Below are 57,671 nucleotides of genomic sequence, written 5' to 3'. Positions count from 1 at the left end.
AAGACATTCAGAGGGTTCCGATCCAGTTGGTCAGCAACTCGGCGCCGGCGTCGCCGGACTTCTCGGGGTGGAACTGGGTGGCCCACAGGGCGCCGTTCTCCACGGCCGCCACGAACGGCTCGCCGTGGGTGGCCCAGGTGACCCGGGGGGCGCGGATCTTGGCGTTGGTGACTTCCAGGCTCCACTCCCGCGCGGCGTACGAGTGCACGAAGTAGAACCGGGCGTCGGGGTCGAGCCCGGCGAACAGCCGGCTGTCGTCCGGCGCCTCGACGGTGTTCCACCCCATGTGCGGGACGACGGGGGCCTTCAGCGGCCCGACGGTGCCCGGCCACTCGCCGAGCCCCTCGCTCTCCACGCCGTGCTCGATGCCGCGGTCGAAGAGGATCTGCATGCCGACGCAGATCCCCATGACGGGACGGCCGCCGGCCAGCCTGCGGCCGATGATCCAGTCGCCGCGCGCGGCGGTGAGCCCCTTCATGCAGGCGGAGAAGGCGCCGACGCCGGGGACGAGCAGCCCGTCGGCGTTCATCGCCCGGTCGAAGTCGCGGGTGATCTCCACGTCGGCCCCGGCGCGGGCGAGGGCGCGCTCGGCCGAGCGGACGTTGCCGAACCCGTAGTCGAAGACCACCACGCTCTTGTTGTCGGTCATCCCCAGAGTCCTTGGATCCGCAGGACGCCCGCCACCAGGCAGAGCACGGAGCAGAGTCCCAGCAGCACGATCACGCCCATGGGCAGCTTCTGCTTGTGGAAGGAGTACACACCGCCGGCGAGGAAGAGCCCCACGACGATCAGGATGGTCGACAGACCGGTCACAGCGCGCCCTTGGTCGAAGGAAGGATTCCGGCGGCGCGCGGGTCGCGCTCGGAGGCGTACCGCAGGGCGCGGGCGAGCGCCTTGAACTGGCACTCCACGATGTGGTGCGCGTTGCGCCCGTACGGGACGTGGACGTGCAGGGCGATCTGGGCCTGGGCGACGAAGGACTCCAGGATGTGCCGGGTCATCGTCGTGTCGTACGCGCCGATCATCGGCGCCATCGTCTCGGGCTCGGTGTGCACGAGGTACGGGCGGCCCGAGAGGTCGACGGTGACCTGGGCGAGCGACTCGTCCAGCGGCACCGTGCAGTTGCCGAAGCGGTAGATGCCGACCTTGTCGCCGAGGGCCTGTTTGAAGGCGGCGCCGAGCGCGAGGGCGGTGTCCTCGATGGTGTGGTGCGAGTCGATGTGGAGGTCGCCCTCGGTCTTCACCGTGAGGTCGAACAGGCCGTGCCGGCCGAGCTGGTCGAGCATGTGGTCGTAGAAGCCGACCCCGGTCGACACATCGACCTTTCCGCTGCCGTCGAGATCTATCTCGACGACGACGGAGGTCTCCTTCGTCGTGCGTTCCACGCGGCCGATGCGGCTCATGCGCTCTGCTCCTTCTTGAGATCACGTACCGCGTCGAGGAACGCGTCGTTCTCGGACGGGGTGCCCGCGGTCACCCGCAGCCAGCCCGGTACGCCGTTGTCACGGATGAGGACCCCCCGGTCGAGGATCTGCCGCCAGGCCGTGCGGGAGTCCTCGAAGCGGCCGAACTGGACGAAGTTCGCGTCCGATTCGGTGACGTCGAACCCGAGGGCCCGCAACTCCCCGACCAGCCGGTCCCGCTCGGCCTTGAGCGTCTCGACGTACCCGAGCAGCGTATCGGTGTGCTCCAGCGCGGCGAGCGCGGTGGCCTGGGTGACGGCGGAGAGGTGGTACGGCAGGCGCACCAGCTGGACGGCGTCGACCACGGCGGGGTGCGCGGCGAGGTAGCCGAGGCGCAGTCCGGCCGCGCCGAACGCCTTGGACATCGTGCGGGAGACGACGAGGAGCGGGCGGCCCTCGATCAGCGGCAGCAGGGAGGGGCGGTGGCTGAACTCGACGTACGCCTCGTCGACGACGACCAGCGTCGGGCGGACCGCCTGGGCGGCCTCGTACAGCGCGAGGACGGCGTCGGCGCCGACCGCGGTGCCCGTGGGGTTGTTGGGCGAGGTGACGAAGACGACGTCGGGCCGGTGCGCGGTGATCGCCTCGCGCGCCGCGGCGACGTCGATGGTGAAGTCCTCGTTGCGCGGCCCTGAGATCCAGCCGGTGCCGGTGCCCCGCGCGATGAGTCCGTGCATGGAGTACGAGGGCTCGAAGCCGATGGCGGTGCGGCCGGGGCCGCCGAAGGTCTGCAACAGCTGCTGGATGACCTCGTTGGAGCCGTTGGCGGCCCAGACCTGCGCGGCGGTCAGCGGGGGCACCGCGGTGCCCGCCAGGCCGGTGCGGGTGAGGTAGTCGGCGAGCCGCGTGCGCAGTTCGACCGCGTCCCGGTCGGGGTAGCGGTTGAGCCCGCGGGCCGCCTCGCGGACCCGCTCGGCGATCCGCTCGACGAGCGCCTCGGGGAGCGGGTACGGGTTCTCGTTGGTGTTCAGCTGTACGGGGACGTCGAGCTGGGGCGCGCCGTAGGGGGACTTGCCGCGCAGCTCGTCCCGTACGGGCAGGTCGTCGATCCCGAGCGGCCGGGGCGGCGGCTCGGGTGTCTGGGTGGTGCTCACTTGCCGGGTACCTTCCATCCGAACCTTGCCTTGAGCGCCGCGCCGTGCGCGGGCAGATCCTCCGCCTCCGCCAGCGTCACCACATGGTGGGCGACCTCGGCGAGGGCGTCCTCGCTGTAGTCGACGATGTGGATGCCGCGCAGGAAGGACTGGACGGACAGGCCCGAGGAGTGGCAGGCGCAGCCGCCGGTCGGCAGGACGTGGTTGGAGCCCGCGCAGTAGTCGCCGAGCGAGACGGGCGCGTACGGGCCCACGAAGATCGCGCCCGCGTTGCGCACCCGCCCGGCCAGGGCGGCGGCGTCGGCGGTCTGGATCTCCAGGTGTTCGGCGCCGTACGCGTCCACGACGCGCAGGCCGTCCTCGACGGAGTCGACGAGCACGACGGCCGACTGGCGTCCGGTGAGCGCGGGCCGTACCCGGTCCTCGATGTGCTTGGTCGCCGCGACCTGCGGCTCCAGCTCCTTCTCCACGGCGTCGGCCAGTGCGGCGGAGTCGGTGACGAGGACGGCGGCGGCGAGCGGGTCGTGCTCGGCCTGGCTGATCAGGTCGGCGGCGACGTGCACCGGGTCGGCGGTGTCGTCCGCGAGGATGGCGATCTCGGTGGGTCCTGCCTCGGCGTCGATGCCGATCCGGCCGGTGAAGTAGCGCTTGGCGGCGGCGACCCAGATGTTGCCGGGGCCGGTGACCATGTTCGCCGGCGGGCAGCCGTCGGGGCCCGTCGTGCCGTACGCGAACATCGCGACGGCGGAGGCGCCGCCCGCCGCGTACACCTCGTCGATACCGAGCAGCGCGCAGGCGGCCAGGATCGTCGGGTGGGGCAGGCCGCCGAACTCTTTCTGCGCGGGGGAGGCCAGCGCGATGGACGGGACGCCCGCCTCCTGCGCCGGCACCACGTTCATGATCACGGAGGAGGGGTAGACGGACCGGCCGCCGGGCGCGTAGAGGCCCACGCGCTCCACCGGGACCCACTTCTCGGTGACGGTGCCGCCGGGCACGACCTGGGTGGTGTGCGCGGTACGGCGCTGCGCGCGGTGGACCAGGCGGGCGCGGCGGATCGACTCCTCCAGCGCGGCCCGTACGTCGGGGTCGAGCGCCGCCAGGGCATCGGCGAGGGCGGCGGCGGGCACCCGTACGTGCTCCAGCTCGACCCCGTCGAACTTCGCCGCGGACTCGATCAGCGCCGCCGTGCCCCGATGGCGGACGTCCTCGCAGAGGGGCCGCACCTTCTCCAGGGCGGCCGCCACGTCGAACTCGGCTCGGGGCAGCAGGTCACGCAGAGCCACGCCCTCGGGGAGGGTGTCGCCGCGCAGATCGATTCGTGAGATCACGGGGTCAATTCTCGCAGACCGGATCAGGGCGCCGGACGTCTGTATCACTGGCTGATACATGTCCCGGACACCACTCCTCACTACTAGTGTTCAGTTCGTCACCGATCGGGGCACAACGAGGGTAAGGACCGTTTCGCCCAACTGGTCTGTACACCCCTCTGTACATCGCTCCAGACCTCACGTTTTGCATCGATCCACACCACCGGACAGCACCGCACAGCAGCGTTCATCGCTCCACACATCCATGATCGGCAATCACACCCTGTAACCAACGGGGAAGCGGAGGAGCGGCCGTGACCGAGCCGCAGTACAACGAATCTCCGGACTGGCTCAGTGCGGCGGAAGTCGGCATGTGGCAGTCGTTCCGCAACGGCAGCACGTACGACCTGAGCACTCCGGACCCACTCCTGAACGATCCCTTCTCACCCCGCCCCTGGGGCACGGAGCGCAGTGTGCGCGCCCGGGTGATCGCCCTGCTCCTGCTCAACGGGCCGGCGGCGCTGCCCGGCCGGGTCGCCGCGCTCAAGCTGCGGGGCGTCCAGATCACCGGGACGCTCAATCTCGCGGGCGGCACGGTCGCCCCGTACCTGGAGCTGGACCGGTGCCGGTTCGAGAACGAGGTGATCCTGCCCGAGTCGCACTTCACCACGCTGCGGATGGTGGAGTGCGCGATCCCCCGGCTGGAGGCCGCGCGCCTGCGCACCCAGGGCGATCTGCATCTGCCGCGCTGCCGGGTGGAGCGGGGGATCCGGCTGACCGACGCGCAGATCGGCACGGATCTGCTGATCAGCGAGATCGACGTGGGGCCGGACCGGCTCGGCCGGGCGATCGCCGCCGACGGGCTGTCCGTCGCGCAGGACTTCACCGCCGATCAGATCGAGACGTACGGCGAGGTCAGTCTGCGCGGCGCGAAGATCGGCGTGTCGCTGAGCCTGCGCGGCAGCCGGCTGCGCGCCGCGGAGGAGCGGCGGGCGCTCAACGCCCCGCAGCTCACGGTGGAGCGGTCGCTGTACATGGCGGGCGCGTGGATCGCCGACACCACCGATGTCCCCGGCGTGCCGGACGTCGCCCTGGTGACGCCCCCGTACGGCGTCGGCCCGACCGCCACGCCGCTGCTGGGCGCGCGATTACAGCGCTTCGAGTGCCGGGGCGGGGTCCGGCTCGACGACGGGAGGTTCGGGGACGCGCTGGACGTGGACGGCGCGCGGTTCTTCCTGGCCCCGACGGAGGAGCTGTCGCTGCGCCGGATCAGCACGCCGGAGCTGCGGTTCAAGTGCGAGCGCGTGGAGGAGGGCCGGGTCGTGCTGAACGGCGCGCGGATCGTCACGCTCGTCGACATGTCGACGAGCTGGCCGGGTCCCGGCGGCCTCGCCATGGGCGGCTTCGTCTACGAGAACCTCGTGCCGTTCGGTCACTTCCCGCTGCTGCGGCGGCTGGAGTGGCTGGCGGCGGCGACCCCGGAGTACTCCCCGGAGCCGTACGAGCGGCTCGCGCAGGTGCTGCGCAACTGCGGCGAGGACGCGGACGCGCGCGAGGTGCTGCTGGCGAAGCAGCGGCGGCGCCGCGAGACGCTGCCGCTGGCGGCGAAGCTGTGGGGCTACCTCCAGGACTGGACGGTGGCGTACGGCTACCGCCCCGGCCGGGCGGCGCTGTGGATGGCTCTGCTGTGGGGCGCGGGCACGATCGCCTTCGCACGCAACCCGCCGCCGCCGCTGCGGGCGGACGAGCACCCGATGTGGAATCCGGCGCTCTACGCGCTGGACCTGCTCATCCCGGTGATCGATCTGGGCCAGGACGGGTACTGGCTCCCGCAGGGCACCTGGCAGTGGACGGCGGCGGGGCTGGTGGTGCTGGGCTGGATCCTGGCGACCACGGTGGCCACGGGCGCCACCCGGGTCCTGCGAAGGGGCTGACCGCCCGCCCGGTGGCCTCCGGGGACACGGAGGCCACACGGGTCCCAGAGGCCACGCGCGGCACGGGGGCCACCCGGAGTCACCGGCGCCTCCGGAGCCGGGTGTCTCCCCACAACCGGCGGGCAGCACCCCGGTTTCTTTACGTTCCCTTGACCTCCGCCAGGACAACCTTTCCCCCGCCACCAAAGCTTCACAGGAACCCTCTGGCGCCCCCGTCACCTGCGGTTTTCAATGGTCCGCACCATGTCATTGCTTCGCGCCCTGATCAGCACCGCGCGTATGGTCCGGCACACTCCGCAGCTCTCCGCCGGGCTGCCGCCGGACCACGAGGTGCTGCTCGACGCCCCCGACGACCGGCTCGGACCCGCGCTGGTCTCCGCCGCGCTCGGGGAGTACGAGCAGGCGGCGAAAGTGCTCGCGGCGACGCGGGAGACCGCCGCGTGGGAGGACCGGGACCGCTACGTCATGCGGCTGGCCGCGTTCGCGCACGGCCGGGACGGCTGGCTCGCCGCCTGGCTGCACGCCGCGCCGCACGATCCGGACGCCTTGCTCGTACGGGCCGAACTGGCCGTGCGCCGGGCCTGGGACTCGCCGGCCCGCGCCGAGCTGCTGCGCGAGACGGGGCCGCTGATCGACGCCGCCGCGGACGGCGATCCGCGCGACCCGGTGCCGTGGCGCGTGGCGCTGGACCACGCGCGGGGCACCCACGCCCCGCACACCGCGTTCGAGGCGCTGTGGGCGCAGGCCGTACGCCGCAGCCCGCACCACTACGGCTGCCATGTCGCCGCCCTCCAGTACCTCTCGGCCCACTGGTACGGCTCGCACCAGGAGTGCTTCGACTTCGCCGAGAACGCGGCGCGGGACGCGCTGCCCGAATCGCTCGTGCGGGCGCTGCCCGTGCGCGCGGCCTTCAGCCGGCTGCTGAGCGGCACGCCGGGCGCCGTCCACGGGGACCGGATCGACACCGCCGCCGATCTCGCGATCACGGTCTCCGCCCGGTACGGGGCGGGCGACCCCTGGCCGGCCGAGGTGCGCAACCTCCTCGCGTACGTCCTGGTGGAGCGGGGCCGGTGGGCGGCGGCGCTGGAGCAGTTCCGGCTGATCGGGCCGTACGCGACGTCCTTCCCGTGGACGAGTTTCACCGACGATCCGCTCGGCCTGTTCCTCGAAACACGGGACGGCGTACGGATCCAGGTGGCCTCGACCATGCCTTTGCGCAACCGGGCCGACCGCGGAGGGTCCCACGGCCATTACGCTTGACCGTTGTGACCACCGCACGCCTCCCTCTCTTCCCGCTGAACGCGGTGCTGTTCCCGGGCCTCGTCCTGCCGCTGAACGTCTTCGAGGAGCGGTATCGCGCGATCATGCGTGAGCTGCTGAAGACGGACGACTCCGAGCCGCGCCTGTTCGCCGTGGTCGCCGTCCGCGACGGGCACGAAGTGGCGGTGACCGCCCCGGGGATGCCGGAGGGGACGTCGCCGCCCGAGCGCGGTCCCGCCGACGGCTTCGGCCCCGATCCGCTCGACGCCTTCCACCGGGTCGGCTGTGTCGCGGACGCGGCCACGATCCGGGAGCGCCCCGACGGCACCTTCGAGGTGGTCGCCACCGGCACCACCCGGGTCCGGCTGCTCTCCGTCGAGGCGAACGGCCCGTATCTCACGGCGGAGCTGGAAGAGCTGCCGGAGGAGCCCGGGGACGGCGCGACACCGCTCGCCGAAGGGGTCCTGCGGGCCTTCCAGAGCTACCAGAAGCGGCTGGCCGGGGCGCGGGAGCGCTCGCTCTCCCGGATCGAGGACCTGCCGGACGAGCCGTCGGTGGTGTCGTACCTGGTGGCCGCGGCGGCCGTGCTCGACGTCCCGGCGAAGCAGCGGCTGCTGGAGGCGCCGGACATCGCGGCCCGGCTGCGCGAGGAGCTGAAGCTGCTGCGGTCGGAGACCGCGGTGATCCGGCATCTCCCCTCGCTGCCCGCCGTGGTGCTGACGCAGGGGCCGACCCACCTCAACTGACCCGCCGGCCGCACCGTCCCAGGGGAATCCGCGCATGGCGAAGGACATGGCGAGGAACATGGCGAGGAACATGGCGAAGAAGTCCAGGAAGCAGCAGCAGTCCGGCGGGACCCCCGCCACGGTCGCGCTGACGGCGGCGGGCACCGCGTACACCCTGCACGCGTACGAGCACGACCCCGCCTCCCCGTCCTACGGCGAGGAGGCCGCGCGGGCGCTGGGTGTCTCCCCCGACCGGGTCTTCAAGACGCTCGTCGCGGACGTGGACGGCGAACTCACCGTCGCCGTCGTCCCCGTCGCCGGTTCGCTGGACCTCAAGGCCCTCGCGGCGGCCGTCGGCGGCAAGCGCGCCACCATGGCCGACCCGGCGGCGGCCGAGCGGACGACGGGGTACGTACGGGGCGGCATCTCCCCGCTGGGCCAGCGCAAGCGGCTCCGTACGGTCCTGGACGCCTCGGCCGGGGCGCATCCGACCGTGTGCGTCTCGGCGGGCCGCCGCGGCCTGGAGGTCGAGCTGGCCCCGGGGGACCTGGCGGCGCTCACCGCGGCGGTCATGGCCCCGATCGGCCGCGTCTGAGGCTCATGCCCGGGACCCGCGTCCGAGACTCACGCCCGGACCGCGCCCGGGGCTCGCGCCCGGGGCTCGCGCCCGTCACTTCTCCGAGGCGCCCCACGACGGGTTCTCGGCCGGATTCTCGGCCGGATTCCCGTCGCCCCGCTGGGGCGCGGCCCCGTACGGGGTGTGCCACTCCCACTCCGGTTCCGGGTCGCGCGGGCCGAACAGGCCGGTCAGCGCGAGGTGCACCACCATCGCGGCGATCGGCCACGCCAGCAGCGCGCCCTTCGCCTGGAGTTCGAGCGGCGCCTCGAAGGTGACGCCCTTGCCGACCTGCTTGGCGTGGGCCACGACGTCCGACGTCGGCCCGAGCGACGCGCCGAACTTCCACGCCACCACCGAGCCCAGCAGCCCGCCCAGCGCCAGCCCCACCACCAGCGCGATCCCGCCGCTCCGGTGAAGGAGGAAGACCAGGCCCGCGGCGACCGCGCCGAAGGCGAGCGCCAGCAGGAGGAACGTACCGTCGGCGGCGATGGCCTCCTCGCCCTCCGTGTCCTTCAGGTAGACGGCCGTGGCGTTCGAGACCAGCGGAACGCGCGGCGCCAGCCACACCCACAGCAGCCCCAGCAGCAGCCCCGACACCATGAGGGCGGCCAGCACCACCGCCGCCTGCCGCATCTCGGTCTTCATGTCGGGCCCCTTCTCCGCGTCGGCCGCGGGATCGGGCGAGACCCCGGCCGACGGTGTCTGCCAGGGATCGTCGTGCTGCGGCTGATGGGGAGGCGTCAGAGGTGCGGTCACGGTGCCATCGTGCCAGGCCCCGGCGGTGGGCGCCGCATCGGACCGGCGCGGGGGGCCGCACACCGGACACCGGGCGCCGCCGCTCAGCGGACCGCGGCCCGCCGGTACGCCCAGGTCGCCACGGCCAGCGAGACGACCCCGACGGCCGCGCAGACCCCCAGGTCGAACGCGACGGCCGGCCAGTCGGGATGCGCGTCGAACGTACGGGCCAGCGCCTCCACCCCGTACGTGGACGGCAGGAGGTCGCGCGCGTAACCGATCGGACCCGGCAGCCGGTCCGCGGGCAGCACGCCGAGCAGCAGCGCCGCGGACATGCCGAGCTGGCCCATCAGGGTGGCCAGTTCCTGACGGGGCGCGAGCAGGCCGAGCGCCGCGCCGAGCCCCGCGAGGGCCGCGCCGGCGAGCGGGACGACCGCGGCGAGCACCCACAGGTGGGTGAGCGGAAGCTGGAAGAGCACGCTGCCGGTGACGGCCGTGACGGCCGTGCCGGGCACGGTGAACGAGGCGTACGCGCCGGCCGCGCCCAGCACCACCGCGGCGGGCGGCACGGGCAGCGTGGCGTAGTGGTCCAGGCCGCCGCTCGCCCGCAACTGGCCGAAGTACTGGGCGAGCAGGTTGAGCGCCACGAACGCGACGACGAGCACGCTGGACCCGGCGACGACCGCCCGCGCCTCGGCGCCGCCGTCCACGACGCCCCGCATCAGGATCATGATCCCGACGGACTGGAACGTCGCCACGAAGAGCAGCGGGATCCGGGCGACCCGGGCCCGGGAGAGCTGGGCGCGGTAGACCGCGGCGAGCGAGGGCAGCAGCCGCGCCCGGGGCGCGAGGGGTGCGGGCGCGGGTGCTCCCCCGGCCGCCCCGGCGGTGGTGTCCTTCGCCGTCCGGATCCTCCCGGCCACGGCCTCCGCAGGCACGATGCTCACCTGGCGCTGCTCCTGTTCGGTACGTTCGGGTCCGCTCGTCGCGGATCCGGGGCCTGCCCTACGGGTGACGGCCCCCGGGCGGCTTCGCGTCGCGTCACCGGGCCCCACCCTGTCACGGGGCGCGCGGTCGCGGGGCGGCTCCCGTAAATGCCCCCGGCGCTCACGCGCTCACCCGCGCTCATGCCTTCACCAGTCCCTGCGCCCGGCCGCCGAGCGCCAGATAGACGTCCTCCAGGCTCGGCGTCGCCAGCGTGAAGTCGTCCAGCGCCGCGAACGCCGCGCCGCCGGTCACCGCGGCGACGGCGGCCCGCGCCTCGTCCGGCGCGAGCCGGAGCACCCAGCGCCGCCCGGACTCCTGCGCGGAGCCGCGCAGCGCGGCGACCTCGGGCACGTCGAGCGGGGCGCGCTCCCGCCATACCAGCTCGACGCGGACCTCCCCGGCGACCTGCTCCTTCAGCCCCGAGGGGGTGTCACAGGCGATGACCTTGCCGCGCTCCAGCACGGCGACGCGGTCCAGCACCGTCTCGGCCTCGATGACGTTGTGGGTGACGAGCAGGACCGTCACCCCGTGCTCGGCGCGCCGCCGGTCCACGGCGGCCCACACCGCGCGCCGCGCGACGGGGTCCATGCCGGTGGTCGGCTCGTCCAGCACGAGTACGGGCCGCTCCCCCACCAGCGCGGCGGCGAAGCACGCGAGGCGCCGCTGCCCGCCGGAGAGCTTCTTCAGCGCCCGCCCGGCGATCTCGGTGAGCCCCAGCTCCGCGAGGACCTCGTCCCGCTCGGCCCGTGCCGCCCGGAGCGTGAGCCCGCGCAGCCGCCCCGTGGTCTCGGCGGCGAGCGCGACGGTCAGTTCGTCCAGCGCGGTCGACTCCTGGCCGAGATAGCCGATCAGCCGCGAGGCCCGCTCGGGATGGCGCACCAGATCGTGTCCGAGGACCTCGACGGCGCCGGAGTCGGGCCGCATGAGTCCGGTGATCTGCCGTACGAGCGTGGACTTGCCGGCGCCGTTCGGCCCGAGCAGACCGAACAGCTCACCACGCCGCACTTCGAGCGAAATCCCGTCCGTGGCACGCACCTCGGGCGTCCCGGGGGCCCCACGGCTGCCGCGCGCGGCGGGGTACGTCTTGACCAAGTCGCGCACCACGCACACCGTACTCACGAGAAACGACCATACGGGGTGGGCCCTGAGCGGTTTTTTTCGGGTCTCGGACGGTCACGCCGATTCGGCGGCCCTGACGTCGATCTCGCGCCAGAAGCCCGCCCGGATCGCGTACCGGTCGTGTTCGTCGATCTGGTCGTCCTTGTGGGCCAGCAGCCCGAAGCGCGCCGCGTACCGCAGCAGTTCGCCGTCGATGCGGTGCGGGACGCGGGGATACATCACGGAGAGCTTCTGCACGTGGCCGCTCTCCGGCAGGCGTTCCATCCAGCGGCGGGCGAAGACCTGGCCCACCTCGAACGGGTCGCCGCCGACCGTCGTGATGTCCTCCTCCCGGTCCGCCCACCGCTGCTCCGCGCTGGTGAGCTGCGCCAGGGTGGGCAGGGAGGCGGTCTCGGGCGGCTCGCCCGAGGGGCCGCTCCCCGGGCGTTCCACCCAGCCCTTGTCGGAGGACCAGCGGAGCGTCGCGCCCGCGGCGTGCTGGGGCTGCGCCGGGGCGGGCCCGCGGTCGGCGCCGGGGGCGCGCAGGCCCGCCAGGTCCTTGGGGGTGGGGACGGCCTTGCCGGGCGGGGGCGCGGGGTGCGGCTCCGGGCCGCGGGCGGCGGGCCCCGGGGCCGACCCGTTGCGGCCCGGGGGCGCCTGGACCGGTGCCTGGGCCTCCGCCGCGCGCTCCGCCGACGCCGCGAGCGCCGATTCGGGCAGCGGCGCCGAGAGGATGGCCGCGATCTCCGGGCGCGGCGTCGGGGCGGGCGCGCAGACTCCGCCGAGGTCCTTGGCGCGTACGGCCTTGGTGATCCAGGCGCGGTCCAGCACGCGGCGCTCGTCCGCCTCGGCGACCAGGTCCTCGGACTGGTTGTAGTCACCGTCGGCGGCCTGGACCGCCCAGAGGTGGACGGCGACGCCGTGTTCCTTGGCCGACATCAGGCCGGGGAGCAGATCACCGTCGCCCGTGACCAGCACCACGTCGGAGCAGGCGCGATTTCTGGCCAGTTCGGTGAGTTCTGCATGCATCGCCGCGTCGACGCCTTTCTGCGCCCAGCGGCCGTCGCTTCTCGTGAGGGCGCCGAGGCGGACCGTGACGCGCGGCATCACGCGCAGCCTCCGGTGCTCGGGCTGTGGGACCCGGTCGGGGGCGCCGTCGAACCAGTAGATACGGAGCAGCGGCTGTTCCGTATCGGCCTGGGCACGCTCCCTGAGGCCCTGAATCAGGGCGGAGTGGTCGACCGTGATCCGGGATCTGGCCGGCTCTCCGGCCAGCAGGCTCGCGGCGGCGCCCAGCAGGTAGCCGGCGTCCACCAGGACGACGCAGCGGTCCACGCGTTCCACCCTCTTTCGGGAACCTCGGGGTCGGGGTATCGGGAGTTACTGCGAGTTTGCTTCGAGTCTGCCCGACAGCAAGGGGCTTAACGTCCGGAACTCGATCATCGGCGTGGCGGATCGGCGACGGATCACCGGTGAAGCTGTCATGGGCCGGCCCCGGGACAGCCCCGGAACGGCCCCGGGGCGACGGCGGGGCACGGCTCCTGGGTACCACTACACACCGCAATGATCCAAAGTGCGGCGTTTCGCGCCCTATGTGAGTCTGAACGGGGCCCCTGGTCCTCAAAGAACCGCAGGAGGCAGTGCCATGGCCAAGAACAAGAACCGGGATCGCGGCAACAAACAGCACGCCCGCTCGGAGTCGGAGCGCGGCACGCAGGAGTCGAGGTCCTCGTCGATGGAGGACACGTCCGACCAGGTGGAACAGAGGATCACACCGTCGGATGTCGCCCACAAGCGGCAGAAGCGCTTCGGCCACAACTGACACCCGTACGAGCGTAGGCACGCGCAGGGGCGCGCCCGGAGAACCGGGCGCGCCCCTCCTCGTTTCCTCAATAAGGACGTCCGGTCAGCCGGCCAGGCAGGCCGGGCCGAGCAGGACCTTCAGGTCGCCGAAGAGCGCCGGGTCGGGCTGGACCCGGTGCCGGTCGAGGCGGAGCACGGTGGTCTTCCTGGCGCCCTGGAGCTTGATCCGGACCTCGGAGTTGCCCCGGTGGTGGCTGAGGATCTCGCCGAGCCTGCTGACCATGGGCGGGGTGAGCTTGACCGTGGGGATGGTGATGGTGACCGGCGCGTCGGTGCCGGCCGAGGAGACGTCGGGGACCTGGAGCTCCATGGCGACGAGCCGGGGGATGTCCTCGCGCTTGTCCAGCCGGCCCTTCACGAAGACGACCGTGTCCTCGACGAGCTGGGTGGAGACGAGCTGATAGGTCGCCGGGAAGAACATGCACTCGATCGAACCGGCCAGGTCCTCGACGGTGGCGATCGCCCACGCGTTGCCCTGCTTGGTCATCTTGCGCTGGAGGCCGGAGATGATCCCGCCGATGGTGACGACCGCGCCGTCCGCGTGTTCCCCGCCGGTGAGCTGGGAGATCGCGGCGTCCGACTTGTCGGACAGGACGTGTTCGATGCCGAAGAGCGGGTGGTCGGAGACGTACAGGCCGAGCATCTCGCGCTCCTGCGCGAGGAGGTACGACTTGTCCCACTCGATGTCGGAGAACTCGACGTCGAGCCCGAAGCCCGGCTCGCTCGTCTCCTCGTCACCGCCGCCGAAGAGGTCGAACTGCCCCTCGGCCTCCTTGCGCTTGACCTGGACGACGTTGTCGATCATCGGTTCGTGGTGGGCGACCAGGCCCTTGCGGGTGTGTCCCATCTCGTCGAAGGCGCCGGCCTTGATGAGCGATTCGACGGTGCGCTTGTTGCAGACGACCGCTTCGACCTTGTCGAGGAAGTCGGGGAAGGTGGCGTACTTCCCCTTCGCCTTGCGGGACCGGATGATCGAGTCGACGACGTTCTGGCCGACGTTGCGGACGGCGGTCAGTCCGAAGAGGATCACGTCGTCGCCCTGCGCGGCGAAGTTGGACAGCGACTCGTTGACATTGGGCGGGAGCACCTTGATGCCCATGCGCCGGCACTCGTTGAGATAGACGGCCGACTTGTCCTTGTCGTCCTTGACGGAGGTCAGGAGCGCCGCCATGTACTCGGCCGGGTAGTTGGCCTTGAGGTACGCCGTCCAGTAGGTGACCAGTCCGTACGCGGAGGAGTGCGCCTTGTTGAACGCGTACCCGGCGAACGGCACCAGGACGTCCCACAGCGCCTTGATCGCCTCGTCCGAGAAGCCGTTCTTCTTGGCGCCGGCCTCGAAGAGGACGAAGTTCTTCGCCAGTTCGTCGGCCTTCTTCTTGCCCATCACGCGGCGCAGGATGTCGGCCTCGCCGAGTGAGTACCCCGCGACGATCTGGGCGGCCTTCTGCACCTGCTCCTGGTAGACGATCAGGCCGTAGGTGAGCCCCAGCACCTCCTTGAGGGGCTCCTCCAGCTCCGGGTGGATCGGGGTGATCTCCTGGCGGGCGTTCTTGCGCTCCGCGTAGTTCGTGTGCGAGTTCATGCCCATCGGGCCCGGCCGGTAGAGGGCCGAGACGGCGGAGATGTCCTCGAAGTTGTCGGGCTGCATCTGGCGCAGCAGGGATCGCATGGGGCCACCGTCGAACTGGAAGACGCCGAGCGTGTCGCCCCGGCAGAGCAGTTCGTACGTCTTCGGGTCGTCGAGCGGCAGCGAGAGCAGGTCGAGTTCGACGCCCTTGTTGGACTTCACCATCTTGACGGCGTCGTCCATGATCGTCAGGTTGCGCAGGCCGAGGAAGTCCATCTTCAGCAGGCCGAGCGACTCGCACTGCGGATAGTCCCACTGTGTGATCGTCACACCGTCGGTGTGCCGGACCCAGACGGGGACATGGTCGGTGATCGTCTCGCTGGACATGATCACGCCGGCCGCGTGCACACCCATCTGCCGGACCAGGCCCTCCACACCCTTCGCGGTGTCGATGACCTTCTTCACGTCCGGCTCGTTCTCGTACATCCCCCGGATCTCGCCCGCCTCGCTGTAGCGCGGGTGCTTGGGGTCGGTGATGCCGTTGAGGTCGATGCCCTTGCCGAGGACGTCGGCGGGCATCGCCTTGGTGAGCCGGTCGCCCATCGCGTACGGGTAGCCCAGCACCCGGGCGGAGTCCTTGATGGCGTTCTTGGCCTTGATCTTGCCGTACGTGCCGATCATGGCGACCTTGTCGGCGCCGTATTTCTCGGTCACGTACCGGATGACCTCACCGCGCCGGCGCTCGTCGAAGTCGATGTCGACATCGGGCATGGAGATGCGCTCGGGGTTGAGGAACCGCTCGAAGATCAGTCCGTGCTCGATCGGGTCGAGGTCGGTGATGCCCATGGCGTACGACACGATCGAACCGGCGGCGGAGCCACGGCCGGGGCCGACCGCGATGCCGTTGTTCTTCGCCCACATGATGAAGTCGGCGACCACGAGGAAGTACCCCGGGAAGCCCATGTCGATGATGATGCCCATCTCGTACTCGACCTGGCGCATCCGGTCTTCCGGGATCCCGTTCGGGAAGCGGCGGGCCATGCCGCGCATGGTCTCCTCGCGGAACCAGGAGACTTCGGTGAAGCCCTCGGGCACCTCGAACTTGGGCATCAGGTTCCGCTCCTGGAACCAGCCCTCGGTGTCGATCTGGTCGGCGACCAGGCGGGTGTTGGCGCACCCCTCCTGCCAGGCGTCGGAGAGGTCCACGGCGTACATCTCGTCGGTCGACTTGAGGTAGTAGCCGGTGCCGTCGAAGCGGAAGCGGTCCGGGTCGGAGAGGTTCTTCCCGGTCTGGATGCAGAGCAGCGCGTCGTGGGCGGTGGCCTCGTTCGCGTACGTGTAGTGGGAGTCGTTGGTGACCAGCGGCGGGATGCCGAGCTTCTTGCCGACCTCCAGCAGCCCGTCGCGCACCCGGCGTTCGATCTCGATGCCGTGGTCCATCAGCTCCAGGAAGTACCGGTCCTTGCCGAAGATGTCCTGGTACTCGGAGGCGGCCTTCACCGCCTCGTCGAACTGGCCGAGCCGCAGCCGCGTCTGGAGCTCACCGGAGGGGCAGCCGGTGGAGGCGATCAGGCCCTCGGACCACTTGGCGATGGTCTCCTTGTCCATCCGGGGCCACTTCTGGAGCCAGCCCTCCTTGTACGCGTCCGAGGAGAGCCGGAAGAGGTTGTGCAGCCCGGTGCTGTTCGCCGCCCAGATCGTCTTGTGGGTGTAACCACCGGAACCGGAGACGTCGTCCCGCTTCTGGTGCGGCTGGCCCCACTGCACCTTCCGCTTCAACCGCCGGGACTCGGGCGCCACGTACGCCTCGATCCCGATGATCGGCGTCACGCCCGCCTTTTTCGCCTGATGGAAGAAGTCGTAGGCCCCGTGGAGATTCCCGTGGTCGGTCATGGCGATATGGGACATGCCCATCTCTTTGCACGCCGTGAACATGTCCCCCAGCCGCGCGGCACCGTCCAGCAGCGAGTACTGGGTGTGGACATGCAGGTGCGTGAACGGCGGCTTGGTCACGGCGGGGGCCTCCAGTGAGCGGACGACACGGTGGTTACCCGGGGTGACCCCGGGGGTCTCCCCGGGCTGCGGACAGTCCGGGGGAGACAGCCCCGAAGTCTACGTCGCGCGACCGACAGCGGACGGGCACCGGGGCCGTCCACGAGGTGACGCCGGGGCCGTCCGTGAGGAGACGCCGGGGCCCGCCGGACGGCCGCCCGGGCGCGCCGGAGACGGGCACTCGCGGGCCGCTTCGCGCGTTGCCCCTCCGAGGACGCGCCGCGCCCTTCGAGGGGCAGCGTCGCCCCGTAGTCGTCCGTCCACCCACCGCCACCAGGAGGCACCCCGCGATGTCGGTTCCGCGACCCGTCGAAGAAGCCGAGGAGCAGCGCGGAGAGGAGATACTCGCCGTTTTCGACACCGCGTTCGGTGAGCTCCTGGCCGCTGATCCAGCAGCCTTCCGGGTGAAGTTCCGGAAGATGGCGGCCTCCGCGTTCGCCTTCTACCGGGGTACGGCGTGCCTGTTCTACAACGATCTGGCGCGGGAGGGGGCCGGGGCGGGCACCGGGGCCGGGGCCGACGCCCCGTTCCTCGACGAGCGTACGGGCCGGGTGTGGATCCACGGCGACCTGCACGCGGAGAACTTCGGCACGTACATGGACGCCAACGGCCGGCTGATCTTCAACGTGAACGACTTCGACGAGGCGTACATCGGCCCGTTCACCTGGGACCTGAAGCGGTTCGCCGCCTCGCTCGCCCTGATCGGCTACCAGAAGGCGCTCAGCGACGCCCAGATCACCGAGCTGGTGGAGATCTACGCGGGCGCCTACCGCGAGCGCGTCCACGCGCTGGCGACGGGCGCGAAGAACGACGAGGTGCCGCCCTTCACGCTGGACACGGCCCAGGGCCCGCTGCTCACCGCGCTGCGCTCGGCCCGTTCGCTGACGCGCTTCTCGCTGCTGGACTCGATGACGGAGATCCGGGAGTACGAGCGGCGCTTCGCGCCCGGCGACGGCTCCATCGAGCTGGACGCGGCCACCCGGTACAAGATCCTCGCGGCCTTCGACGGCTATCTGGAGACGCTGCCGGAGTCCAGCCTGACCCGTCCCGACTCGTACCGCGTCAAGGATGTCGTGGGCCGGCGCGGCATCGGCATCGGCTCGGCGGGGCTGCCCTCGTACAACATCCTGCTGGAGGGCAACAGCGACGCCCTGGAGAACGACGTCGTGATCTACCTGAAGCAGGCGCAGACCCCGGCGGTCTCCCGGCACATCACCGACGGGGCCGTCCGCGGCTACTTCCAGCACGAGGGCCACCGCACGGTGATCTCGCAGCGGGCCCTCCAGGCGCACGCGGACCCCTGGCTGGGCTGGACGGAGCTGGACGGGGCGGGGCAGCTGGTCGCGGAGGTCTCGCCGTACGCGGTGGACCTGGACTGGTCGGACCTGGACGACCCGGAGGAGATAGCCGCGGTCGTCGCGGACCTCGGCAGGGCGACGGCGACGATGCACGCGGCGGCGGACGACGAGAGCGGGCACTCCCTGGTGCCGTTCTCCACGGAGCGCGCCATCGACGCGGCGATCGCCGCCGACGAGGACGGCTTCGGAGCGCTGCTGGTGGAGTTCGCGCACAGGTACGGGGCGCGGGCCAGGGCGGACCACCAGATCTTCGTGGACCTGTTCCGCAACGGCCGGCTGGCGTAGGACACCGGTCAGGCCGCCGGTCCCGGTGGCGGATTCCGTGATGCTTTAGGGATCGCTTACCGGGACCCATGGCACACTCGGCGACGATGGACATATCCGGGACGCGGCTCAGAGCGGCGCGGGCAGCACTCTTCACGGCACTGGTCGTGACGCTGTCCGCGGGCTCGCACGTGCTGCTGTCCCGGACCCCGCTGCCGCTCTCCCTGGTCGCCGGGCTCGGCGCCGTGGTGTTCGCGCTCAGCTACGCGGCGGCGGGCCGCGAGCGCGGCTTCTGGCGGATCGCCGCCCTGCTCGTCCCCCTCGAACTGGCCGCGGACACGATCTTCACCAGCGGCCAGCGCGTCTGTTACGGCCCCTCGGGCGGCCCCGTGGCGGGGTCGCTGCGCTCGGTCGGCCTCGACGTCCTGTGCGGCGGCGCCTTCGGCACGCCGCTGCCCGGGGTGGCCTCGTCCCGGTCCACCGCCGCCGCGCTGCTGGACTCCCCCGATCCCGCCCTGCCGTGGCTGCTGCTGGCCGTCCATGTCTCGGTGGGGCTGCTCGCCGCGGTCTGGCTGAGGCACGGCGAGGCGGCGCTCTCCCGGCTCGTACGGGCCGCGGCCGTGAGCGCCTTCCGGCCGCTGCTGATCGCGTGCGCCGTGGTCTCCACGGCCGCCCGGGCGGTACGGCGCGCCGCGCGCCCCACCGGCCGCCCGCGCCCCTCCCGTCACCGGCTCCTCGTCCACTCCGTGGGACGGCGGGGCCCGCCCGGAGCGGTGCCCGCCGCCGTCTGAGGCTCTTCCCGAGCCCGCGCGGCCGCGCCCCCTCCCCTCCCCAGCCGCACCACGTCATCACACGGAGCCAATCACCATGAGCGCACGCAACAGCAAGGCCAACAAGGAAGCCGCCCGCGAGCGGCTGCGCGCCGAGCGCGAACGGCAGGCGAAGAAGGACAAGGTACGCCGCCAGCTCGTCGTCATCGGCTCGGCCGTCGCCGTCCTCGCGATAGCCGGCGGCGTCGGCTTCGCCGTCGTCCAGTCCAACAAGCCCTCCCACTGGGAGACCGCGAAGGAAGAGAAGTCCGTCGTCGCCCCCAAGAACACCGAGGGCGCGAACGGCACCACCGTGGTCATCGGGAAGCCGGACGCCAAGAAGACGCTCGAACTGTACGAGGACTCCCGCTGCCCCGTCTGCGCGAACTTCGAGCAGGCCGTCGGCCCGACGGTCCAGAAAGACCTCGACGCCGGCAAGTTCAAGATCAAGTACATCGGCGCGACCTTCATCGACAACTCCGACAACGGCGAGGGCTCGAAGAACGCCCTGTCGGCGCTGGGCGCGGCGCTCAACGTGAGCCCCGAGGCGTTCCTGGAGTACAAGACGGCGCTCTACTCGGCGAAGTACCACCCCGAGGAGTCGCAGGACAAGTTCGCCAAGGACAGCTACCTCCTCGAAGTGGCCGACTCGGTGAACGCGCTCAAGGGCGACGCGACGTTCAAGAAGGACGTCGAGAGCGGTACGTACGACGCCTGGGCGATGAAGATGTCCGCCACCTTCGACAAGAGCGGCGTCCAGGGCACGCCCACCCTGAAGATGGACGGCAAGAAGCTCACGAGCCCGGGCAGCGACAACCCGCCGATGACCGTGGCCGACTTCGACACCGCGATCACCGCGGCGCTCAAGGGCTGACGGAACGCCGCCCTGCGGACCGCCCGCGACGGCCGGTCCGCAGGGGGCTCACGGCTCAGAGCGAGTCGATGAAGGCGAGCCCGGTCCGCCAGGTCTCCTCGGCGGCCCGCTCGTCGTAGTCCGGCAGCTCCGGGTCGGTGTAGAGATGCCCGGCGCCGGGGTAGCGGTAGACCTCCACGTCCGCCCCCGCCTGCCGCATCCGCAGGTACCAGGCGGTCAGCCAGTCGTGCGGCTCGAAGGGATCGGGGTCCGCCACATGGAGCTGTACGGGAAGCTCGTCCACGGACGCGTTCTCCGCGATGTCGGACGTACCGTGCAGGAGCAGCAGCCCGCGCGCCTTCGCGTCGCCCAGCGCCAGGTTCTGCGCGATGGAGCCGCCGAGCGAGAACCCCACGTACACCAGTCCGCGCTCGGAGTACGGCGCCGCCGCCAGCACCGCCCGGCGCAGCAGTTCCTCCTTGCCGATCCGGTCCTTCAGCGCCATTCCCTCCTCGACGGTGGAGGCGGTTTCCCCCTCGAAGAGGTCGGGCACGCGCACCTCGTGCCCGGCGGCACGCAGCCGGTCGGCCGCCGCGTGCACCGCGGGGCGCACCCCGTAGACGGAGTGGAAGAGCATGATGTTCATCCGGACATCCTGCCAGCCCGTCCGGACCCGACCGAGAGACCCCGGCCCCACGTGAGGGCCACGTAGGAGAATGATGGAGAACGCACTGCGCCCGCTGATCGTGCTCGGCGGCACGGTCCTGCTCACCCTGGCGCTCGGCTGGGCGGTGGACCTGCTGCTGCGCCGCGCGGACGACCGCCACCCCGAGACCCCGCTGTGGGGCCTGCTGCGGCGCTGCGGGGTACCGCTGCAGGTGCTGCTGCTGACCGCCCTGCTGCGCGGCACGTACCGCGAGACCGGCTGGCAGCTCATCGAGGACTACCACACCGACATCGGCCGGGCACTCTCCCTGGTGATAATCGCATCGGGCGCCTGGCTGGTCGTACGGGTCGTCTCCGTGATCGTCGAGTCGTCGTACGCCCGCTACGCGTCCACGACCCGCGACCCGGCCCGGGTGCGCCGGGTCCGTACGCAGGTCACGCTGATGATGCGGATCATCATCGCCGTGGTCGTGGTGGTCGCGGTCGCCGCGATGCTGCTGACCTTCCCCGACCTGCGCAGCATCGGCACCTCGATGCTGGCCTCCGCGGGCATCATCGGCATCGTCGCCGGTGTCGCCGCCCAGTCCACGCTCAGCAATCTCTTCGCCGGGTTCCAGATCGCCTTCGGCGACATGGTGCGCATCGGCGACACCGTGGTGGTCGACGGCGAGTGGGGCGTGGTCGAGGAGGTCACGCTCACCTTCCTCGCCGTACGGACCTGGGACGAGCGGCGCATCACCATGCCCGTCTCGTACTTCACCAGCAAGCCCTTCGAGAACTGGTCGCGCGGCGGGGTCCAGATGACGGGCACGGTCTTCTTCCAGCTCGACCACTCCGCGCCGGTGCCGCTGATGCGCGAGAAGGTCCAGGAGATCCTCGCGGAGTGCCCGGCGTGGGACGGCCGGGACTGGAGCCTGGCCGTCACGGACACCACCCCGACCACGATCGAGGTGCGCGCGGTGGTCACGGCCAAGGACGCGGACGACATCTGGAAGGTACGCTGCGCCGTACGGGAGCAGATGGTGGCCTGGCTGGCCGCGCACCACCCGTACGCCCTGCCGAGGATCGTGGGCGAGGTCGCCACGCCGTCGGCCGCCCGGAGCCGGGTCCCCGCGACCAGGGAGCCCGGGGAGGAGACCGACGCGGGCCGGGAGGCCGACACCGGCCGCGGCTGACGGACCCGCGGGACCGGGGCTCCCTGATGCCGCGGTCCCGCGGTCCGCGGTCCAGCGATCCCCCAGTCCCACGATCCCCCGGTCCCGCGTTTCCGGGCCCGTCAGTGCATGCTGCGTACGTCGAGGTGGCGCAGGACCCGGTCGACGATCTCCGGGTCCGCGCCCGGCTCGTTACGGGCCGAGAGGACCTCGTGGCGGGCCGCCGACATCATCTCGCGCTGGATGCGCAGCATGGTCCGGCCTCGCGCGACGCGCTGCGCCGCCCACTCGCGGCGCTCGTCGTCCGCCAGGTCGGGGCTGATCCGCAGCCCGATGTCGTAGGCCGAGCGCAGCAGCCGTTCGCTGATGTCCTCCGGCAGCTCCTCGACGCCCTCGATCTCCTTCAGCCGGCTCTTGGCCGCCTTGGCCGCGCGGAGCGCGAGGGCGTGCTCCAGCTCGTGCTCCGCCTGCGAGTCCGCCCGCACCCCGAGCCGCTTCACCAGCCAGGGCAGGGTCAGCCCCTGGACGACGAGGGTCGCCATGATGACCGCGAACGCGATGAAGATGATCTCCTCGCGCCCCGGGAAGGGCTGCCCGTCGTCGGTCTCCAGCGGGATCGCGAGCGCCAGGGCGACCGAGGCCACCCCGCGCATCCCGGCCCACCACATGACGACGGTCTCGCGCCAGCTGGTCGGGATCTCCTCGTCGTAGTCCCGGATCTTGTGCATCCGCTTGGCCAGCCAGGTCGCGGGCAGCAGCCACAGCAGCCGTACGAACACGACGACCCCGACCACCGCCGCGCCCCAGCCCAGCATCTCCGACGTCCGGCCCTCGGCCGCGCCGAACGCGTTGTGCAGCTCAAGGCCGATGAGACCGAAGGCCACCCCGGTCACCAGCGTGTCGACGACCTGCCAGAAGGAGTTGCCCGCCAGCCGTCCCATGACGTCGTCGGCGTCCGCCGTGTGGGTGGCGAGGAAGAGCGCGGTGGTGAGCACCGCGAGCACGCCGGAGCCGTGCAGCTCCTCCGCCAGAACGTAGCTGACGAACGGCACCAGCAGCGACAGACCGATCTGGAGGGTCGCGTCGCCGAGCAGCGACATCAGTTTGTTGGTGAGCCAGCCGAGCGCGAGCCCCACCACCACGGCAACCACCGCGGAGAGGACCAGGGAGCCGACGGCGCCCGGCCAGGAGAAGGTCCCGCTGACGGCGGCCGCGATCGCCACGTGGTAGAGCACGATCGCCGTGACGTCGTTGAAGAGACCCTCGCCCTCCAGGATGGAGACGAGCCGCCGGGGCAGCCCGAGCGATCCGGCCACGGCGGTCGCCGCCACCGGGTCGGGCGGGGCGACCAGCGCGCCGAGCGCGACCGCGGCGGCGATCGGCAGGCCGGGCACCACCGAGTTGGCCACCGCGGCCACGGCCGCCGTGGTGACGAAGACCAGCGCGACCGCCAGCAGGAAGATGGGCCGCAGATTCGCCGTGAACTGCCGCCAGGAGGTGCGCTGTACGGCGGCGTACAGCAGCGGCGGCAGCAGGAGCGGAAGGATGAAGTCCGGTGGCACCTGCACATTCGGTACGAACGGGAGCAGCGCCAGGACGACCCCGACGATCGTCATCAGCACCGGCGACGGCAGCCCCAGCTTGTCGCCGAGCGGAACGGTGAGCACCGCCCCGAGCAGCAGGACGATCAGCAGTGCCAACTGGTCCACGGGGGCCCTCCGGTGGTCGAAAGCCTCGAAAGCCTTGGCGGCGGACAAGGGTGATCAAGGCTCCAAGCCTGCCATGAGCCCCGTACGCCCCAGGTCAGGGGGTGCGACCGCCCGGTCCCCGGCCGACCGGCCCGCCGGGACCTCACCGCCCCGGAGCCGCCTCAGAACCGCCGCAGGACCCGGCGCATGGAGCGGTGCGGAATGCCCGCGTCCGGGAATTCCGGGCCGTACGCCTCGTATCCGAGCCGTTCGTAGAAGCCCAGCGCGTGCGACTGCGCGTGCAGGTCGACCACCCGGAGGCCGCGCTCCCGCGCCGCGTCCTCGATGGCCCGCACGAGCGCCGCGCCGATGCCGAGGCCGCGGGCCGTGGCGCGGACCGCGAGCCGCCCCAGGGAGCCGGTGTCCGCATCGCCGCCGGTACGGTCGGCCGCGCCGGGCCCGTACAGCAGCCGTCCGGTGCCCAGCGGCACCCCGTCGTCCCGTACGGCAAGCACCTGGACCGCGTCGCCGTCCCGGCCGTCGTACTCCAGCTCCTCGGGCACCCGCTGCTCGACGACGAAGACCTCCTTGCGGACCGCGAAGCACGCCTCGATGTCCGCGGGCTCCGTCGCGACCCGCAGTGCGTAGCCGGGCGCGGTCACGCGTTGCTCTCCGCCCTGACCTTGTCCAGCGCGCCCTGGAGGTCGGCGGGATAGGTGCTCGCGTACTCGACCCAGCGCCCGTCCGACGGGTGCTCGAAGCCGAGGCGTACGGCGTGCAGCCACTGCCGGGTCAGTCCGAGCCGCTTGGCGAGGGTGGGGTCGGCGCCGTAGGTCAGGTCGCCCACGCAGGGGTGGCGGTGGGCGGACATGTGCACCCGGATCTGGTGCGTACGGCCCGTCTCCAGCTTGATGTCGAGCAGCGAGGCGGACCGGAACGCCTCGATCAGGTCGTAGTGCGTGACCGACGGCTTGCCCTCGGCGGTGACGGCCCACTTGTAGTCGTGGTTCGGATGGCGGCCGATGGGCGCGTCGATCGTGCCGCTCATCGGGTCCGGGTGCCCCTGCACCAGCGCGTGGTAGCGCTTGTCGACGACGCGCTCCTTGAACTGCGCCTTGAGCAGGGTGTACGCGCGCTCCGACTTGGCGACGACCATCAGCCCGGAGGTCCCGACGTCCAGCCGGTGCACGATGCCCTGGCGCTCGGCCGCGCCGGAGGTCGAGATGCGGTAGCCGGCGGCGGCCAGACCGCCGATGACGGTCGTGCCGGACCAGCCGGGGCTGGGGTGCGCGGCGACACCGACCGGCTTGACGATGACGACGATGTCCTCGTCGTCGTGCACGATCTCCATGCCCTCGACGGGCTCGGCGACGATCTGCACGGGCGCGGGGGCCGCGGGCATCTCGACCTCCAGCCAGGCCCCGCCGTTCACACGTTCGGACTTCCCGACCACGGCGCCGTCGACCTGGACCTTCCCGGAGGCGGCCAGCTCGGCCGCCTTCGTACGGGAGAAGCCGAACATGCGGGCTATGGCGGCGTCGACGCGCTCGCCCTCCAGGCCGTCGGGCACGGGCAGGGTTCTGATCTCGGGAAAGCTCACCTGTCGAGTATGCCTTGTGGCTGCGACAGCCCCGACCGCGTGCCCTCCGGCCACCGGTCCCGGCGCGCGGTCCCCCTCAGTCCTTGTGCACGGTCCCGTCGGGGTCGAGCCCCCGGAAGGAGAGCAGCACGATCAGGATGCCGCCGCAGACGATCGCGGAGTCGGCGAGGTTGAAGACCGCGAAGTGCGCGGGCGCGATGAAGTCCACCACGGCGCCCTGGAAGACCCCGGGCGAGCGGAAGATCCGGTCGGTGAGGTTGCCGAGCGCGCCGCCGAGCAGCAGCCCGAGCGCGATCGCCCACGGCAGGCTGTAGAGCTTGCGCGCCAGCCGGGCGATCACCACGATCACCGTCGCCGCGATGATCGTGAAGATGACGGTGAACGCCTCACCGATGCCGAAGGCGGCGCCCGCGTTCCTGATCGCCTCGAACTTCAGCAGATCGCCGATGACCTCGATCGGCTCGTGGTGCTCCAGCTTGGCCACCACCAGCATCTTGGTCCCGAGGTCCAACAGGTACGCCAGGAGCGCGACCGTGAAGAGCGCGGCGATCTTGCGCTTGCCCTTCGGCTGCTCGGCCGTGGCCGCGGTCTCGCCGTCGTTCCCGTTGTCGCTGTCTTCGCCAACGGACGGCGTACCGATGCTGCGCTCCGCCTCTGCCACGTGAGTCCCTCAACCTGCTGGAGTACTGGGTACCTGACTGAGGACGAGGGTACGTCACACCGGTACCCCCGTCCCCGTACCTGCGCACCGGCCGCCCGGTCGGCACCCGGCCCCGGGGGCGCGGGTCCGTCGGCCCCAGGACCTGTCGTGTGCATCAGGACCTGTGGTGTGGGTCAGGGCCTAGCCCCGCCGTTCCTGCTTCTGCTTGTCCTCCACGCAGAGGGTGGCCCGGGGGAACGCCTGCATCCTGGCCTTGCCGATCGGCTTGCCGCAGACCTCGCAGAGGCCGTAGGTGCCCGCGTCGAGCCGCAGCAGCGCCCGTTCGGTCTGCTCCAGCATCTCGCGGGCGTTGGCGGCGAGCGACATCTCGTGCTCCCGCGTGATGTTCTTCGTACCGGTGTCCGCGTCGTCGTCACCGGCTCCGTCCCCGGAGTCCCGCATCAGCCCGGCCAGCGCGGCCTCCGACGCGGTGATCTCGGCGGTCAGCCGGGCGATCTCGCTCTCCAGACCGGTACGCGCCTCGGCGACCTCCTCCGGGGTCCAGGGGTCCTCACCGGGCCGTACCGCGAGTTCCCCGGGCGCCGACGCGTCGGCCTGGGCCGTGGACACCGCTGTGGCGCCGGCCGGTCCTCCGCCGCCCGCGGTCTTCTTAGCTCCCACCGTTCTGGCTCCCGTCTGTTCCGCGGCCTGGGCCGCCCCCTCGGCCGCGGACGCGGCCTGCTTCGCAGGTGCCTTGCTCGCCGGCGCCTTCTTCGCGGGGACCTTCTTCGCGGCCGTCCTGCCGGTCGCCGCTTTCCCGCTCGGAGCCTTCTTCGCCGGCGCCTTCGTGTCCGGTGCGCTCTTCGCCGTCGCCTTCCCAGCCGCGGCCTTCGCAGCCGCGGCCTTCCCAGCCGTTGCCTTCTTCGCCGCGGCCTTCCTGGCGGTGGCCTTCTTGGCCACCTGCTTCCCTGCCGCCGCCTTCTTGGCCGGCGCCTTCTTCGTGGCCGCTTTCCCGGCCACCGCCTTCTTCGCGGTCGTCTTCTTCGCTGCCGCCTTCTTCGCCGCCGCGGGTTCCGCCACGGTCGTTTCCTTCGCGGCGGTCTTCTTCGCCACCATGGCCGCGGCCCCTTCACATAGCGCGATCTTGCTCGCGAATCGTGCTGGGACGATAAATCGACACCAGCCCCGCGGCAACGGGGCACGCCGCCTCTCCGGCCCCTCCCCATGGCGTGAGAACACCGGCCTCCCTGCGTTGTGCCCAGCTCCCCGCCCGGTAATCCGCCGCCTCGCGCGCCACGCCGTACGCGGGCGCCGGTATAACCATTCGGGTCATACGCTCGGCCGTACGGCGCCCTCCGCTCCCCGGTCCCACCGGCACCCTCCCGGGCGCGCGCTCCCCCGCCAGGACCGCCCTAAAACCGGTCGGCCGGGCCGGGCGCCGCCCCGTACACTGGGTTCAGCGAGAGGCGTGGATGGGGACGAGTAGCGTCGTACGCGGCCATGAGCGACCCGGGGACGGTGCGAGCCCGGGGGCAGAGCGCGACGTGAAGCATCACCCCGGAGCCGCCGGAAGAAAGCCCAGGTCACCCCGGGGCGAGTAGAACCGGCAGCGCGACCCCAATGAGGGGGCCACGGGCGGCGACGCCCGGGGCCAAGAAGGGTGGTACCGCGGGAGCCCAGCTCTCGTCCCTTCGACGGAGACGCCGCAGATCCGCCGGAGGAAGCCCCCGATGACACCAGAACCCGCGCCGACGACCGCGACCGGCCCCCGGTACCGCCAGGTGCCCGCCCAGGTCGACCTGCCCGCGCTGGAGCACGCCGTACTCGACCTGTGGCGCGAGAACAAGGTCTTCGAAAAGAGCCTCGAAGAGTCCGAGGGCCGCCCCGAGTGGGTCTTCTACGAGGGCCCGCCCACCGCCAACGGCATGCCGGGCGCGCACCACATCGAGGCCCGCGTCTTCAAGGACGTCTTCCCGCGCTTCCGCACCATGCGCGGCTACCACGTCGCCCGCAAGGCCGGCTGGGACTGCCACGGCCTGCCCGTGGAGCTCGCCGTCGAGAAGGAGCTCGGCTTCACCGGCAAGCAGGACATCGAGGCGTACGGCATCGCCGAGTTCAACGCCAAGTGCCGCGAGTCCGTCACCCGGCACACCGACGCGTTCGCCGAGCTGACGACCCGCATGGGGTTCTGGACGGATCTCGACAACGCGTACCGGACCATGAACCCGGAGTACATCGACTCCGTCTGGTGGTCCCTCAAGGAGATCTTCGGCAAGGGCCTGCTGGTCCAGGACTACCGGGTCGCGCCCTGGTGCCCGCGCGACCAGACCGGGCTCTCCGACCACGAGCTGGCGCAGGGGTACGAGACGGTCGTCGACCCCTCGGTCTTCGTCCGCTTCCCGCTCACCTCGGGCCCGCTCGCCGGCGAGGCGTCCCTGCTGGTCTGGACGACGACCCCCTGGACGCTGGTCTCGAACACCGCGGTCGCCGCGCACCCCGACGTCCGGTACGTCGTCGCGACGGACGGCACGGAGCGGCTCGTCGTCGCCGAGGCCCTGGTCGGCAAGGCCCTGGGCGAGGGGTGGGAGACCACCGGCGCGTCCTTCACGGGCCGCGACATGGAGCGGTGGACGTACGACCGCCCCTTCACCCTCGTGGAGTTCCCCGAGGAGGCGCACTACGTCGTCAACGCCGCGTACGTGACCACGGAGGACGGCACGGGCCTGGTCCACCAGTCCCCCGCCTTCGGTGAGGACGACCTCGCGGTCTGCCGCTCGTACGGCCTCCCGGTCGTCAACCCGGTCCGCCCCGACGGCACGTTCGAGGCGGGTCTCCCGCTGGTCGGCGGCGTCTTCTTCAAGAAGGCCGACGAGGTGCTGACGGCGGACCTCAAGGAGCGCGGCCGGCTCTTCCGCCACGTGCCGTACGAGCACAGCTACCCGCACTGCTGGCGCTGCCACACCGCGCTCCTCTACTACGCGCAGCCGTCCTGGTACATCCGTACGACGGCCGTCAAGGACCGCCTCCTGGAGGAGAACGAGCGGACGAACTGGTTCCCCGACTCGGTCAAGCACGGCCGGTACGGCGACTGGCTGAACAACAACGTCGACTGGGCGCTCTCCCGCAACCGCTACTGGGGCACCCCGCTGCCGATCTGGCGCTGCGAGGACGGCCACCACACGTGCGTGGGCTCGCGCGCCGAGCTGACGGAGCTGACCGGCACCGACCAGAGCGGGCTCGACCCGCACCGCCCCTTCATCGACGCGGTGACCTTCACCTGCCCGCAGGACGGCTGCGAGCTGACCGCCGTCCGCGTCCCCGAGGTCATCGACGCCTGGTACGACTCGGGTTCCATGCCGTTCGCGCAGTGGGGCTACCCGTACAAAAACAAGGACCTCTTCGAGAAGCGCTACCCGGCGCAGTTCATCTCGGAGGCCATCGACCAGACGCGCGGCTGGTTCTACACGCTGATGGCCGTCGGCACGCTCGTCTTCGACAAGTCGAGTTACGAGAACGTCGTCTGCCTCGGCCACATCCTCGCCGAGGACGGCAGGAAGATGTCCAAGCACCTGGGCAACATCCTCCAGCCGATCCCGCTCATGGAGCAGCACGGCGCGGACGCGGTGCGCTGGTTCATGGCGGCCGGCGGCTCCCCCTGGTCGGCCCGGCGCGTGGGGCACGGCACGATCCAGGAGGTCGTGCGGAAGACCCTCCTCACGTACTGGAACACGGTCGCCTTCCAGGCGCTGTACGCCCGTACGTCCGACTGGGCGCCGAGCGCAGCCGACCCGGCCCCGGCCGACCGGCCGCTGCTCGACCGCTGGCTGCTGAGCGAGCTGCACGCGCTGGTCGACCAGACCACGCAGGCGCTCGACGCGTACGACACCCAGCGGGCCGGCAAGCTGCTCTCGGCCTTCGTCGACGACCTGTCGAACTGGTACGTACGCCGCTCGCGCCGCCGCTTCTGGCAGGGCGACAAGGCCGCGCTGCGCACGCTGCACGACGTGGTCGAGACGGTGACGCGGCTGATGGCCCCGCTGACCCCGTTCATCACGGAGCGGGTCTGGCAGGACATGGTCGTACCGGTCGCCCCGGACGCGCCCGAGTCGGTGCACCTGGCGACCTGGCCGGAGGCGGACCTGTCGGTGATCGACCCGACGCTCTCCCGCCAGATGGCGCTGGTACGGCGGCTGGTGGAGCTGGGCCGCGCGACACGGGCCGAGTCGGGGGTGAAGACCCGCCAGCCGCTGTCGCGCGCCCTGATCGCGGCCACGGGCTTCGAGGCGCTCTCGCCGGAACTGCGCGCCCAGATCACCGAGGAGCTGAACGTCTCCGCGCTGGCGACGCTCTCCGAGGTGGGCGGCTCGCTGGTCGACACGACGGCGAAGGCGAACTTCCGCGCGCTGGGCAAGCGCTTCGGCAAGGGCGTCCAGGCCGTGGCGAAGGCGGTCGCCGAGGCGGACGCGGCCGCCCTGTCCGCGGCGCTGCGCGACGGTACGGCGTCGGTGACGGTGGACGGCGAGAGCGTCTCGCTCGCCCCGGACGAGGTGATCATCACGGAGACCCCGCGTGAGGGCTGGTCGGTGGCCTCCGACTCCGGCGCGACGGTCGCCCTCGACCTGGAGATCACCCCGGAGCTGCGCCTGGCGGGCCTGGCGCGGGACGCGATCCGCCTGATCCAGGAGGCCCGCAAGAACAGCGGCCTGGACGTGGCGGACCGGATCACGGTGCGCTGGACGGCGACGGACGACGCGACGACCGAGGCGCTGACGGCGCACACCCCGCTGATCGCGGACGAGGTCCTGGCGACGGACTTCGCCCCGGGCGACGCGGACGCCACGTACGGCACCCCGTTCGAGGACGAGGGCCTGTCCCTCACGTTCCGCCTCCGCAAGGTGTAACCGCTCAAGGGCTGTCCCTTCCAGCCCCGTCCCGGGCCCCTCTCAAGCCCGTCCGGCGCTTGAGGACCGGGGCCCGGGGCCCGGGGCGGAGCCCCGGTTCGGGAAGGGGCGGGTAGGGGAATGCCCCGCGCAGCGGCCCCTACCCGCACCCCGCCACCCCGCACCACCGCACCCCGCACCAGGCGGGGCCACGCAAAAGGGCTGGGCCCGGGACATGTGTCCCGGGCCCAGCCCTTTTCAGCCTGCCGACGGCTGCGCGTACCTCACGCGCGAACCCGTCAGTTGTCGTCCTCGTCGATCAGGAACCCGCGCATCGGCGACGGCGCCTGCTGCATCGGCTGCGGCGCCTGCGGCCGTACCGGCGCCATCGGCTGCGTCATCGCGGGCGACATCTGCTGCTGCCCGCCGTACGACGGACCCGGTGACGGCGCGCCCATCGAGGGGCCCCCCATCGAGGGACCGCCCATGGACGGGCTGCCGCCCATGCTGTGGCCCATCGCGCCCGCGCCGGCCGGAGCCATCGAGGGCGACGGCGGCAGCGAGGCGGCCGCCGGGGTGCGCGGCGGGGCCAGCGAGTCGTCCGCCTGGGTCTCCAACTGCCGGAGCTGGCTCTCCAGGTAGGACTTCAGCCGCGTACGGTACTCGCGCTCGAAGCCGCGCAGGTCCTCGACCTTGCGCTCCAGCGTCGCGCGCGCGGACTCCAGGGAGCCCATCGCCACGCGGTGCTTCTCCTGCGCGTCCCGCTCCAGCGCGTCCGCCTTGGCGCGCGCGTCGCGCTCCAGGCCCTCGGCACGGCTACGGGCCTCGCCCACGATCTTGTTGGCCTCGGAACGCGCCTCGGCGATCGCCTGGTCGGCGGTCTGCTGGGCGAGGGAGAGCACGCGTGCGGCGCTGTCGCCGCCGGGGCCCTGACCGGGCTGGCCCATCTGCGGACCGTGGCCGCCCATGGGGCCGCCCATCGGACCGCCCATGGGTCCGCCCTGCTGCTGCATGGGACCGGGACCACCCTGACCCATCGGGCCACCCTGGCCCATAGGTCCGCCCTGCTGCATCGGGCCACCCTGCATGGGTCCGCCCTGCTGCTGCATGGGACCGGGACCACCCTGACCCATCGGACCGCCCTGGCCCATGGGTCCGCCCTGCTGCATCGGGCCACCCTGGCCCATCGGGCCGGGGCCGTGCTGCTGCTGGCCCTGCGGCCCCTGGCCGTGGGCGCTCGGGCCCGCGGGAAGCTGCGGTGCGCCACCGGGCAGTTGGGGCGGGCCCATCTGCGGGGGCTGCTGCTGTTGCGGCGGTCCGGATATGGCGGCGGGCACCGGAGCCCCGGGTCGGTCCTGCTGCTCGGGCGGCTTGCGCATGGACTGCTGCTGCTGGTTCTGCGCGGCGGCACGCGTCGCCGCGGCCAGCTTGGCGCGCAGGTCCTCGTTCTCGCGGAGCAGGCGGGTCAGTTCGGCCTCGACCTCGTCGAGAAAGGCATCGACCTCGTCCTCGTCGTAGCCTTCTCGGAGGCGGACGGTTGTGAACTGCTTGTTCCGCACGTCCTCGGGGGTCAACGGCATCTCTTCTTCACCTCTACGTAGTCGTCGGCAGTCGGCAAGACCGTTTCGTTCACATTCCCCTCGCAAGGTTGCTGACAACCGTGATGAGGATGTAAACGATGATCATCAGAACGAAGAAGGACAGGTCGAGTGCCACGCCCCCGAGACGCAGCGGCGGGATGAACCGCCGCAGAAGCTTGAGCGGTGGATCGGTGACAGTGTAGGTGGCCTCCAGAATGACCACCATCGCCTTGCCTGGCTGCCATGAGCGCGCGAACTGGAAGACGTAATCCATGACCAACCGGAAAATCAGCACGATGAGGAAGCACATCAGCGCGATGTAGACCACCTGTAGTGCGATGCCCATCCCGCTGCTTCCCTCTCCCCTGGCTCACTCTGATTCCGGTCGCGTCGGCGGGCCGTTCCCGCCGTGCGACCGGGTCGTTCCCGGTGCTGTGTTCTAGCTCTGGTTGAAGAATCCGCCCTCTGCGATGCGGGCCTTGTCCTCCGCCGTGACATCGACGTTAGCAGGAGAGAGCAGGAACACCTTCTGCGTCACCCGCTCAATGCTGCCATGGAGACCGAAGACGAGTCCCGCGGCAAAGTCGACAAGTCGCTTCGCGTCCGTGTCGTCCATCTCCGTGAGGTTCATGATCACCGGAGTGCCCTCGCGGAAGTGTTCCCCGATGGTACGGGCCTCGTTGTAGGTCCTCGGGTGCAGCGTGGTGATGCGGTAGGGCTCCCGCTCGGACACGACCTTGGGCATGATCACAGGTGCGTTCTTCTCCAGGCTGGGACGTTCAGGTGTGATGGATGCCACGGGGGCGATTCGGGCCGGACGTCCACTGTCCGCCGCGAGCGAAACCGGCTCGCGGTCGCGCTGCGCGGGCGGTTGGGCCACGCGCACGGGCTCTTCCCGCTCGGGCTGGTGTACGGGCTGGTGACGCCGGTGCTCGCGTTCCGGCTCCGGCTCGGGTTCGAAATCATCGTCGGGGTCGAAGCCCCGGCCGTCGTACCCATCGTCCTCCACGAGGCCGAGGTAGACCGCCATCTTGCGCATCGCGCCGGCCATGCTCTGGGTCCTCCGCTCTGTGGTGGATCGGCCTCGTCACCAAGTGCCCTCGATCCACTGGGTCTGACCGCCTTTCGGCGGAAATGACCATATTTTCTGCTGTGGTCCGACTCGCTTCGCGACGTTACCCGAGCCGAGGTCGGACTCCGAGTACCGCCGTACCGACGCGTACATGTGTCGCTCCCGCCGCTACCGCGTCCTCAAGGTCCGCACTCATCCCCGCGGAGACCATGTTCGCAGCCGGATGGTCCGCGCGCAGGCGGGATGCCAATTCCAGCAACCGGTCGAACGCGGCCCGTTGCCGGCCCGCGTACCGGCCGGCGAGCGGCGCCACGGTCATCAGACCGTCGAGCCGCAACCCCGGCGCACCGGCCACCGCGGCGGCCAACTCCTCGATCCCGTCGGGCGCCACACCACCCCGCGCCCCGCGCTCACCGGACTCGGCGTCGAGGGCGACCTGAAGCAGGCAGCCGACCTCACGCTCCGTGCGTACCGCCGCGGCGGAGAGTGCGGAGACGAGCTTGGCGCGGTCGACAGATTGCACCACATCGGCGTAACTGGCTACGGAACGGACCTTGTTCGTCTGCAATTGACCCACAAAATGCCAGGTCAACGACAAATCTTCACAAGCGGCCGCCTTGGGGGCGGCGTCCTGGTCCCGGTTCTCCGCGACCTGCCGCACCCCGAGTTCATGGAGCAGCCGGACATCGCTCGCGGGGTAGGTCTTGGTGACCACGATGAGGGTCACCTCCTCCCGCTTGCGACCCGCGGCGGCGCAGGCCGCGGCGATCCGCCGCTCCACCGTCGCGAGATTCGCGGCGAGTTCGGACTTCCGTCTCGCCGTGTCCTGATCGTCCTGCTCGTCCCGCATGCCCCGTGCATCCCGCTCGTCCCGCATGTCCGCCCCGTCCATCATGCCAGCCAGACATAGCCGGCGAGCCGGCCGGTCGTGCGGTCCCGGCGGTACGAGTAGTGGTCGTTCGACTCACGGGTGCAGACCTCCGAGCGCCGCAGGTCCAGGACGCCGAGGGAGGCGAGTTGTGCGTGCACACCGCCGACCACGTCGACGGACGGGGTTCCCCAACTGGTCTCGGCCCCGGCCTCCGGTACGACGGCGGCGACATCGTCCCGCATCGTCGCGGGGACCTCGTAGCAGCGGCCGCAGACGGCGGGTCCGGTACGGGCGGTGATCCGGTCCGGCCGGGCGCCGAGCGAGACCATCGCCTCGACGGCGGCGGGCACGACGCCCGCGACCAGACCGGGGCGCCCCGCGTGAGCGGCGGCGGCGACGCCGGCGACCGGGTCGGCCAGCAGGACGGGGACGCAGTCCGCGGTGAGTACGGCGAGGGCGAGGCCGCGCCGTACGGTGACGACCGCGTCGACGGCCGGGATGTCACCGTCCGTCCACGGCCCTTCGGTGACGGCGACATCGCGGCCGTGCACCTGGTTCATCCAGACGACCCGCGCGGGGTCGATCTCCAGGGACTTCGCCGCGAGGTCGCGGTTGGCACGTACGGCGACGGGGTCGTCACCGACCGCGCCGCCGAGGTTGAGCTCACCGAACGGAGCGGCGCTCACCCCGCCCCACCGGTCGGTGAAGGCGAAGTGCGCGCCGCTCAGTTCTTCGTACTGTCGTATCACTTCAGGTCACTTCAAGAAGTCCGGGACATCCAGCTCCTCGGCCTGGCTGTCCGGGTACGGACGGGCCGGCGGGACCTGCGGCTGGTTGACCGTCGAGAGCGGCTTCTCGCCGACCGGGGCCGGGTCGACCCGGATCTGGCTCTCCTCGCGCGGCGGCACCGTACCGAGTCCGCCCGCGGGGCGGCCGGTCTCGGCCGGGCGGGCCGGGGCCTGCGGTTCGTCGCGCTTGCCGGAGCCCGCGCCGAGCACGGTCTCGCGCCGGGTCGGCGGCTGTCCGCCGTCGAAGCCGGCCGCGATGACGGTGACCCGTACCTCGTCGCCCAGGGCGTCGTCGATGACCGCGCCGAAGATGATGTTGGCCTCGGGGTGGGCCGCCTCGCTGACCAGCTGCGCGGCCTCGTTGATCTCGAAGAGACCGAGGTCGGAGCCGCCGGAGATGGAGAGCAGGACGCCGCGGGCGCCGTCGATGGACGCCTCCAGGAGCGGCGAGGAGATCGCCATCTCCGCCGCGGCCACCGCGCGGTCGTCGCCCCGGGCGGAGCCGATGCCCATGAGCGCCGAGCCGGCCTCGGACATCACGGACTTCACGTCGGCGAAGTCCAGGTTGATCAGCCCGGGGGTGGTGATGAGGTCGGTGATGCCCTGGACACCCGACAGCAGTACCTGGTCCGCGGACTTGAACGCGTCGAGCACGCTGACCTGGCGGTCCGAGATGGACAGCAGCCGGTCGTTGGGGATGACGATGAGGGTGTCGACCTCTTCGCGGAGCTCGGCGATGCCGTCCTCCGCCTGGTTGGCGCGGCGCCGGCCCTCGAAGGTGAACGGGCGGGTGACCACACCGATCGTGAGGGCGCCGAGCGAGCGCGCGATGTTGGCCACGACGGGTGCGCCGCCAGTGCCGGTGCCGCCCCCCTCGCCCGCGGTGACGAAGACCATGTCGGCCCCCTTGAGGACCTCCTCGATCTCCTCGCGGTGGTCCTCCGCCGCCTTGCGGCCGACCGCCGGGTTGGCGCCGGCGCCGAGGCCACGGGTGAGTTCCCTGCCGACGTCGAGCTTGACGTCGGCGTCGCTCATCAACAGGGCTTGCGCGTCCGTGTTGATCGCGATGAACTCGACGCCCTTGAGACCGACCTCGATCATTCGGTTGATGGCATTGACACCACCGCCGCCGACACCGATGACCTTGATGACTGCGAGGTAGTTCTGCGGTGCTGCCACGTCGAAGGCCTCTCGCCTCGAGTTACGTGTCGTCACGGAGCTGATGTGGCGCCGTGACGACTGATGCCGATGGGACGGTCCGAATCGCCGACCCAAACCCTCACGTTGAAGTTCAGGGTTACCAGTGTGTCCGCTTCATGGACTCTTCCGGACAGGACACTAAGTCGACAAGTGGCGCGCGTTCAACGAACACGCCGAACCTCCCGTTTTTCTTTTCACCCTATGTGATCACCCATAGCGCTGACCAACCAGGGTGCTGGCCAGCACATATGCCCGTCAACTCCCGGACGCGGCAGGCGCCGTGGGTGCGCTCACATCGAAGTGCCCCGCCTTGGGGACCGCTTTCATGAGGGCGGTGAGCGCACGCGCCTTGGCCGGCCCGTCCTCCCCGCTTCCCCACATCACCGTACGTCCGCCGGTCAGCTCCAGGAGGACGGAATCGTATGATCGGACCCTGAGGGCCCTGGTCTCCCTGGCTACCGCGCCGGGGAGTTCGCTCCGGACGGCCACCGCTTCGAGCATCAGCCGGTCGGTGCCGAAGCGACCGGAACCGGCCGATTGACCGACCGTCATTTTCAGCAGCGGAACGCCGCGGGGCGCCTTCTCGACCGTGGCGAAACGGACACCTTCGGCGTCCATTTCGATGAACTTTGCGCCCTTTTCAATGAGCAGGGCGGGCTTTCTCTCGATCACTTTCAGACTGATTCCGTCCGGCCATGACCGGCCGACGTCGACGGAGTCGATTCGGGGCAGTTTCCGCAGCAGCCGTGACTCCACCGCGTCCGTGTCGACGGAGACCAGCGGCTCCCCGAGGGGCACCGCCGCCACCGACTCGACCTCGGCACGGGAGAGCACCTCGGTGCCGGACGTGGTCACCGTCCCGACGCGGAGCCACTGGGAGCCGTAGAGCGCCCAGAGCGCCGCGCCGGTCAGCACGGCCGCGGCGGTCACCGCGATCAGCAGCCGGGGGCGCGGCAGCCGGAACCGGCCGCCCCCGCCCCCCTCACCGGGGTGGCCGGAGACCGGCTTCGGTCGTGCGCCGCGCTCGGCGGTCGTCGGTCCGGCCACGCTGCTGCCTCCTGCCTGCGCCTACGCCCTCCGGCGTGCGGCGATCGCCTCGTACACCATGCCGACGAGCAGGTCGTCGGCGTCCCGGCGACCGAACTCGGCCGCCGCGCGCGACATCTCGAACAGCCGGTGCGGATCGGCGAGCACGGGAAGCACCTGGCTCTGGACCCACTCGGGCGTCAGCTCCGCGTCGTCGACCAGCAGTCCGCCGCCGGCCTTCACCACCGGCTGCGCGTTGAGCCGCTGTTCACCGTTGCCGATGGGCAGCGGGACGTACGCGGCGGGCAGACCGACGGCGGAGAGTTCGGCGACGGTCATCGCGCCCGCGCGGCAGAGCATCATGTCGGCCGCGGCGTACGCGAGGTCCATCCGGTCGACATACGGTACCGGGATGTAGGGCGGCATACCGGGCATGTTGTCCACACGCGGCATTTCGTTCTTCGGGCCGACCGCGTGCAGGATCTGGATCCCGGAGCGCTGGAGCACGGGGGCGATCTGCTGGACCACCTCGTTGAGCCTGCGCGCGCCCTGCGAGCCGCCGGAGACCAGCAGCGTCGGCAGGTTGGGGTCGAGCCCGAAGGCGGCACGGGCCTCGGGGCGCACCCGGGCGCGGTCCAGGGTGGCGATGGTGCGGCGCAGCGGGATGCCGATGTAGCGGGCGTCACGCAGCTTGCTGTCGGGCGTGGAGACGGCCACCGCGGCCGCGTACCGCGAGCCGATCTTGTTGGCCAGTCCGGGCCTGGCGTTGGCCTCGTGGACGATGATCGGCACCCCGAGCCGCTTGGCGGCGAGATAGCCGGGCAGGGCGACATAGCCGCCGAAGCCGACGACGCAGTCCGCCTTGGTGCGCTCCAGGATCTGCTCGGCCGCCTTGATCGTGCCGCGCAGCCGCCCCGGGACGGTGATCAGTTCGGGGGTGGGCTTGCGCGGCAGCGGTACGGCGGGGATGAGCCCGAGCTCGTACCCGCGCTCGGGTACGAGCCTGGTCTCCAGCCCGCGCTCCGTGCCGAGGGCCGTGATCCCCACGGTGGGGTCCTGCCTGCGCAGGGCATCCGCGAGGGCGAGCGCGGGCTCGATGTGGCCGGCGGTCCCCCCACCGGCGAGTACGACATGCACCGAAATTCACCGCTCTCCGGACGGACGCTTCTTGACGCGCCGTCTCATCGTCTTCCAACTCACCCCGGCCCGCTTCCTGCCGAAGACAGGCTGCCGGACGGCCAGGGCCGCCTTCGCGCCGGGATCCTCCCGTGCGAACGCGATCAGCAGCCCGACCGCGAACATCGCCGGCAACAGGGCCGACCCTCCGTAGGAGAACAGCGGGAGCGGGACTCCGGCGATCGGCAGCAGGCCGAGCACCGCACCGATGTTGATCACGGCCTGCACCGTGATCCAGGTGGTCACGCCTCCCGCGGCGTACCTCACGAAGGGTTCCTCCGTGCGTCCGGCCACGCGAATACCCGCATAGCCTAGAGCCGCGAACAGTGCGAGTACCGACAGCGTCCCCGCCAGCCCCAGTTCCTCCCCGGTGATGGCGAAAATGAAGTCGGTGTGCGGTTCGGGCAGTTGACCCCACTTTTCCACACTCGCGCCGAGGCCGGAACCGAACCATCCGCCGGAGGCGAGGGCGTAGATTCCGTGGACGGCCTGCCAGCACTCGCCCTCGGGCCCCAGGTCCTTCGCGGCGATGCAGCCGAACCGGTCGAGCCGGTTCTGGCTGGTCTGGATGAGCATGACGCCGATCAGCGCGGCGACCCCGAGGACCCCGGCGAAGAGCCGGGTGGGGGCGCCGGCCAGCCAGAGCAGCCCGAAGAGGATCGCCGTGAGGATGATCGCGGTGCCCATGTCGCCGCCGAGCATGATCAGTCCGAGCAGCAGGAAGCCGCCGGGGACCAGGGGCACCAGGAGATGTTTCCACTGGGTGAGCAGCCGTTTGTCGTTCTTGCGGGCGAGCAGGTCGGCGCCCCACAGGACGAGGGCGAGCTTGGCGAACTCGCTGGGCTGGAGCTGGAACGGGCCGCCGAAGTAGATCCAGTTCTGGTTGCCGTTGACGGACCGCCCTATCCCGGGGACCTGGACCAGCACCATCAGGAAGACGGTGGTGACCAGCATGGGGTACGAGAGGGCGCGGTGCAGTTTGACGGGCATCCGTGAGGCGGCGTACAGCAGCCCGGCGCCGAGGATCACCGCGAGGAACTGTTTGCGGAAGAAGTAGGTCGCGGGCAGCGAGTTCTGGAGTGCGTAGATCATCGACGCGGAATAGACCATCACCAGGCCCAGCACGGTGATCAGCAGGCCGCTGCCGAGGATCACGTAGTACGCGGTGAGCGGCCGGTCCCAGGCCCGCCGCAGCCGCTCGTAGAAGCGCCTGGTGCGGGCGGAGCGGGGCGGGCGGGGGGTCTTGGCTCCCCTGCCCCCGCGCCGGGCCGCGGGCGGCCTGCGTACGGCGGCGCCCGGCGCCCTGCCGCGGAGCGCGATGGCTCCGCCGAGCGCGGGCAGGCCCCCGAGGCCCCAGCGGATCGCCGCGGGTCCGCGTTCCCGGTCCGCGATGTCGTCGGCGGGCATCGTCGCTGTCCCCTCCAGTCGTGCCTGGCGCGGCCGTCACGGCTGTCGCGGATGTCGCGGCGTTCGGCGGGCCGGGGCGTGTGTTCGGCGGGGCCGCCGCTGTCGCGGCCCCGGGAACAGTTCAGCACGGCGCGGGGGCCGGACCGGTCAGGCGTGCTCGGCGGCTACGGACTCATTCGTCCAGGGCGTGTACCGCGTCGGCGAACGCCTCGCCTCGTTTGTTGTAGTTGACGAACATGTCCATCGAGGCACAGGCGGGGGCCAGCAGGACCGTGTCCCCCGGTCGCGCGAGCCGCGCCGCTTCGCGGACCGCCGCCGGCATCGCCCCGGTGTCCGTCCGGTCGAGGTCCACGACCGGGACGTCGGGGGCGTGTCGCGCGAGTGCTTCGCGGATGAGGGCCCGGTCGGCCCCGATCAGGACCACGCCGCGCAGCCGCCCCGCCGCGGCGGTGACGAGTGTGTCGAAGGTCGCGCCCTTGGCGAGGCCGCCCGCGATCCAGACGATCGGGTCGTACGACGCGAGGGAGGCCTCCGCGGCGTGCGTGTTGGTGGCCTTGGAGTCGTCGACGTAGGTGACGCCCCCGATCTCCGCGACGCGCTCGATCCGGTGCGGGTCGGGGCGGAACGCGCGCAGTCCGTCGCGTACGGCGGCGGGTTCGACACCGTACGCGCGGGCGAGGGCCGCGGCGGCGAGGGCGTTGGCGATGTTGTGCGGGACCGGCGGGTTCACGTCGGAGACCTGGGCCAGTTCCTGGGCCTGCTCGCGGCGGTTCTCCACGAAGGCCCGGTCGACCAGGATGCCGTCCACGACGCCGAGTTGGGAGGGGCCCGGGGTGGCGAGGGTGAAGCCGATCGCCCGGCAGCCCTCCTCGACGTCGGCGGCGCGGACCAGGTCCTCGGTGGCCGGGTCGGCCGCGTTGTAGACGCACGCGACGGTGTTGCCCTCGTAGATCCGGCCCTTGTCGGCGGCGTACGCGGCCATGGAGCCGTGCCAGTCGAGGTGGTCGGGGGCGAGGTTGAGCACGGCCGCGGAGTGGGCGCGCAGGCTCGGTGCCCAGTGGAGCTGGTAGCTGGACAGCTCCACGGCGAGGACGTCGTACGTCTCGTCGCCGGTGACGGCGTCCAGCAGCGAGACGCCGATGTTGCCGACGGCGGCCGTGCGCAGCCCCGCGGCGGTCAGGATCGAGGCGAGCATCCTGACCGTCGTGGTCTTGCCGTTGGTGCCGGTGACGGCCAGCCAGGGGGCGGCTCCGGGCTTCCGCAGCCGCCAGGCCAGTTCGACATCGCCCCAGATCTCCACGCCGGCCGCCGCGGCGGCCGCGAAGAGCGGCTTGCCGGGCCCCCAGCCGGGGGCCGTGACGATCAGCTCGGTGGAGTCGGGCAGGGTCGCCCCGTCGCCGAGGCGCACCGTCACGCCGAGCTTCTCCAGCTCGGCGGCCTGGGCGCGGGCCCGCTCGTCGTCCGTGTCGTTGACGACGGTGACGACGGCGCCGAGACCGTGCAGCACCCGGGCCGCCGGGATCCCGGAGACCCCGAGACCCGCGACGGTGACCCGTTTGCCCTGCCAGTTCACTTCTCTGCCGCCCAGCCCGCGTAGAAGAGTCCGAGACCGACGATGACGCACATGCCCTGGATGATCCAGAACCGGACCACCACAAGGACTTCCGACCACCCCTTGAGTTCGAAGTGGTGCTGGAGTGGCGCCATACGGAAGACGCGCTTGCCGGTCATCTTGAAGGAGCCGACCTGGATGACCACCGACATGGTGATCATCACGAAGAGGCCGCCGAGGATCGCCATCAGGAACTCGGTGCGCGAGCAGATCGCCAGACCGGCGAGCGCGCCGCCGAGGGCGAGCGATCCGGTGTCACCCATGAAGATCTTGGCGGGCGAGGTGTTCCACCACAGGAAGCCGAAGCAGGAGCCCATGAGGGCGGAGGCGACGACCGCGAGGTCGAGTGGATCTCGTACCTCGAAACAGGCGTTGGGGTTGGTCAGGGTCATCGCGTTGGCGCAGGACTCCTGGAACTGCCACAGCCCGATGAATGTGTACGCGCCGAAGACCATCACCGAGGCGCCGGTCGCGAGGCCGTCCAGACCGTCCGTCAGGTTCACGCCGTTGGACATGGCGAGGATCATGAACAGCGCCCAGACCACGAAGAGCACCGGGCCGATGGACCAGCCGAAGTCCGCGACGAACGACAGTCTGGTGGAGGCCGGTGTGTTGCCCCGGTAGTCGGCGAACTGGAGCGAGAGCACCGCGAAGGCGATGCCGACGATGAGCTGGCCCGCCATCTTGGCCTTGGCGCGCAGTCCCAGGGACCGCTGCTTCACGATCTTGATGTAGTCGTCGAGGAATCCGACGAGCCCCATCCCCGCCATCAGGAACAGGACGAGGAGACCGGAGAAGGACGGGGTCTCGCTGGTGAGCACCTTCGCCAGGGCGTACGCGATGAGCGTGGCCAGGATGAAGGCGATGCCGCCCATCGTGGGCGTGCCCTTCTTGCTGCCGTGGGTACGGGGTCCGTCGTCCCGGATGAACTGCCCGTACCCCTTCCTCGCCAGCAGCTTGATCAGCAGCGGTGTGCCGATCAGGGTGAGGAAGAGCCCGATGGCTCCCGCGAAGAGGATCTGCCTCATCGGCCGGCGACCTCGCCCTCGGTGGCGTTCTCCAGCAGTGCCTGGGCGACCTTTTCGAGGCCGACCGACCTGGAAGCCTTCACCAGCACGACGTCTCCCGGACGCAGTTCACTGCGCAACAGGTCGATCGCCGCCCGCGCGTCGGACACGTGCACCGACTCCTCACCCCACGAACCCTCGTTGTAAGCGCCCATGCGCAGCCAGGCCGCTTCCCTGCCCCCGACTGCCACGAGCTTGCTGACGTTGAGCCGGACGGCGAGCCGTCCGACCGCGTCGTGCTCGGACAGCGACGCGTCACCCAGCTCGGCCATCTGCCCGAGCACCGCCCACGTACGGCTCCCCTCGGGCCGTGAGGCACCACCCATGGCGACCAGCGCACGGAGCGCCGCTCTCATGGATTCGGGGTTCGCGTTGTAGGCGTCGTTGACGATCGTCACGCCGTCCGCGCGCTCGGTGACCTCCATACGCCAGCGGGAGAGGGTTCCCGCCTCGGAGAGCGCCACTGCGATCTCGTCGACGGACATGCCCAACTCATGGGCGACGGCGGCCGCGGCGAGCGCGTTCGACACGTGGTGCTCACCGTACAGCCGCAGCGTCACCTCGCTGCACCCGGAGGGTGTTCGAAGGCGGAACGCGGGCTGTCCGGTGGCTGTGAGACGGACGTTCTCTGCCTGTACGTCTGCTTCGCCCGACTCCCCGAAGAGCACGACGCGCGCCTTCGTGCGCGACGCCATGGCGCGAACCAGCGGGTCGTCGGCGTTAAGGACGGCCACCCCGCCGTCGGCGGCGGACGGCAGGGACTCCACCATTTCGCCCTTGGCCTGGGCGATCTGTTCCCGGCCGCCGAACTCGCCGATGTGCGCGGTGCCGACGTTCAGGACGAGGCCGACGGTGGGCGGGACGAGTCCGGTGAGGTAGCGGATGTCCCCGATGTAGCGCGCGCCCATTTCGAGCACGAGGAAGCGGGTGTCCTGTTCGGCGCGGAGCGCGGTGACGGGCAGCCCGATCTCGTTGTTCAGGTTGCCGTCCGGCCAGACCGTGGGCCCCGCGCGCCGCAGGAGCTGCGCGATCAGGTCCTTGGTGCTGGTCTTTCCGGCCGATCCGGTCAGCGCGACGGTGGTGGCGCCGAGGCGCTCCACGACGGTACGGGCGAGGGCGCCGAGGGCCTGGACGACATCGTCGACGACGATGGCGGGCACGCCGACGGGGCGGGTGGCCAGCACGGCCACCGCGCCCGCCTCGACGGCGCGGCGCGCGTAGTCGTGGCCGTCGACCCGGTCGCCGGCGAAGGCGGCGAAGAGGCCGCCCGGCTCGACGGCGCGGGAGTCGTACACGACGGAGCCGGTGACGCGGACGGCCGGATCCGGTATGTCGTGTGGCTGCCCGCCGACGATGGCGGCGATCTCGGCGAGAGAGAGGGCGATCACTGGGTCATCCCTGACTGTTGTTCTCGTTGCGGGGCGCGGGGTGGCGGTGGTCGGAGCCTGTGCCGGGGCGCAGGGAGCGTTCGATGGCCTCGCGCAGGACCTGGCGGTCGTCGAAGGCGCGGACCACTCCGGCGACGTCCTGGCCCTGCTCGTGGCCCTTGCCCGCGATCAGTACGGTGTCGTCGGCCGCGGCGCGGGCCACGGCCGCGGCGATGGCGGAGGCCCGGTCGGCGTCGACCAGGACGTCGCCGCGCTCGTGGACCGGGACCTCGGCGGCGCCCGCGAGCATCGCGGCGAGGATCGCCAGCGGGTCCTCGCCGCGCGGGTTGTCGGAGGTGAGTACGGCGGTGTCGGCGAGGCGGGCGGCGGCGGCGCCCATGGGCCCGCGTTTGGTCCGGTCGCGGTCCCCGCCGCAGCCGAGGACGATGTGCACCTTGCCCTTGGTGACCTTGCGCAGGGAGCGCAGCACCGATTCGACGGCGTCCGTCTTGTGCGCGTAGTCGACGACGGCGAGGTAGGGCTGTCCCGCGTCCACGCGCTCCAGCCGGCCCGGTACGCCGGGGACGGCGGCGATGCCGTCGGCGGCGGTCTGCGGGTCGATCCCGGCGACCGCCAGGGTGACGATCGCGGCGAGGGTGTTGGCGACGTTGAACGGTCCCGGCAGCGGCGCCTCGGCGGTGACCTGCTCGCCGCGGGGGCCGACGGCGGTGAAGGTGGATCCGTGCGAGCCGACCTGGACGTGTTCGGCGCGCCAGTCGGCGTCGGGGTGGCCCTCGGCGGAGAAGGTCGTGACGGGGACGCCGGACTCGCCGGCAAGCCTGCGGCCGTACGCGTCGTCGATGTTCACGACGCCGGTCCTGCTGCGCTCGGGGGTGAACAGCCGCGCCTTGGCCTGGAAGTAGTCCTCCATGTCGGAGTGGAACTCCATGTGCTCCGGGCTGAGGTTGTTGAAGACGGCGACGTCGAAGACGCAGCCGTCGACCCGGCCGAGCACGAGGGCGTGGCTGGAGACCTCCATGGCGACCGAGCGGACACCGCGTTCGCGCATGACCGCGAAGAGCGCCTGGAGGTCGGTGGCCTCGGGGGTGGTGCGCTCCGACTTGAGGCGCTCGTCCTCGATGCGTGTCTCCACCGTGCCGATGAGGCCCGTACGGTGGCCCGCGCCGCGCAGTCCGCCCTCGACGAGGTAGGCGGTGGTGGTCTTGCCCGAGGTGCCGGTGATGCCGATCTGGAGCAGATCGGTGCCGGGGTTCCCGTAGATCGCGGCGGCGAGCTCGCCCATGCTGCCGCGCGGGTCGGGCACGGTGAGGACGGGCAGCCCGGTGGCGGCGGCGCGGTCGGTGCCGGCGGGGTCCGTGAGGATCGCGACGGCTCCGAGGTCCGCGGCCTGGCCGGCGAAGTCCGCCCCGTGGAGGCGGGCGCCGGGCAGCGCGGCGTACACGTCCCCCGGGCGCACGGCGCGCGAGTCGTGGGTGATCCCGGTGGCTTCGCCCGGTCCGGCCGTCCCGGCGCCCGGTGCCTCGGCGCCCAGCCGGGCGGCCAGCTCGGCGAGGGAGGTCGGGCGGACCCGGTCCGGACGGGGCGTCCCCGGAGTGTTCACAGGGGCGTCCTTGGAGGGGGTTCGGTACTGATCAGCTTGTGGCACGGCGGTGAGCGTACCGGGAGGGGCGGGCGGCGAGCCAAGTGAGGCGGGCCGGTGCGCGGGCGGTTCGGGGTGGTTCCCGGAATCGGGGGTGATCGTTGTCACTGGGACTTTCCCTGGGGTCACTCGCCGGGTTTGAAGCTGACCGGCAGCCGGGCGGGTTTGCTGCCGGTCGGTTCGACCCGCAGTGTCTTGAGAGCGAACTCCATGACCTTCTTGTAGATGGGTCCGCAGATCTGTCCGCCGAAGTAACTGCCACTGGTGGGGTTCTGGATGGCGCAGTAGACGGTGATCTGCGGGTCGTCGGCGGGCGCGAAGCCGGCGAACGAGGCGGTGTAGCCCTTGTAGACGCCGAGCTTCGGGTCGACCCGGTTGGCCGTACCGGTCTTGCCCGCGATGCGGTAGCCGGGGATCTGGGCCTTGGTGCCGGTGCCCTCCACGTCGGCGACGACCGACTCCAGCATGGTGGCGAGCGTCTTGGCGGTCTTCTCGCTGACCACTCTGGTCTTCTGGGGCGCGGGCGCCGCCGTGAAGCGGTTGTCGGGGCCGTTGGTGCCGCGGATCAGGGTGGGGTCGATCCGTACGCCGCCGTTGGCGATGGTCGAGTAGACGGAGGCGGCCTGCACGGCGTTGAGGGAGAGCCCCTGGCCGAAGGGGATCGTGTACTGCTGCGAGGTGGACCAGTCCTTCGGCGCGGCGAGGATGCCGCGGGTCTCGCCCGGGTAGCCGAGGCCGGTGGGCTGTCCCATGCCGAACTTCTCCAGATACGAGTGGAGCACCTCGTTGGCCTCGGGCTGGGTCTTGCCGAGCTGCCCCGTGGCGAGGATGGTGCCGATGTTGCTGGACTTGGCGAGGACGCCGTTGAGCGTCAGGTACCAGGTGGGGTGGTCGATGTCGTCCTTGAAGAGCCGGTCGCCGCGGTGCAGCCGGTTGGGGACGACGACATGGGTGCCGGGGGTGGCGGCCTCCTCCTCCAGTACGGCGGCCATGGACATGACCTTGGCGGTGGAGCCGGGTTCGTACGCGTCCTGGAGTGCCGCGTTGCCCATGGCTGCGGAGTTGGCCTGGGTGAGGTTGTTGGGGTCGAAGCCGGGGGCGTTGGCCATGGCGAGGACCTCGCCGGTCCTGGTGTTCTGGACCACCACGTAGCCCCGGTCGGCCTTGGACTCCTTGACCTGGTCGACGATGGCCTGCTGGGCCGCCCACTGGATGTCCCGGTCGATGGTCAGCTCGATGTCGGAGCCGGGCACGGCGGGGGTCTCGCGGGAGGTGGCGGTGGGGACCCGGCGTCCGCCGGACTGGGCGTAGGTGACCTTGCCGTCCTTGCCCGCGAGCTGCCGGTCGAGCATGGACTCGATGCCGCCTCCACCGCGCCCGGCGGCGTTGACGTATCCGAGTATCCCGGCGGCGAGGTCGCCGTTGGGGTAGACGCGTTTGCTGCTGGGCTCCTGGAAGACGCCCGCCAGCACGCTGACGGAGCCCTCGGCGGACTTCTCCTTGCTCGCCTTCTCGGCGAGCACCCGCTTGAGGTCCTTGATCTGGTTCCAGACCTGCGGGGTCTGCCGGCGGGCCAGCACCGCGTAGCGCGACTTGGGGGTCTTGAGTTTCCCGGCCAGCTCCGAGGTGTCGGTGCCGAGGATCGGCGCGAGCAGCGCGGCGGCCTGTTCCGGGGCGTCGGGGACCTTGCTGAAGTCGGGGGTGAACATCGACGGGTCGGCGGTGATGTCGTACGCGTCGTCGCTGGTGGCGAGCGCGACACCGGAGCGGTCGGTGATCTGGCCGCGCTCGGCCGCGATGGTGTGGCTGAGGTAGCGGCTCTTCTCCGCCTTGGCGGCGTACGCGCTGGCGTCGACGGCCTGCACCTGGAGCAGCCGGACGACGAAGACCAGCATGACGAGGCTCAGGCCGAGGCCGACGAGCCGGAGCCGGGGGCGCGGGCTGCCGAGCTGGATCCTGCGCGCGGCGCCGGAGCCGTTACGGGGACGGCGCGGCGCGGGACGGGCGGCCGGGCGGGACGGGGTGCGGGGGCGTCCGCCGTTGCCGGAGCGCGCGGGGTTCGGTACCCGGCGGCGCGGTGGTTCCTTGGGGGGCACTGCGTCACCTGCCGGGGGTCGTCGGGGCCGGCGTGCCGGATGCCGGTACGGGGGACGGCGAGGTCTCCTCCAGGACGGAGGGCCGGGCGGAGGGCTCCGCGGAAGCCCCCGCCGAAGCTCCCGTGGAGGGCAGCGCGGGCGGCTGCGGGGCGGACTGGGCGGAGGGCTGGGCCCCGGGCGTCGTGGGGGCCGCGCCGGGGGCGCCGCGCACCGTACCGTCCGGATCGAGGAAGGCCGGGCTGCCGCCGGGCACCATGCCCAGCTCGCGGGCGCGCCGCTCCAGCGCGTACGGGGCGGAGAGATCGTCCACGTCCCGTTGCAGCGCCTGCTGTTCGTCGGTGAGGTCGGTGGTGCGCTTCTTCAGGTCGGTCAGCCGGAAGGAGCCCTCGCTGAGGGCGGAGTTCAGCAGCAGCAGGGCGATCAGGCCGCCGCCGAGGAGCAGCACGACCAGCAGGACGAAGGGGGTGCGGGCCGCCGAGCTGTTCCCGGCGGGCAGCACCTGGGCGAGGCGGGCGGCCCGCCCCTTCAGCTGCTTGCCCGGCCCCTTCATCACAGGACGTCCTCCCGGATCCGCTGCGCCCCCCGGAGCCGGGCGGGGGCGGCGCGGCGGTTCTCCGCGACCTCTTCCTCGGTGGGGAGTTCCGCGCCGCGGGTGAGCAGCTTCAGCCGGGGCTGGTAGCGCTCGGGGACGACGGGCAGGCCGGGCGGGGCGGTGTTGGCGGCCCCGGCCGCGAAGACCTGCTTGACCAGGCGGTCTTCGAGCGAGTGGTACGAGAGGACCGCGATCCGGCCGCCGACGGCGAGGCTCCGTACGGCGGCGGGGACGGCCCGTTCCAGGACGGGGAGTTCACCGTTGACCTCGATGCGCAGGGCCTGGAAGGTGCGCTTGGCGGGGTTGCCGCCGGTGCGCTTGGCGGCCTGCGGGAGCGCGTCACGGATCAGCTCGACGAGGCGGGCGCTGCGGCTGAAGGGCTCCTTGTCCCGCTCCCTGACGACCGCGGACACGATGCGCTTGGCCTGCTTCTCCTCGCCGTACGCGCGCAGGATGCGGACCAGTTCGCCGGGCGGGTAGGTGTTGAGGACCTCGGCGGCGCTGACCCCGGTCGTCTGGTCCATCCGCATGTCGAGCGGCGCGTCCTGGGCGTACGCGAAGCCGCGGTCGGCCTCGTCGAGCTGCATCGAGGAGACGCCGAGGTCGAAGAGGACGCCCTGGACGCGGGGGACGGACAGCCGGTCGAGCACGTCGGGCAGTTCGTCGTAGACGGCGTGCACGAGGGTGGCCCGGTCCCCGTAGGCGGCGAGGCGTTCGCGGGAGAGCCGCAGCGCCTCCTGGTCGCGGTCGAGCGCGACGAGCCGTGCGGCGGGGAAGGTGGCGAGCAGTGCCTCGCTGTGTCCGCCGAGGCCGAGCGTGCAGTCGACGACGACGGCGCCGGGCTCGGCGAGGGCGGGGGCCAGCAGGTCGAGGCACCGCTGGAGCATCACCGGTACATGCCGGACCTGGTTCATGCGCCCTCTCAAGTACGGACGGTCGTACGTACCGCCGAGCGGGAAGGGGCCGAGCCGCACGTACGCCGCGTTATGCGGGAAAATTCGGGATGCGTTCTGGCACGGGTTCAGGGTGTGTCCGTGAACTTCGCGCCACTTTAGTCCACGGTTCCCGGTGGTTCCGGGCCACCCGGCCGGTCAGCGCGTCGCGGGGTCCCGGCACCGTCATCACGCCATTCCGCGAAAGGCGCTCTTCACCCGTTCGGCGGCACCGTACTCGACCTTGTGGGTTAGCTCACACCAAGCCGCGATGACGTTCTTTGTCCACTCTCACGGCGGGCTTCCCCGGGCTGTGCCGACTAACGTCACAGGTATGCCGACTTCCGCACATCTCCCCGCAGAGCCCTCAGGGCCCCCCGCCGACGCGGCCCGCACCGGCGGCACCGTCACCGACCGGCTCGTCGACGCGAACCACGCGTACGCGGCCGGATTCACCGATCCGGGCATGGACGCCCGCCCGGTGCTCCAGGTCGCCGTCGTCGCCTGCATGGACGCCCGGCTCGACCTGCACGACGCCCTGGGGCTCTCCCTGGGCGACTGCCACACCATCCGCAACGCGGGCGGCGTCGTCACCGACGACGTGATCCGCTCGCTCACCATCAGCCAGCGGGCGCTCGGCACGCGCAGTGTCGTCCTGATCCATCACACGGGCTGCGGCCTGGAGAGCCTCACCGAGGAATTCCGGCACGAACTGGAGATGGAGGTCGGCCAGCGGCCGGCGTGGGCCGTCGAGGCGTTCCGCGATGTCGATCAGGACGTACGCCAGTCCATGCAGCGCATACGAACCTCGCCGTTCCTTCCGCACACCGACGATGTCCGCGGCTTCGTCTTCGACGTGCGGACGGGACTGCTGCGGGAAATCGATCCGACCGGCTGACCGGCCGACTGAGCAGGACCGCCCCGCCCGTACGTATGGAACGGGGGCGTTAACCAGACCCGAAAGACAGCAAAGCAGACATAACCCACCGACTTATCCACAGGCGGATGACACGAAGCGGTAACGGCAACAAGAATGCGTATGCGACAGCGTTCCGGAACTTTCCGGGGACGGTGTCCGTGTTTCGGGGAGGGCCGGGCCGTCTGATGAGCATCGGCCCGTTGAAAGGGCCGAGGAGGGCCGGGTGACGACCTATGACGATCGAGCGAGCCTCACAGATCTGACCACCACAGCGGAGCGTGTGCGCGCATCGGTGGAGGGTGTGATCGAGGGCAAGCCTGAGGTCGTACGGCTTTCGCTGACCGTGCTCCTCGCCGAGGGCCATCTTCTGATCGAGGATGTCCCCGGCGTGGGCAAGACCATGCTGGCCAAGGCGCTGGCGCGTTCCATCGACTGTTCGGTGCGGCGTATCCAGTTCACCCCCGACCTGCTGCCTTCGGACATCACCGGAGTGTCGATCTACGACCAGCAGCGGCGGGAATTCGAGTTCAAACCGGGAGCGATCTTCGCGCAGATCGTGATCGGCGACGAGATCAACCGCGCCTCGCCCAAGACCCAGTCGGCGCTGCTGGAGTCCATGGAGGAGCGTCAGGTCACCATCGACGGGAAGACCTACGAACTGCCCGGCCCGTTCATGGTGGTGGCCACCCAGAACCCGGTCGAGATGGAGGGCACGTACCCGCTGCCCGAGGCGCAGCGCGACCGCTTCATGGCCCGGGTGTCGATCGGCTACCCGAGCGCGGAGGCCGAGTTGCAGATGCTGGACGTGCACGGCGGGGTCTCGCCGCTGGACGACCTCCAGCCGGTGGCGCACGCGCACGACATCGTCAAACTCATCGACGCCGTGCGCACGGTCCATGTCGCCGAGTCCGTCCGGCGGTACGCGGTGGAGCTGGTGGCGGCGACCCGCAGCCATCCGGATCTCAGACTCGGCGCCTCGCCGCGCGCCACGCTCCATCTGCTGCGCGCGGCGAAGGCAGCCGCGGCGCTCGACGGCCGGGAGTACGCGCTCCCCGACGACGTGCAGTCGCTGGCTTCGGCGGTGCTCGCGCACCGGCTGCTGCCCACGGCCCAGGCCCAGTTGAACCGGCGCACGGCCGAGCAGGTCGTCCAGGACATCATCCAGCGGACCCCGGTGCCCACGGCGGACGGCGGCCGGACCACCGTGGGCCGCCCGGCTCCCGGCGGGGCCGCCGGGACGCTCTTCGGCCAGCAGTCCGGCGCCCGGCGGCTGTGATGGCGTCGGGGGGGCCGGCCGCCGACGACGGCGAGGAGAAGGGCGGGGTGCGGGCCGCGCTGTCCGGACTGACCACCCGCGGCCGGTCGTTCCTCGCGGCGGGCATCGCCGCCGCGGTGTGCGCGTACGTCCTCGGCCAGTCGGATCTGCTGCGGGTGGGGCTGCTGCTCGCCGTACTGCCGCTGATCTGCGTGGCGGTGCTGTACCGCACGCGCTACCGGGTGGCGGGCAGCAGACGGCTGGCGCCCTCGCGGGTCCCCGCGGGGGCCGAGGCGCGGGTGCATCTGCGGATGGACAACGTGACACGGCTGCCCACCGGGCTGCTGATGCTCCAGGACCATGTGCCGTACGTCCTCGGGCCGCGCCCCCGGTTCGTCCTGGACCGGGTGGAGCCGGGGGGCCGCCGTGAGGTGTCCTACCGGGTCCGCTCCGATCTGCGCGGGCGCTATCCGCTCGGACCGCTCCAGCTGCGGCTGAGCGACCCGTTCGGGATGTGCGAGCTGACCCGCTCGTTCAGTGCCTTCGACATCCTGACGGTCATCCCGCGCACCGAACCGCTGCCGCCGGTGCGGCTCGCGGGCGAGGCCGCGGGCCACGGCGACGGGAGCCGGCGCTCGCTGGCGCTGGCCGGTGACGACGACGTGATCCCGCGGGGGTACCGGCACGGCGACGACCTGCGCCGGGTGCACTGGCGCTCCACCGCCCGGTACGGCGAGCTGATGGTGCGCCGCGAGGAACAACCGCAGCGGGCACGCTGCACGGTCCTGCTGGACACGCGGCGGATCGCCTACCAGGGCTCGGGTCCCGACTCGGCCTTCGAGTGGGCGGTCTCCGGGGCGGCCTCCGCGCTGGTGCACATGCTGGAACGGGGCTTCGCGGTACGGCTGCTGACCGACACCGGCGGTTCGGTGCCCGGCGAGGGCGCGGACGGCTTCGCGGGGGCCACCCAGGACTCCGCGGACTCGGCCGGGCTGATGATGGACACGCTCGCGGTCGTCGACCACTCCGACGGGGCGGGCCTCTCACGCTCGTACGACGTGCTGCGCGGCTCCACCGAAGGGCTGCTGGTGGCGTTCTTCGGCGATCTGGACGAGGAACAGACCGCGGTCGCCGCCCGGATGCGGCAGCGCAGCGGCGCGGCCGTCGCCTTCGTGCTCGACAGCTCCGGCTGGACGCAGGGCCCGAGGGACGACGCCGAGGTCGAGACGCGGCTGCGGCAACTGCGCGAAACGGGGTGGACGGCGCTGGCCGTGCCCTCCGGGGCGGCGCTGCCCGACCTGTGGCGGCTGGCCGGCCGCCAGCACTCGGAATCGGCCGTCGCGGGCGGTACGACAGGCTTCTCCGGAGGATGGTCATGAGCGGTCGCGGACGGTTGGCGCTGTGCTCCTTCGCCGCCACGGTGATGGCGGCGGGCGCCCTGACCCCGCTGGTCGAGTCGCCCACCTGGCTGATCCAGTGCGCGTTCATGGTGGGGGTCGTGGGCGGGGTGGGGGCGCTGGCCCGGCGGGTGCCGCTGGCCCGCCCGCTGACCGTCGCGCTCCAGGCCCTCTCGGTCCTGCTGCTGCTCACCCTGGTCTTCGCCAAGGAGCAGGCCCTGTTCGGCTTCGTGCCGACACCCGACGCCGTCCAGGAGTTCGGCCGGCTGCTGACGTCCGGCGGCGACGACGTCGGGCGGTACGCGATACCCGCCCCGGCGACCGAGGGCATCCGGCTGATGCTGATCGGTGGCGTGCTGGTGATCGGTCTCGCGGTGGACGCGGTCGCGGTGACGTTCCGCAGCGCCGCCCCGGCGGGGCTGCCGCTGCTGGCGCTCTACTCGGTCGCCGCGGGGCTCTCCGGCGGGGCCGGCGGGTGGGTGTGGTTCCTGCTGGCCGCCACCGGCTATCTGCTCCTGCTCCTGGCCGAGGGCCGGGACCGGCTCTCCCAGTGGGGCCGGGTCTTCGGCGGCGCGCCACGCCCCCCGGGCCGCTTCTCGTCGGCCTTCGACCCGAACGGGCGGGCCCCGGTGCGTACGGGCCGCAGGATCGGTGTGGTGGCGCTGGGCGTCGCGCTCGCCGTCCCGGCGGCGCTGCCCGCCCTGGACGGCGGGCTGCTGGCCGGCGCGGGCGCGGGGAACGGCTCGGGGGTGGGTGGCGGGGGCACGATCTCCGCGGTCAATCCGCTGGTGTCGCTCCAGGACAATCTGAACCAGCCCGAGGACCGCGAGGCCCTGCGCTACAAGACCAACGCCAAGGACACGCAGGACCTGTATCTGCGGATCATGGCGCTGGACAAGTTCGACGGCACGTCCTGGCGGTTCTCGCAGCGCAACGTGGAGGACGTGCCGGACACGCTGCCGACCGCGCCCGGACTCCGGAGCGACGTCGAGGCCACGGAGATCAGGACCACCATCTCCGCGGCCGGGTGGTACCGGCAGAACTATCTGCCGATGCCCTACCCGGCCTCCGAGGTGAAGATCGACGGGCGCTGGCGGTTCGAGCCGACGGGCCGGACGCTCGTGGGCGACCGGGGCCAGTCGACGCGTGGTGCGCGCTACGAGGTCACCAGCCTCCAGGTGAACCCGACCAGGCAGCAGCTCGCCTCGGCGCCGGCCGCCCCGTCGGGGCTGCTCCGTGAGTACACCCAGGTTCCCTCGGTGCTGCCGGAGGTCGTCAGGTCGACGGCGCTGGAGGTGACGGCGGGGGCGGCGAACGACTACGAGAAGGCCGTCAAGCTCCAGGACTGGTTCGCGCTGGACGGCGGCTTCACGTACAACACCGCCGTCGACTCGGGCACCGGTGTCACGGCCATCACCCGCTTCCTGCGGAACAAGGAAGGATTCTGCGTCCACTTCTCCTTCTCGATGGCGGCGATGGCCCGCACGCTGGGCATCCCGGCGCGGGTCGCGGTCGGCTTCACCCCGGGGACCCCGCAGGCGGACGGCACGATGTCGGTCGGCCTGCGGGACGCGCACGCCTGGCCCGAGCTGTACTTCGAAGGGGTCGGCTGGACCCGTTTCGAGCCGACGCCGAGCCGGGGCAGCACCCCCGACTACACCCGCGAGGAGGCCCCGACGGGCACGCCGAGCGACTCGGCCAGCGAGGGCACCGACCCGTCCGCCGCGCCGTCCGCGGAGCCGTCCGCCTCGGAGACCTGCCCGGCGCAGGCCCAGCGGCTGGGTGAGTGCGACCCGACGGCGGAAGCGGGTGTGCTGCCGCCGACGGACACGGGTACCCCACTGGGGACCGTCCTCGCCGTGGTGGCGGGCGCGCTGGCGGTGCTGCTGCTGCCGCTGCTGCCCCTGCTGTGGCGGACACGCGTCAGGGCGGGCCGGCTCGGCTCCTCTGGGCGTACGCCGGAGGACGCCACGGCCAGGACACTCGCCGCCTGGCGTGAGGTCATCGATACGGCGTGGGACCACGGCATACCGCCCGACGAGTCGGGCACGCCCCGGAAGACCGCCGAGCGGATCGTCCGGCTGGGCGGTCTCGACGGCGAGGCGGCCGCGGCGGTGCACCGGCTGGCCGGATCCGTGGAGCAGGTGCTGTACGCGCCGGTGCCGCGGCCGGGCACGGGGCTCGCCGAGGACGCCCGGCTGATCCGGGAGGGCCTGAGCGCGGCCGTCGGGCGGTGGACGCGGCTGCGGGCACTGCTCGCGCCCCGCTCGGCCGTTCGGGTGATCTGGTACGCGGCTGAGCGGTGGCACGCGGTCGCCGCGCGGTGGACGGATCGCCGGCTGGAACTCACCCGCCGGCTGGCCACGGCGACGACGCGGCTGCGGCCGTCGCGGCAGCGGGGCTGAGGCCCCCCGGCGGCCTTCCCGGGGGCCGCCGAGTGCCGCCGACGGCCGGGGAGGACGGAGTAAGGCTGAGGGGCGGACGCGCGCCGCGTCCGCCCCTCAGCCGTTGCTGCCGCCGGTCGGCCTTTCGCCGCCGCCCGGCACACTCCGTTCGGAAGCCCGGAAGCCCGGAAGCCCGGAAGCCCGGAAGCCCGGAAGCCCGGAAGCCCGGAAGCCCGGAAGCCTGGAGAAGCGGAGACCCGGATACGCGAAAGAGCCGGCCCCTGAGGGGACCGGCTCCTTACAGGACTGGTGTCACCGGGTCTGTTCGGTCACTGGCCTGTTCTTTCACTGACCCTGTTCGTCACGGCGGCGCTGCCACCGCTGCTCGATCCGGTTCATCATGGAGCGGCGCTGTCTCGGTTGCTGCCGGTCGGCGGACGCGCCGCCCGCCGCCTGCTGCTCGCCTGGTTTGGGCGCCTTGCGCCAGCCGGTGACCGCCAGGACCGCACAGCCCAGCATGACGAGGAACCCCACCACGCTGATCCAGATCTGCTGGGCGACCATTCCGGCCATGAGGAGCGCGATACCCACCAGGAAGCCTGCGACTGCCTGGTAGACCCGTCGCCGGGTGTACGTACGCAGCCCGCTTCCCTCAAGCGCTGTCGCGAACTTGGGATCTTCGGCGTACAGCGCTCGCTCCATTTGCTCGAGCATTCGCTGCTCGTGCTCCGAGAGCGGCACGGAGTCCTCCTAGTCGTCGGTCGCGGGGGGCGACCGGTATGCGGCTCCTTCAAGGATAGGCAGGGATTCGCCCCCGTGAAACCCGCCCTCAACGCCAAATCGCCATTCCGGGCCGCCATGTCGGCTCGGCCGCTGAGGCGTTGATTCCCCAACCATCGATCCGTCATGCCGGATGGTGTACCCCGATCATACGGCGCCCGGCGCCCCGCTGGGGGGCCTGTGGCGCACTCCATGCGGAGCTGCGCCGCTGATCAGCCACACACGGGGCGTTCCGGACGGCTCACCGGGGGTCTCCGGGCCTTCGGCGATCAGCGCCTTTTCTCGCCCAGGACGTGGAGCTGGCTGGCCACGGAGTGGAAAGCGGGCAGCTCGGCGGCCGCCGCCTCCAGCTTCAGCAGGGCGTCCAGGGCCCCCGGCTGGGTGTCCACGAGACCGCCGGGCACCAGGTCCGCGAAGACCCGGACCCCGTGGACGGCGCCGACCCGCAGACCGGCCGCGGTGACCAGCTCCGTGAGCTGCTCGGCGTCGAACCGCCGGGGCACCGGGTCGCCCGCGCCCCAGCGGCCCGCCGGGTCGGTGAGCGCCTGCCGGGCCTCCGTGAAGTGCCCGGCGAGCGCCCGGGCCAGCACGGCGCCGCCCAGCCCCGCGGCGAGCAGGCTCAGCTCGCCTTCGGGGCGCAGCGCGTCCACCGCGTTCCGTACCCCCTCCGCGGGATCGTCCACGTACTCCAGGACGCCGTGGCAGAGCACCGCGTCGAAGCCGCCGCGCCCGACCACCTCGAAGAGGCCGTGGATATCACCCTGCACCCCGTGGACCCGCGCGGCGACCCCGGCCTCCGCCGCCCTGCGCTCCAGTGCGAAGAGCGCGTTCGGGCTGGGGTCGACCACGGTCACGCGATGGCCCAGTCGGGCGACGGGCACCGCGAAGTTGCCCGTGCCCCCTCCGGTGTCGAGGACGTCCAGGGCCTCCGTGCCGGCCGCCTTGGCCCGGCGGTCGAGGGCGTCCTTGAGGACTTCCCAGACCACGGCGGTACGGAGGGAGCCGCGGGGGCGCGATGGCGTCTCCCCACCGACGGCAGGGGAAGGGTCCGACACGGCAGTTGACTCCTCGGCGCGGTGCCGCCCCGGCGGGGCGTGGAACAGGACAGACTCCGCCCACCCTATTGCCTCGGCCGTCCCGCCCGGTCACCCTGCGGCATCACCCGGCCGTGGCGGTTCCTCGCGGGGCTGGGGCAGCACCGGTTCGAGCACGAGCAGGCGCTCCACCAGGCGCAGGAACATCGCGGCGGACCGGAGCAGGTCGTCGGCGTCACGGCTGCCGGCCGCGCCCGGTATGCCGGCCTCGGCACGCGCCCTGCGGGTGGCGCCGGCGGCGAAGTGCCCACTCCATTCGGCCAGCTCGGGCGCGATCTCGGGCAGGACCTCCCACACGCTCCGTATCCGCCTGCGCCGCTGCGGGGTGGTCTCGGGACGGCCACGGGCCGCGAGGACCGCGGCGGCGGTGCGCAGGGCGGCGAGGTGGGCCGTGGCGTAGCGCTCGTTCGGAGTGTCCAGGGTGGCGGCCTCGTCCAGTCCGCCGCGCGCCTGCGCGAGCAGATCGAGAGCGGCGGGCGGCGCGGTGGCCCGACGCAGGACGGGGTGGACGTCGCCGGGTGGTCCGGTCAGTGAGGGTGCAGGGCCGTCGGTACGGCGCCGGTGTGCGGCACGTGCGTAGGAACTGGCCATGACGAACCTCCTGTCGTCGCGTGACGGCTTCGTGGCCGTATGTGTCCATCCTGACGGGCACCACTGACAATCGGCCCTGACCTGCACATTCGCCCCGATTGACGGAAATCCGCGACGGCGCCGGGGCCAGGGCCGGAAGGCGAAACGCGTCGGTCCGGTGCGGCTCATCCCCCATGAGCCGCACCGGAC

50 protein-coding genes (1 of these 50 running past the window's edge) are annotated in these 57,671 nt (G+C 71.7%); 14 read left to right on the top strand and 36 right to left on the bottom strand.

Features of this window, described 5'->3' with window-relative positions; all coding sequences use genetic code 11:
- The 6 genes in view from priA to hisD are tightly spaced (each overlapping or abutting the next) and all read right to left on the bottom strand, a layout consistent with a single transcriptional unit that may run on beyond the window.
- Positions 1 to 7 carry the 5' portion of a bifunctional 1-(5-phosphoribosyl)-5-((5-phosphoribosylamino)methylideneamino)imidazole-4-carboxamide isomerase/phosphoribosylanthranilate isomerase PriA gene (priA, locus tag ACFTZC_RS37135; RefSeq protein ID WP_365806553.1) on the bottom strand. Its footprint begins 761 nt before the window's first position, so 7 of the gene's 768 nt are visible here — the first part of the coding sequence; the start codon lies at positions 5 to 7; its stop codon lies off the left edge, out of view.
- Entirely contained in the window at positions 8 to 649 is a 642-nt protein-coding gene (gene hisH, locus ACFTZC_RS37130) for an imidazole glycerol phosphate synthase subunit HisH (RefSeq protein ID WP_382897809.1), read from the bottom strand.
- A complete protein-coding gene (locus tag ACFTZC_RS37125; protein WP_382897807.1) occupies positions 646 to 813 on the bottom strand; it encodes a hypothetical protein in 168 nt (55 codons plus the stop codon). Before ACFTZC_RS37125 ends, hisH begins: the two co-directional genes overlap by 4 nt.
- Positions 810 to 1,403 carry an imidazoleglycerol-phosphate dehydratase HisB gene (hisB, locus tag ACFTZC_RS37120; protein ID WP_382897804.1) on the bottom strand — a complete coding sequence of 198 codons (594 nt, stop codon included), beginning with the start codon at positions 1,401 to 1,403 and terminating at the stop codon, positions 810 to 812. The genes ACFTZC_RS37125 and hisB overlap by 4 nt, the downstream gene beginning before the upstream one ends.
- On the bottom strand, positions 1,400 to 2,557 hold the full coding sequence (locus ACFTZC_RS37115) for a histidinol-phosphate transaminase (RefSeq protein ID WP_382897802.1): 1,158 nt from the start codon (positions 2,555 to 2,557) through the stop codon (positions 1,400 to 1,402). Before ACFTZC_RS37115 ends, hisB begins: the two co-directional genes overlap by 4 nt.
- Entirely contained in the window at positions 2,554 to 3,885 is a 1,332-nt protein-coding gene (hisD, locus tag ACFTZC_RS37110; protein ID WP_382897799.1) for a histidinol dehydrogenase, read from the bottom strand. The genes ACFTZC_RS37115 and hisD overlap by 4 nt, the downstream gene beginning before the upstream one ends.
- 293 nt (positions 3,886 to 4,178) lie before the next feature.
- On the opposite strand from hisD, the gene ACFTZC_RS37105 reads away from it, so the two are divergent.
- The 4 genes from ACFTZC_RS37105 to ybaK all read left to right on the top strand — a co-directional run bounded on the left by ACFTZC_RS37105 (position 4,179) and on the right by ybaK (position 8,378).
- Positions 4,179 to 5,798 (top strand): oxidoreductase, encoded by a 1,620-nt coding sequence (locus ACFTZC_RS37105; RefSeq protein ID WP_382897796.1) that lies wholly within the window; start codon positions 4,179 to 4,181, stop codon positions 5,796 to 5,798.
- A 231-nt stretch (positions 5,799 to 6,029) separates the two neighbouring features.
- Entirely contained in the window at positions 6,030 to 7,058 is a 1,029-nt protein-coding gene (locus ACFTZC_RS37100; RefSeq protein ID WP_382897794.1) for a hypothetical protein, read from the top strand.
- A gap of 5 nt (positions 7,059 to 7,063) precedes the next feature.
- Positions 7,064 to 7,804: an LON peptidase substrate-binding domain-containing protein gene (locus ACFTZC_RS37095; protein WP_382897792.1), complete on the top strand. Its 741-nt coding sequence runs from the start codon at positions 7,064 to 7,066 to the stop codon at positions 7,802 to 7,804.
- 70 nt (positions 7,805 to 7,874) lie between these two features.
- On the top strand, positions 7,875 to 8,378 hold the full coding sequence (ybaK, locus tag ACFTZC_RS37090) for a Cys-tRNA(Pro) deacylase (RefSeq protein ID WP_382897856.1): 504 nt from the start codon (positions 7,875 to 7,877) through the stop codon (positions 8,376 to 8,378).
- Positions 8,379 to 8,453: 75 nt separating this feature from the next.
- Here ybaK and ACFTZC_RS37085 read toward each other — a convergent pair whose 3' ends face one another.
- The 4 genes from ACFTZC_RS37085 to ACFTZC_RS37070 form a co-directional block, all read right to left on the bottom strand.
- On the bottom strand, positions 8,454 to 9,158 hold the full coding sequence (locus tag ACFTZC_RS37085) for a DUF2567 domain-containing protein (RefSeq protein WP_382897789.1): 705 nt from the start codon (positions 9,156 to 9,158) through the stop codon (positions 8,454 to 8,456).
- Between the two features lie 83 nt (positions 9,159 to 9,241).
- Complete coding sequence (locus ACFTZC_RS37080) at positions 9,242 to 10,084, bottom strand: ABC transporter permease (protein WP_382897787.1); 843 nt, start codon at positions 10,082 to 10,084, stop codon at positions 9,242 to 9,244.
- A gap of 178 nt (positions 10,085 to 10,262) precedes the next feature.
- Entirely contained in the window at positions 10,263 to 11,234 is a 972-nt protein-coding gene (locus ACFTZC_RS37075; RefSeq protein ID WP_382897854.1) for an ABC transporter ATP-binding protein, read from the bottom strand.
- Between the two features lie 63 nt (positions 11,235 to 11,297).
- Positions 11,298 to 12,566: an NYN domain-containing protein gene (locus ACFTZC_RS37070; RefSeq protein WP_382897784.1), complete on the bottom strand. Its 1,269-nt coding sequence runs from the start codon at positions 12,564 to 12,566 to the stop codon at positions 11,298 to 11,300.
- A 301-nt stretch (positions 12,567 to 12,867) separates the two neighbouring features.
- Between ACFTZC_RS37070 and ACFTZC_RS37065 the strand changes: the two genes are divergently transcribed.
- Positions 12,868 to 13,044: a hypothetical protein gene (locus tag ACFTZC_RS37065; RefSeq protein ID WP_365806568.1), complete on the top strand. Its 177-nt coding sequence runs from the start codon at positions 12,868 to 12,870 to the stop codon at positions 13,042 to 13,044.
- A gap of 84 nt (positions 13,045 to 13,128) precedes the next feature.
- Here ACFTZC_RS37065 and dnaE read toward each other — a convergent pair whose 3' ends face one another.
- On the bottom strand, positions 13,129 to 16,665 hold the full coding sequence (gene dnaE, locus ACFTZC_RS37060; RefSeq protein ID WP_382897779.1) for a DNA polymerase III subunit alpha: 3,537 nt from the start codon (positions 16,663 to 16,665) through the stop codon (positions 13,129 to 13,131).
- Between the two features lie 329 nt (positions 16,666 to 16,994).
- On the opposite strand from dnaE, the gene ACFTZC_RS37055 reads away from it, so the two are divergent.
- The 3 genes from ACFTZC_RS37055 to ACFTZC_RS37045 all read left to right on the top strand — a co-directional run bounded on the left by ACFTZC_RS37055 (position 16,995) and on the right by ACFTZC_RS37045 (position 20,009).
- Positions 16,995 to 18,347: a DUF2252 domain-containing protein gene (locus tag ACFTZC_RS37055; protein ID WP_382897777.1), complete on the top strand. Its 1,353-nt coding sequence runs from the start codon at positions 16,995 to 16,997 to the stop codon at positions 18,345 to 18,347.
- Positions 18,348 to 18,433: 86 nt separating this feature from the next.
- Positions 18,434 to 19,117 (top strand): hypothetical protein, encoded by a 684-nt coding sequence (locus tag ACFTZC_RS37050; protein WP_382897776.1) that lies wholly within the window; start codon positions 18,434 to 18,436, stop codon positions 19,115 to 19,117.
- Between the two features lie 76 nt (positions 19,118 to 19,193).
- Complete coding sequence (locus ACFTZC_RS37045; protein ID WP_382897774.1) at positions 19,194 to 20,009, top strand: DsbA family protein; 816 nt, start codon at positions 19,194 to 19,196, stop codon at positions 20,007 to 20,009.
- Positions 20,010 to 20,064: 55 nt separating this feature from the next.
- Here ACFTZC_RS37045 and ACFTZC_RS37040 read toward each other — a convergent pair whose 3' ends face one another.
- Complete coding sequence (locus tag ACFTZC_RS37040; RefSeq protein ID WP_382897771.1) at positions 20,065 to 20,634, bottom strand: dienelactone hydrolase family protein; 570 nt, start codon at positions 20,632 to 20,634, stop codon at positions 20,065 to 20,067.
- A 73-nt stretch (positions 20,635 to 20,707) separates the two neighbouring features.
- On the opposite strand from ACFTZC_RS37040, the gene ACFTZC_RS37035 reads away from it, so the two are divergent.
- Entirely contained in the window at positions 20,708 to 21,829 is a 1,122-nt protein-coding gene (locus ACFTZC_RS37035; protein ID WP_382897852.1) for a mechanosensitive ion channel family protein, read from the top strand.
- A gap of 101 nt (positions 21,830 to 21,930) precedes the next feature.
- On the opposite strand, the gene ACFTZC_RS37030 is transcribed toward ACFTZC_RS37035, so the two are convergent.
- The 5 genes from ACFTZC_RS37030 to ACFTZC_RS37010 all read right to left on the bottom strand — a co-directional run bounded on the left by ACFTZC_RS37030 (position 21,931) and on the right by ACFTZC_RS37010 (position 26,852).
- Positions 21,931 to 23,517, bottom strand: a complete 1,587-nt coding sequence (locus tag ACFTZC_RS37030; RefSeq protein WP_382897768.1) for a Na+/H+ antiporter — start codon at positions 23,515 to 23,517, stop codon at positions 21,931 to 21,933.
- Positions 23,518 to 23,678: 161 nt separating this feature from the next.
- Entirely contained in the window at positions 23,679 to 24,158 is a 480-nt protein-coding gene (locus ACFTZC_RS37025; RefSeq protein ID WP_382897765.1) for a GNAT family N-acetyltransferase, read from the bottom strand.
- Positions 24,155 to 25,096 carry an RluA family pseudouridine synthase gene (locus ACFTZC_RS37020; protein WP_365806583.1) on the bottom strand — a complete coding sequence of 314 codons (942 nt, stop codon included), beginning with the start codon at positions 25,094 to 25,096 and terminating at the stop codon, positions 24,155 to 24,157. Before ACFTZC_RS37020 ends, ACFTZC_RS37025 begins: the two co-directional genes overlap by 4 nt.
- A gap of 76 nt (positions 25,097 to 25,172) precedes the next feature.
- Positions 25,173 to 25,757, bottom strand: a complete 585-nt coding sequence (gene lspA / locus ACFTZC_RS37015; RefSeq protein ID WP_382897762.1) for a signal peptidase II — start codon at positions 25,755 to 25,757, stop codon at positions 25,173 to 25,175.
- Positions 25,758 to 25,937: 180 nt separating this feature from the next.
- A complete protein-coding gene (locus ACFTZC_RS37010; RefSeq protein ID WP_382897759.1) occupies positions 25,938 to 26,852 on the bottom strand; it encodes a TraR/DksA family transcriptional regulator in 915 nt (304 codons plus the stop codon).
- 614 nt (positions 26,853 to 27,466) lie between these two features.
- Between ACFTZC_RS37010 and ileS the strand changes: the two genes are divergently transcribed.
- On the top strand, positions 27,467 to 30,637 hold the full coding sequence (gene ileS / locus ACFTZC_RS37005) for an isoleucine--tRNA ligase (RefSeq protein ID WP_382897756.1): 3,171 nt from the start codon (positions 27,467 to 27,469) through the stop codon (positions 30,635 to 30,637).
- Positions 30,638 to 30,915: 278 nt separating this feature from the next.
- Here the strand turns inward: ileS and ACFTZC_RS37000 are convergent, their stop codons facing one another.
- The 16 genes from ACFTZC_RS37000 to rsmH form a co-directional block, all read right to left on the bottom strand.
- On the bottom strand, positions 30,916 to 32,196 hold the full coding sequence (locus tag ACFTZC_RS37000; protein WP_382897753.1) for a DivIVA domain-containing protein: 1,281 nt from the start codon (positions 32,194 to 32,196) through the stop codon (positions 30,916 to 30,918).
- Positions 32,197 to 32,245: 49 nt separating this feature from the next.
- Positions 32,246 to 32,542 (bottom strand): YggT family protein, encoded by a 297-nt coding sequence (locus ACFTZC_RS36995; RefSeq protein WP_329826038.1) that lies wholly within the window; start codon positions 32,540 to 32,542, stop codon positions 32,246 to 32,248.
- Between the two features lie 93 nt (positions 32,543 to 32,635).
- On the bottom strand, positions 32,636 to 33,247 hold the full coding sequence (locus ACFTZC_RS36990) for a cell division protein SepF (protein ID WP_382897751.1): 612 nt from the start codon (positions 33,245 to 33,247) through the stop codon (positions 32,636 to 32,638).
- Between the two features lie 124 nt (positions 33,248 to 33,371).
- Positions 33,372 to 34,118, bottom strand: a complete 747-nt coding sequence (locus ACFTZC_RS36985; protein WP_382897749.1) for a YggS family pyridoxal phosphate-dependent enzyme — start codon at positions 34,116 to 34,118, stop codon at positions 33,372 to 33,374.
- Between the two features lie 41 nt (positions 34,119 to 34,159).
- Positions 34,160 to 34,867, bottom strand: coding sequence for a peptidoglycan editing factor PgeF (pgeF, locus tag ACFTZC_RS36980; RefSeq protein ID WP_382897849.1), 708 nt, complete (start codon positions 34,865 to 34,867; stop codon positions 34,160 to 34,162).
- A gap of 27 nt (positions 34,868 to 34,894) precedes the next feature.
- On the bottom strand, positions 34,895 to 36,106 hold the full coding sequence (ftsZ, locus tag ACFTZC_RS36975) for a cell division protein FtsZ (RefSeq protein ID WP_382897746.1): 1,212 nt from the start codon (positions 36,104 to 36,106) through the stop codon (positions 34,895 to 34,897).
- A 276-nt stretch (positions 36,107 to 36,382) separates the two neighbouring features.
- Complete coding sequence (locus tag ACFTZC_RS36970; RefSeq protein ID WP_382897743.1) at positions 36,383 to 37,174, bottom strand: cell division protein FtsQ/DivIB; 792 nt, start codon at positions 37,172 to 37,174, stop codon at positions 36,383 to 36,385.
- 21 nt (positions 37,175 to 37,195) lie between these two features.
- Positions 37,196 to 38,290 carry an undecaprenyldiphospho-muramoylpentapeptide beta-N-acetylglucosaminyltransferase gene (gene murG, locus ACFTZC_RS36965; protein ID WP_382897741.1) on the bottom strand — a complete coding sequence of 365 codons (1,095 nt, stop codon included), beginning with the start codon at positions 38,288 to 38,290 and terminating at the stop codon, positions 37,196 to 37,198.
- A gap of 6 nt (positions 38,291 to 38,296) precedes the next feature.
- A complete protein-coding gene (gene ftsW, locus ACFTZC_RS36960; protein ID WP_382897740.1) occupies positions 38,297 to 39,736 on the bottom strand; it encodes a putative lipid II flippase FtsW in 1,440 nt (479 codons plus the stop codon).
- Positions 39,737 to 39,908: 172 nt separating this feature from the next.
- Positions 39,909 to 41,309, bottom strand: coding sequence for a UDP-N-acetylmuramoyl-L-alanine--D-glutamate ligase (gene murD / locus ACFTZC_RS36955; protein WP_382897737.1), 1,401 nt, complete (start codon positions 41,307 to 41,309; stop codon positions 39,909 to 39,911).
- Complete coding sequence (mraY, locus tag ACFTZC_RS36950; RefSeq protein WP_382897735.1) at positions 41,306 to 42,376, bottom strand: phospho-N-acetylmuramoyl-pentapeptide-transferase; 1,071 nt, start codon at positions 42,374 to 42,376, stop codon at positions 41,306 to 41,308. The genes murD and mraY overlap by 4 nt, the downstream gene beginning before the upstream one ends.
- A complete protein-coding gene (gene murF / locus ACFTZC_RS36945; protein ID WP_382897732.1) occupies positions 42,373 to 43,803 on the bottom strand; it encodes a UDP-N-acetylmuramoyl-tripeptide--D-alanyl-D-alanine ligase in 1,431 nt (476 codons plus the stop codon). The genes mraY and murF overlap by 4 nt, the downstream gene beginning before the upstream one ends.
- A 4-nt stretch (positions 43,804 to 43,807) precedes the next feature.
- Positions 43,808 to 45,403, bottom strand: coding sequence for a UDP-N-acetylmuramoyl-L-alanyl-D-glutamate--2,6-diaminopimelate ligase (locus tag ACFTZC_RS36940; protein ID WP_382897729.1), 1,596 nt, complete (start codon positions 45,401 to 45,403; stop codon positions 43,808 to 43,810).
- Between the two features lie 164 nt (positions 45,404 to 45,567).
- Positions 45,568 to 47,538: a peptidoglycan D,D-transpeptidase FtsI family protein gene (locus ACFTZC_RS36935; RefSeq protein ID WP_382897727.1), complete on the bottom strand. Its 1,971-nt coding sequence runs from the start codon at positions 47,536 to 47,538 to the stop codon at positions 45,568 to 45,570.
- Positions 47,539 to 47,542: 4 nt separating this feature from the next.
- Positions 47,543 to 48,088: a cell division protein FtsL gene (locus tag ACFTZC_RS36930; protein WP_382897724.1), complete on the bottom strand. Its 546-nt coding sequence runs from the start codon at positions 48,086 to 48,088 to the stop codon at positions 47,543 to 47,545.
- On the bottom strand, positions 48,088 to 49,044 hold the full coding sequence (gene rsmH, locus ACFTZC_RS36925; protein ID WP_365806610.1) for a 16S rRNA (cytosine(1402)-N(4))-methyltransferase RsmH: 957 nt from the start codon (positions 49,042 to 49,044) through the stop codon (positions 48,088 to 48,090). Before rsmH ends, ACFTZC_RS36930 begins: the two co-directional genes overlap by 1 nt.
- A 352-nt stretch (positions 49,045 to 49,396) precedes the next feature.
- Between rsmH and ACFTZC_RS36920 the strand changes: the two genes are divergently transcribed.
- The 4 genes from ACFTZC_RS36920 to ACFTZC_RS36905 all read left to right on the top strand — a co-directional run bounded on the left by ACFTZC_RS36920 (position 49,397) and on the right by ACFTZC_RS36905 (position 55,038).
- On the top strand, positions 49,397 to 49,960 hold the full coding sequence (locus ACFTZC_RS36920; RefSeq protein WP_382897722.1) for a beta-class carbonic anhydrase: 564 nt from the start codon (positions 49,397 to 49,399) through the stop codon (positions 49,958 to 49,960).
- Positions 49,961 to 50,204: 244 nt separating this feature from the next.
- The gene (locus ACFTZC_RS36915) at positions 50,205 to 51,257 is read left to right on the top strand and encodes an AAA family ATPase (protein ID WP_382897719.1); all 1,053 of its coding nucleotides are present in this window, start codon (positions 50,205 to 50,207) and stop codon (positions 51,255 to 51,257) included.
- Positions 51,257 to 52,615, top strand: a complete 1,359-nt coding sequence (locus tag ACFTZC_RS36910; protein WP_382897717.1) for a DUF58 domain-containing protein — start codon at positions 51,257 to 51,259, stop codon at positions 52,613 to 52,615. Before ACFTZC_RS36915 ends, ACFTZC_RS36910 begins: the two co-directional genes overlap by 1 nt.
- The gene (locus ACFTZC_RS36905; protein ID WP_382897715.1) at positions 52,612 to 55,038 is read left to right on the top strand and encodes a DUF3488 and DUF4129 domain-containing transglutaminase family protein; all 2,427 of its coding nucleotides are present in this window, start codon (positions 52,612 to 52,614) and stop codon (positions 55,036 to 55,038) included. Before ACFTZC_RS36910 ends, ACFTZC_RS36905 begins: the two co-directional genes overlap by 4 nt.
- A 324-nt stretch (positions 55,039 to 55,362) precedes the next feature.
- Here the strand turns inward: ACFTZC_RS36905 and ACFTZC_RS36900 are convergent, their stop codons facing one another.
- The 3 genes from ACFTZC_RS36900 to ACFTZC_RS36890 form a co-directional block, all read right to left on the bottom strand.
- Positions 55,363 to 55,758, bottom strand: coding sequence for a DUF3040 domain-containing protein (locus ACFTZC_RS36900; RefSeq protein ID WP_382897712.1), 396 nt, complete (start codon positions 55,756 to 55,758; stop codon positions 55,363 to 55,365).
- A gap of 308 nt (positions 55,759 to 56,066) precedes the next feature.
- The gene (locus ACFTZC_RS36895) at positions 56,067 to 56,852 is read right to left on the bottom strand and encodes a methyltransferase (protein WP_382897710.1); all 786 of its coding nucleotides are present in this window, start codon (positions 56,850 to 56,852) and stop codon (positions 56,067 to 56,069) included.
- Between the two features lie 90 nt (positions 56,853 to 56,942).
- A complete protein-coding gene (locus tag ACFTZC_RS36890) occupies positions 56,943 to 57,482 on the bottom strand; it encodes an SAV_6107 family HEPN domain-containing protein (RefSeq protein WP_382897708.1) in 540 nt (179 codons plus the stop codon).
- Positions 57,483 to 57,671 lie beyond the last annotated feature (189 nt).

The organism is Streptomyces sp. NPDC056987 (assembly GCF_042673865.1).
Lineage (GTDB): Bacteria > Actinomycetota > Actinomycetes > Streptomycetales > Streptomycetaceae > Streptomyces.
The sequence above is the reverse complement of the archived record's forward strand: the minus strand, read 5'-3'. Positions and strand labels throughout refer to the sequence as shown.

Coding starts and splice junctions, on each gene's coding strand:
- hisH (WP_382897809.1), bottom strand. CDS start 649: ATGACCGACAACAAGAGCGTGGTGGTCTTCGACTACGGGTTCGGCAAC.
- hisB (WP_382897804.1), bottom strand. CDS start 1,403: ATGAGCCGCATCGGCCGCGTGGAACGCACGACGAAGGAGACCTCCGTC.
- ACFTZC_RS37100 (WP_382897794.1), top strand. CDS start 6,030: ATGGTCCGCACCATGTCATTGCTTCGCGCCCTGATCAGCACCGCGCGT.
- ybaK (WP_382897856.1), top strand. CDS start 7,875: ATGGCGAAGAAGTCCAGGAAGCAGCAGCAGTCCGGCGGGACCCCCGCC.
- ACFTZC_RS37065 (WP_365806568.1), top strand. CDS start 12,868: ATGGCCAAGAACAAGAACCGGGATCGCGGCAACAAACAGCACGCCCGC.
- ACFTZC_RS37055 (WP_382897777.1), top strand. CDS start 16,995: ATGTCGGTTCCGCGACCCGTCGAAGAAGCCGAGGAGCAGCGCGGAGAG.
- ACFTZC_RS37050 (WP_382897776.1), top strand. CDS start 18,434: ATGGACATATCCGGGACGCGGCTCAGAGCGGCGCGGGCAGCACTCTTC.
- ACFTZC_RS37045 (WP_382897774.1), top strand. CDS start 19,194: ATGAGCGCACGCAACAGCAAGGCCAACAAGGAAGCCGCCCGCGAGCGG.
- ACFTZC_RS37040 (WP_382897771.1), bottom strand. CDS start 20,634: ATGAACATCATGCTCTTCCACTCCGTCTACGGGGTGCGCCCCGCGGTG.
- ACFTZC_RS37035 (WP_382897852.1), top strand. CDS start 20,708: ATGGAGAACGCACTGCGCCCGCTGATCGTGCTCGGCGGCACGGTCCTG.
- ACFTZC_RS37010 (WP_382897759.1), bottom strand. CDS start 26,852: ATGGTGGCGAAGAAGACCGCCGCGAAGGAAACGACCGTGGCGGAACCC.
- ileS (WP_382897756.1), top strand. CDS start 27,467: ATGACACCAGAACCCGCGCCGACGACCGCGACCGGCCCCCGGTACCGC.
- ACFTZC_RS37000 (WP_382897753.1), bottom strand. CDS start 32,196: ATGCCGTTGACCCCCGAGGACGTGCGGAACAAGCAGTTCACAACCGTC.
- ACFTZC_RS36995 (WP_329826038.1), bottom strand. CDS start 32,542: ATGGGCATCGCACTACAGGTGGTCTACATCGCGCTGATGTGCTTCCTC.
- ACFTZC_RS36990 (WP_382897751.1), bottom strand. CDS start 33,247: ATGGCCGGCGCGATGCGCAAGATGGCGGTCTACCTCGGCCTCGTGGAG.
- ACFTZC_RS36985 (WP_382897749.1), bottom strand. CDS start 34,118: ATGCGGGACGAGCAGGACGATCAGGACACGGCGAGACGGAAGTCCGAA.
- ftsW (WP_382897740.1), bottom strand. CDS start 39,736: ATGCCCGCCGACGACATCGCGGACCGGGAACGCGGACCCGCGGCGATC.
- mraY (WP_382897735.1), bottom strand. CDS start 42,376: ATGAGGCAGATCCTCTTCGCGGGAGCCATCGGGCTCTTCCTCACCCTG.
- ACFTZC_RS36930 (WP_382897724.1), bottom strand. CDS start 48,088: ATGAAGGGGCCGGGCAAGCAGCTGAAGGGGCGGGCCGCCCGCCTCGCC.
- rsmH (WP_365806610.1), bottom strand. CDS start 49,044: ATGAACCAGGTCCGGCATGTACCGGTGATGCTCCAGCGGTGCCTCGAC.
- ACFTZC_RS36920 (WP_382897722.1), top strand. CDS start 49,397: ATGCCGACTTCCGCACATCTCCCCGCAGAGCCCTCAGGGCCCCCCGCC.
- ACFTZC_RS36910 (WP_382897717.1), top strand. CDS start 51,257: ATGGCGTCGGGGGGGCCGGCCGCCGACGACGGCGAGGAGAAGGGCGGG.
- ACFTZC_RS36905 (WP_382897715.1), top strand. CDS start 52,612: ATGAGCGGTCGCGGACGGTTGGCGCTGTGCTCCTTCGCCGCCACGGTG.
- ACFTZC_RS36890 (WP_382897708.1), bottom strand. CDS start 57,482: ATGGCCAGTTCCTACGCACGTGCCGCACACCGGCGCCGTACCGACGGC.